This is a genomic window from Leptothoe spongobia TAU-MAC 1115 (genome assembly GCF_018739885.1).
Classification (GTDB): domain Bacteria; phylum Cyanobacteriota; class Cyanobacteriia; order Phormidesmidales; family Phormidesmidaceae; genus Leptothoe; species Leptothoe spongobia.
Window position 1 is genome coordinate 1 of record NZ_JADOES010000021.1, and the last position, 57,671, is coordinate 57,671.

The window sequence follows — 57,671 nt, forward strand, 5'->3', positions numbered from 1 at the left end:
TAAATCGTGGCGGTTTCCCGCTGCGTCAGCCCCATCCCCAGATTCATTTCCAGCAGCTTTCCCAGGCAATCGGTATCCTGACGACGATAGCGAGGAATAAAACTGGGTAATACCGTGAACACGGCTTTGCAATCGCAACACTTCACTCGACAAATGGGGAGGGTCTCGATCTCACCCTGCCAGCCTTTCACTCGTCGTTCTCGCTGACTATGGACGGTATAGCGACTGAAGTCGGTACAGTCTGGCTTATGCTTATCGCTCGTCAGTTGGGCTTGCAGAGGACATTGGATGTATTCAAGGTAAGCGTGATGGTGATCGTCTGCCTGCACCAAATCAAGATAGTCCTGCCGTGTAGGTCCAAAGTAAACGATAGCGGTTCGATTCTGGTTATGACGCTTTTGGGACATCGCTTTCACTCCTGACGGTAGCTGCTCAAGACGATGATGATACCTCGCTTTTACACTAGGCACCAATTTTAGATCTATGTGGGATACCAACTACACCTTTCGATCTTATTTTGAGCTGCCCCATGATACGGATGAAATTCTGGCTGAGTTTGGCTACGGGTATGCTCAGGGGAGAATCAAACTACCTAGAACAACAGCTGAGCTGTCTGAACTCGATGCCCTAAAACGGCGCATTGAGCGAGTATTACCCCATGTGCAGCTGACTAGTGAAGTGGCTAAGCGAGAGGTGCTAGTAGCCCCCATTTTGACGGAGGTAGCGACGATCTGTAACCAGACTTTACGGTTTGAGTATCTACTGAAGGTCAACAACTGGCTACAAGGCAGTCTGGACTATTTAATTCGGGCTGAGACTCAAATTGTAGTGATAGAAGCCAAACGCGATGACTTAACCCGAGGGTTTACCCAATTAGCCGCTGAGATGATCGCCTTGGGCATGATAGACAACACACCGGAAAAAATCTATGGTGCCGTGACCATGGGTAGTCTATGGGTATTTGGGGTATTGGATAGGGGGGCTAAGTTAATTACCCAAGATATCGGCAGTTATCGGGTACCGGATGATCTAGAGGATTTGGTCCGTGTACTAGTAGGAATCTTAGAAGGAAATGCCCACTGAGGGAAAAATCCTCTGAGGCTCCTGCCTACTACTAGGAATAGCAAAGCCACAATAGCCCACTTCAGACAGAGCATGGGAATGAGCAACTTGCTGACAACCAGCAAGGACTATCCGTAGAAAGCAACTGTACTTAATACAAAACACTATTTTCGCGGATAACCCTTTAAAAATCCAGTAAATCTACTTAAACGCAGCAGTTCCCCGTCACCCACTTATGTCTTCTCTATGCAAACCTGCTAACCAACCCCAACCCTTGCAGGGGCTAATGTTGAATGGTTTAGCAGTTTATCCCAACAAGCAGCAACCCAAACAGAAGACTCAACGGGGTAAACGAAGTACAACCCGCTCGATTTACTGGACGAATGAGCTAGCCATCTCAGAATCGTCCTCTCCCCCATCCCAGTACCACACCGCCCTCGCATTGGGAGCAACGATGGTATGCTCTGCTGGCGCTCTGATGCAGTATACCGAAACAGGATTGTGGCATCAGTCCCATAGGTTGATACCAGACAAGACCATTAGCCAGTCTCAAAAATCTGAACCTGCCACCGACGTTACGACTCCCCCAATTTCTGATTCCCAAACAACCGCATCCTTTAGCTCACGGGCAGACGGCAGCAACTGCAAAAATGGCACCTGCCAAGGCCTAGAATCTATTGACCGGCATAGCCCCCTACAAGCGAATTCGCAAGCATTGCTCTCTGAGATGAGGCAGTCTCAGACAGAGAGTTCAGTATACAAACTGCAAACCCAACAGGCTATTTTGAGCCATCGCAGCACTGATTTAGCCCATCTCCAGAAAGACTTAGAGGCAAGGTCTCAACAATCAAACCAGCAATTTGCCAGTTTGACCACTCGTTTAGCCATCCATCCCGAAGACGCCAAACAAATTGAGAACCTACTCAATCTCGATACAAGTTACCAGGTATATCGCCTGAGACTCAACAGTCTCAAAGCAGCAATCGCCATCGAATATAGCAAGCCTGTCGTAGACAACCCCCAGCTCGAATTGCTCTACAGCCAATACGCCCAGGAGTTGGCTCAGCTACGTCAAATCGCCCAAAATATTCTTGCTAACTACATTGCTAACGTTAGCGTTGAATTTCCCGATACCATATGGCAAGACAAAGAATACTATCACCTCCTGCAAGCATTGATGGATGTCGCCCATCGCCGCCAAGTCCACATCATTGAATACAACACACTGACGGTAATGCGGGCACAGTTAAACCAACGGCGCACAGAAATAGAACATTAGGTAGCCTTGCTTCATGCTGAATTGGAGTAGCTTGCCTGTAAGAATATATACATCAACTGAGGCTGATGTGTTTTTGTTCGGACAAGGGAACCCTTAAAGCTGGCCTGAATCCCCTATACTCCTCGCAGCGCAAGCCATTTCCATGCAAGTTTCTAGGAATTTTGCATTTCTAAAGGTTCATAGTATTGAATTGGTCCGGTTAGGCAGTCTGGCCGAGCAGTACTTTGCTAACGATCCCAATACCTGTCTGATTAAGCTACGTCAGTTTGCAGAAGGTCTGGCCCAATTGGTAGCGGCTAAAGTGGGTCTGTACGAGCAACCTGGCGAAAAACAGGTTGATTTGCTCCGGCGGCTTAAGTTTCGAGGGGCGGTTACTGGCCAGGTTGCAGACGTTTTTCATGAGATTCGTAAGCAGGGGAATGCTGCTACCCATGAGAGCTATGACAATAAGGGAGTAGCCCTTAATTGCCTCAAATATGCCAAAAGTTTAGGTGTGTGGTTCCATCGTAACTACGGTGGGGCTCAGGGGTTTCAAGCTGGGCCGTTTGTGCCACCATCTGATCCAGCCGAGAAAAATGCTGCAATCAAGCAGGAGCTTGAAAGACTAGAAGCAGAACTGGCGGCTAGCAAAACAGAGCAACAGGCCGCGATGGATCAGGCAGCTCTGTCTCAGTCCCAAGCTGCCGAAGAAGCTGAGCTGCGTCAGTTAGCCGAACAGATGCTGGTAGAAGCTGAAACCCAGGCTGAGGATGCCCAAGCGAAAATTGCTGAAATATCTGAAAAGTTCAAGGCTCAGCTCAATGCCATGCAGGCTGAAGCCGTTGAGACACCTGCCCAAGAGATTCAGCAGCTGGTAGTAGAGTCCCAGCGGGATGAACAAAATCTAGATCTTGATGAGCGGGCCACCCGGAAGCTCATCGACGCCAAACTAGCAGCCGCAGGTTGGGAAGTCGATTCAGAAACACTGACCTACGGTAAGGGCGTTAGACCCCAGAAAAACAAGAACATGGCCATTGCCGAATGGCCCACTGCCAACGGACGAGCAGACTACATCCTATTTGCTGGACTGCAGGGGGTGGGCGCGGTAGAAGCCAAGCGGCAGGGCAAAGACGTGTATGGGGCGATTGACCAGGCTAAGCGCTATAGCCGGGGGTATGAAGTCAAGGGTGATGAACGATTGATAGCAGGTTATCCCTGGCAGGACTATTGCGTCCCCTTTGTGTTTGCCACCAATGGTGGGGAGTATCTAAAGCAGCTCGAAACCAAAAGCGGTATCTGGTTTTGTGATGTGCGACGACCGGAAAACCTGCGGCGACCGATTGGTAGTTGGTACAGGCCAGAAGGACTTTTGGGCTTGCTGCAACAGGACAATGACAAAGCTCACGAGCAACTGCAGCAGGCAGCTTTTGACTATGACTTTGAACTGCGACCTTATCAAATCAAGGCGATCCAGGCTGTAGAATCAGCTCTTGCCGATGGGCGGCGCGAACTGCTGTTGGCCATGGCGACGGGGACCGGCAAAACTAAAACCTGTATTGCCATGGTCTACCGCCTGCTAAAAACCAAGCGTTTTCGCCGGGTATTGTTTTTAGTGGATCGCACGGCTCTAGGGGAGCAGGCTACGGGAGCCTTTGAAGAGACCAAGATGGAAAACCTGCAAACCTTTGCAGAGATTTTTGATCTAAAGAGTCTGAAAGAACAAACGCCAGATCGGGACACCAAAGTACACATTGCCACGGTACAGAGCTTTGTAAAACGTCTGCTTTACGCTGATGATGGAACTCCAGCTATCACGACCGATCAGTATGACTGCGTGGTGGTGGATGAGTGCCACCGGGGATATTTGCTAGATCGGGAGCTAAGCGAGAACGAACTCACCTTTCGGGACTTTGGCGACTATGTGTCGAAATATCGCCAGGTACTGGACTACTTTGATGCGGTGAAAATTGGCTTAACAGCAACGCCAGCGCTGCACACCAATGAGATTTTTGGTAAGCCCGTTTACACCTACAGCTATCGGGAAGCAGTGATTGATGGATTTTTGATTGACCATGAGCCTGCCCATCGGATTCGTACGGCCTTGTCGGAAGATGGCATGGTTTGGCAAGTGGGAGATCAGGTTAAATACATTGACCCACAGACAGGCAAGATTGACCTGACCCAGGCCCCTGACGAGATTCGGGTGGAGGTGGAACAGTTTAATCGACGGGTGATCACCGAGTCGTTTAATCAGGTGGTATGTGATGCCCTGGCAGACCAGATTGACCCCACTTTGCGGGAAATGGGCAAGACCCTGATCTTTTGTGTGAATGAAGACCATGCCATTTTGGTGACGGCTCTGTTTAAACAGGCATTGCAAGAACGGTACGAGGGCATTGGCGATGATGACGTAGTGAAAATCACCGGAGCCTCGGATAAACCGCTGGAGCTGATTCGACGCTACAAGAACGAGGTCAGCCCCCGTGTGGCGGTAACAGTAGACTTGATGACCACCGGTATTGATGTGCCTGAGATTTGTAACCTGGTATTTTTGCGGCGGGTGAAGTCGAGGATTTTGTACGAGCAAATGCTGGGTCGCGCCACGCGTAAATGCGATCACATTGACAAGCAGGTCTTCCGTGTTTTCGATGCGGTTGATCTCTACAGCGCTATTCAGGATTTTTCCACCATGAAACCGGTGGTGGTAAATCCTGCCATCTCCTTTAGCCAGCTGGTGGATGAGCTAGGCCAGGTGACAAAGCCAGATGCAGTCAGTGAAATTTTGGACCAGATTCAAGCGAAACTGCAGCGGAAGCAGCGGCATTTGAGTGAGACGCAGAAAGAAATAATTGAGAGCCTGGCAGCGATGCCAGTAGAGGAGTTGGCGAGTCACCTGAAGCAACAATCCCCTGAGGCCGCAGCAGACTGGTTGAAGTCTCGCCAACAGATTGCAGAAATCTTGGATCGTCGAGATGGGGGGCGCAGACCAAAGATAATTTCTGACCATCCTGATGAGCTGCGTAGTGTGACCCAAGACTTTCGGGCAGGGGAGGCGGAGGGTGCCTACACCATGCCAGGAGACTATTTAGAGAGTTTCAAGGATTTCATTAACAATAGTCAGAATGAGATTCCGGCTTTGCTGGTAGTGACCCAGCGACCGCGAGATCTCACGCGGGAACAGCTGAAGGCACTGCGGGTGCAACTAGATGCGGCGGGGTATTCAGAGACGCGGTTGCGGTCTGCCTGGCGAAACCAGACCAATGAAGACATTGCCGCGTCGATTATTGGCTTTATTCGACAGGCCGCCATGGGTGATCCGCTGGTGCCCTACGGAGAGCGGGTACAGAAGGCGATGAAAAAGATTTTGGCCAGCCAACCCTGGACTGCTCCCCAGCGGAAATGGCTAGAGCGGATTGGCAAGCAGTTAGAGAAGGAATATGTGGTGGACCGAGCCGCCTTGGATCAGGGAGCGTTTAAGCGGGAGGGCGGTTTTCAGCGGTTGAATAAGGTGTTTAAGGGCAAACTGGAGCAGGTGTTGAGCGATATTAATCAGGCATTGTGGGGAGATGAGGTTGGTTAATACAAATTAACTAATTCGTATTAACTGGCCCTGAATAACTCGTTTATATTGAAATAGCCATTTAGATAGTTATGTATGACCCAGTACTCTATTGCTCAGTTAAGGGAGCGCTTTGCCCAATTAGTCCATGAAGCAGAGCAGGGCAATAGAGTGGAAATAACTCGCCAGGGGCAGCGGGTAGCGGTGCTTTTATCTGCCAAAGAATACGAACGCTTAACGCAGCCAAAGCAAACTTTTGGCGAGGCGGTTCTAGCCTGGCGGGAAAAGTTTGGCCTGAATGACCGTGGGGAAGACGAGGAAGATCGTAAGTTTGAGGCGATTATGGACACTGTGCGGGATAAATCCCCTGGGCCAGAGCCGTTTGAGTGGTGATGGTCATTTCCCGAGAGGGAATTGAATCGCTTGTGGTATAAAGTCTTGGTTTGAGTAGTCTAACGCGGTTAAATACATTGCCTATGAATGCCACCTCCGATATTGTTGCCAAGCTGTGGAACCTGTGTAATGTCCTGCGGGATGATGGCATTACCTATTTGCAGTACGTGACGGAGCTGACCTACCTGCTGTTTTTAAAAATGATGCAGGAGACCGATCAGGAGGCGGTGCTGCCGGAGGGCAAACGCTGGGGTGACCTGGTGGCATTGGATGGGATTGACCAGCTAGAAACTTATCGCGATTTGCTGCGGGATCTGGGGCGTAGTGGCGTTAATAAGCGAGTGCAGGCGATTTTTGCCAATGCTCAGACAGCATTGAAGCAGCCGCGCATTATCAAAAAGCTGGTGACCAGCATTGATGAGCTGGACTGGTACTCAGCCAAGGAAGAGGGGCTGGGGGATCTGTATGAAGGGCTGCTGGAGAAAAATGCAGGGGAAAAGAAATCGGGGGCGGGGCAGTATTTTACCCCCAGGGCGTTGATTGACTGTATGGTGACGTTGATGCAGCCCCAGGCGGGGGAGCTGGTGCAGGACCCGGCAGCGGGGACGGGGGGCTTTTTGATTGCGGCGGATACCTATATTAAAAAACGTACCGATGACTTGTTTGACCTGAAAGAATCAGTGCAAAACTTTCAACGACAGCAGGCATTTGTTGGCATGGAGCTGGTGCAGGATGCCCATCGGTTGTTGCTGATGAATATGATGCTCCACGGCATTGAGAGCACAGTTACTCTGGGGGATACGTTGGGGTCCGATGGGACTGGGCTGGCTAAGGCAAACCTGATTTTAACCAATCCCCCATTTGGTACCAAGAAAGGTGGCGGCAGTCCCACGCGAGATGATTTTACCTATCCCACCTCCAACAAGCAGTTGGCCTTTTTGCAGCATATTTATCGCAGCTTGAAGCCGAAGGGGCGGGCAGCGGTGGTACTACCAGATAATGTGCTGTTTGAAGCAGGGCAGGGGCAAAAGATTCGCGCTGACCTGATGGATAAGTGCAATCTCCATACGATTTTGCGATTGCCCACGGGGATTTTTTATTCGCCGGGAGTGAAGACCAATGTGTTGTTCTTTCAGCGAGGGAAGACAGAGAAAGGCAATACAGAAACGGTGTGGGTGTATGATCTGCGGACAAATATGCCCAGCTTTGGTAAGCGAAACCCATTGACGCGGAAGCATTTTGAGGAGTTTGAAACCTGTTATGGGGAGGATGCGAACGGGGGTAGTCCTCGGAGCAATCAAGGGGAAGAGGGGCGGTTTCGGTGCTTTAGCCGAGAGTTTATCAAAGAGCGGGGGGAGAATTTAGATATCTCCTGGCTACGGGATGAGAGTTTGCAATCGGCGGAGGATTTGCCGGAGCCGAATGAGATTGCATCGGCGATAATGGAGAAGTTACGGGTGGCGATGACGGAAATGGAAGCGTTGAGCGCGTTGCTGGAGGACTAAATCATGAATATTACGTTGACACCTGAGTTAGAGCAGTTTGTGCAGACCCAAATTGACAGTGGTAAATATGCATCTGCGACGGAGGTGCTTTTAGCTGGAGTCGCTTTATTAAAAGAGATTGATCGTGTTTATAAGGGACGATTTGAGGAATTAAGGCAAAAGGTTTTAGACGGTGTAGATGCCGCTGATCGGGGTGATGTTATTGACAGTGAAACGGTGTTTGAGAACTTGCAGGCCAAGCTAGAGCAAAAGCGATATCAGGGCCAATGAGTAAAATTTGTAGATTTACGGTTCTGGCCAGTCGTGATCTTGAAGCAATTATTGATTATGTCGCAGAGCAGTCAAGCATTGATACAGCAGAGACAGTGCTAGCAAAGGTAAATCAGAAGTGTCAGCAGTTGGTGAGTTTTCCTGAAATTGGCCGAAAGCGTGATGAACTGTCAGCAGGCGTTAGAAGTGTGCCGGTAGATAATTATTTGGTTTTCTACAGATTGATTGAAGAGGGGATCGAAGTTTTGCGTATTGTTAGTGGATACCGTGATTTAGAGGTTCTTTTTGAAGAGGATGATCCCTCAGAGGATTAAACCCATGCCTAAGCTGCTAGATAAAGACGCAAGCTATACGTTTCGTTCGTATTTTGAGTTGCCTTACGATACGGATGAAGTTTTGGCAGAATTTGGCTACGGCTATACTCAAAAACGTTTGAATTTACCTAGAACCGACAAGACGTTATCTGGTCTCGATCAGCTCAAGACCCAAATTGAAGAAACGCTGCCCTATGTACAGCTAACCAGCGAAAGTGCAAAGCGTGAGGTATTGGTGGCCCCTGTGTTGACTAGAGTTGCTACCCTTTGTCACCAGGTTTTGCGATTTGAGTATTCATTAAAAGTTAGTAATTGGTTACAAGGTAATTTAGATTACCTCATTCGTGCGCAGCATCAGGTGATTGTGGTGGAAGCAAAGCGGGATGATCTTACCCGAGGGTTTACTCAATTGGCGGTGGAGATGATTGCTTTAGCGATGGTGGATGATGCGCCATCAAAGATTTATGGGGCTGTAACAATGGGGAGTTTATGGATTTTTGGGGTGTTGGATCGAGGGGAAAAGTTGATTACTCAGGATATTGGCGGGTATCGGGTGCCGGATGATGTTGAAGATTTAGTTCGTGTTTTGGTGGAAATTTTAGAGGGATGATAGAGAGTATTGGTGAACATTACCCATCCTACGTCCAAGCGAAACTAGCATTGAATATGGAATCAGAGACTCACTTTCCGAATGCATGGCTTTTATCAAAATTTGGAGATGTCTTCGAGGTTTATGTAGGGAGTACACCTAGTAGAAAGCAAGAAGAATATTGGGATGGCGAAATACCTTGGGTCAGTAGTGGCAGCCCTGTAAAGGTGAAATGAATACTTTTAATAATTCTCAAAAGCTCCTCTCTTAAGTAGATTCAACTTTTCCGAGCTAGAAAAGCATTCTCTACAAATTAAAAATTCCTGATAGCAATAGCCGATTTGTTTGGGATATTTTTTCTGAAATAGTCTTAAACTGCCTGAATTTCTCTGATTTTAGTGCATTTGAACTAGCTATCTAAATTGCAAAGTTTGGTCCTAATCCATGAGTAATAATGGTTTTGTCCAAATATAAAGCTCATTGCTAGCCCACCTTGAAAGGGCTGGTCAGTAGTGGTGAAGTTAGTTTCTGTAAAATTTACAACACTCGTGAGTGCATAACAGAGAAAGGATTAAATAATTCGTCTGTCAAATTACATCAACCAGGGACTGTCTTACTAGGAATGATTGGTGAGGGCAAAACCCGTGGACAAGCAGCTATTTTACGAATAACAGCAGGACATAATCAAAACACTTCTGCCATAAGAGTTTCAGAAACAGGTTTGCCAGCCAAATATGTTTACTATTTCTTGAAGCATGAATACGAACGCACGCGAAAAATTGGAGCTGGCAACAATCAACCTGCCTTAAATAAATCACGTGTACAAGCTATTTCTTTTCCCCTTCCCCCCCTCAACGAGCAACACCGCATCGTCGCCAAAATCGAAGCCCTAACCACCCGCAGTCGCAAAGCCCGCGCAGCCCTCGATGCCATCCCCCCATTGCTCGACCAGTTTCGGCAGTCCGTCCTCGCCGCCGCATTTCGGGGCGACCTGACCGCAGATTGGCGGGCACAGAATCCCGATGTGGAGTGGCAAAAGACAACTCTTAATGAGGTAATTAAAGGAAAACCAAGAAATGGATATTCCCCTAAGGCTGTTGATTATCCTACTAAGGTTAAATCCTTTAGCTTGAGTGCGACGACTTCTGGTGAATTCAAGGCAGAACACTTTAAATATATTGAGAAAGATATCCCAAATGACTCGCATCTATGGCTAAAACCAGGAGATATACTAATTCAGCGTAGTAATACGCTAGATTATGTAGGCACTTCAGCCATCTATACAGGAGATTTTAACGAGTTTATCTATCCTGATCTGATTATGAAAGTTCAGGTGAGAGAAGATCTGATAAAGCCAAAATACATTCATTATTTACTTTCTAGTAAACAAACTCGTGATTATTTTAAGGCAAATGCGACAGGCACAGCTGGGAATATGCCGAAAATCAATCAGAAGGTTGTTATGAATACACCAGTGCTTTTGCCTTCTATTAAAGAACAGTCTGAAATTGTGCATCGTATAAGCAAAGTGTTTGAAACAGCTTGTTCAATAGAAAATTATTTTCAGCAAACCGAGCATGATTTAACAACACTCGATCAGTCCATCCTCTCCAAAGCCTTCCGAGGCGAACTCGTCCCCCAAGACCCTAACGATGAACCCGCCAGCGTCCTCCTCAAACGCATCCGAACTGAGCGGGAGAAGGAAACGAAGAAGGGGAAAGGGAGAAAGGGGAAGGGGAAAAGGGTGAAGAGTGGAGAGTGAGTGGGTGACGGGGTGATGGGGTGTTCGCGTAGCGTCGCCAGAGGCGTTAGGGGTAATGGCTTTATCCCTTAAGCGACAGCATTTGATTAGCGATCGATTCAAAGATCTTCCAAATAAAGCGTCTTAAAATCTTCAGCAGCCTTTGGTTGGATTTGCTTTAAAGCCTTGATCAGGCTAATCACCGTTTCAGAACTAGGATCACGCACCTCATTAGCCCAACGATAAACATTAGATGCACCGATGCCCATGACGGCAGCCAATCGCCCCTGGCTAATGCCGTGGTTCTCCATGACTATTTTTAGTACTTTGCCCGCTCTGCCCATGCCTTTGATCCTTACAAAGGCTATGACATTTCGTATACAGTCCAATTGGACTGTGCTATCCTAATTTAGTCCAATTGGACTGTGCCTATTTCAAGGATAGGCATTACCTTTATCGCTGGATCCTTTTCTATGGAAACCCAAGCCTTTGTGACACTCCCTCAGCCCGACGTGACGCCTGAATCTGCGCTCCAGCTTTATTCGGTGCCTAAACCTGACCGGGAGCCGGTGAAAATCTTGATTATCGGTTCCGAAGCCGCCGTCAACACCATCATCCATAGCCTGCACCACCACCGCTTTGCCGAACCGTTTGAGTGGACCCCGTTTTTGCCCACGGATCGTCCGATTCAGATTCAGGCGGGGGAGGCGTTGCGATCGCTAATAAAATACCTGCCCCGTTAGTAAACTTCTTGCTAGTGGCAGAGCCACCACCTACGCTCCAGGCGGAGCCTGGGAGCGAGTCAAACTCGATGAGGCAGAGTAGACATACCATGACAATGGTGAGACATGGATAAGCCGTGGTTTAACTTTTTATGATGACGGTGCCAGCGTTGACGCTACAGATAGATGAAACTGATCGCCAGCATCTTCCAATTGACAATCCAGAATATAACGTCGATTGTTTAGAAAGAACTCTAATTTTCGGTCCACCATTTCATCGATCAAGTTATTCAGGTCCCGTTTAACGATTGCTTTTTTACCCTTCAAAAGGTCGCGAAATAAGTCTTCTAAGACTGATTTTCGTTGATTTTTGGGTATAATAGCTAAATTCCAGGCAATTACAGCCATCTCAAACACCATTTTCCGCTGTTCAAGTCCATTTGCCTCCGGTAGATAAGGCTCAACAAATTCTTCTAAAACCTCAGACATTTTGACTTCACCCTTAGGGTTTTTCACAATGTCTGTCAAGCTATTGGCGATTTTACTTTGCTTAAACTTTTGCTCAAATTTGTTCAGCGCTTGTTCTCCACGGTTAATCAATTTTTGCTGCTTCAGAAGTGAGCGAAACCCTTTCGACTTTTTAGCCATGGTGAATGTTTTCTAAGAGGAGCCAACTTTAGTTAAAATCGATTGATTCATTATGGCAAAGCATCAGGATTGCAAGATCCCTGACATATCAATCTTAAATAAATTGGGATAGCCTCATCATCACAGGTTCCCCCAAGTGCATTTACCACTGTTGCAAAATCTATGGGTGCCCATTTCACGGGTGCCCAAGTGGTCGTCATTCAAGGACTTAGAGCGAGTCAACCTACCTCACTATTACTCTCCTCAGCAGGCTCAAACTCAATCCCTTCATATAAATCAGCCAGGGCAATCTCAACGGGCACCGATACCAGCGAAAAAGACGTATCTACCCCCTGGTACTCCGTCAATAACCACTGATGCTCGGATTGCTTAACATGGTGTTCAACAAAAGGACGATACTGATCAATCAATATATATTCTTGAAAAGAGTCAATAGTGCGATAGTGAACAAATTTATCGCCGCGATCATAGTTTTGAGTCGATCGTGAGAGAGTTTCAGCAATCAAGATCGGATTAATAACCGTATCCTTACGTCCTGGTTTCAGCCCAAGTGGATCCGCGACCACCATCACATCCGGATACGTGTATAGATCAACCGCTGGGATCCATAACCGCTGATCCGTCACAAACACCGTATAAGGTTTCTTCCGTAACCCAAACCACAGTAGTGCATTCAACGCACTCGATAGCTTATTATGCGCAGGTGTCCCCCCTGTCATTTCTACAATTTCTCCAGTCCGGTATTCATGGCGTAGCTCAGACTCCACTTCCAGAGCCAGGTACTCTTCAGCCGTGTAGGTCTGCGGTTTAGATGTGGCAATCGTCATCGCTTTGCCCTCGTGCGCTAGCTCAAATGTAAGTCAAACCAATTGTTTTGGCTATCCCCTGGTGCCCAACCTCTGGCTGAGCACATCCACTGAGGCCCCTGCCTCCTGTTAGGCGGTTCCAGGTAGAGTCTTGAGAGCAAGTCAAAATCCTTTACCTTTCTTTTTCTTCTTTTTAGCCCCTTTGCTTTTCTTCCCCAAAGCCTTTATTTCTTGTAATCGAGATTTACGAGGCTTTGGAGCCTTAAAGTTTTTGACAGGTGCTGGAGATTTAGCAGGAGCTTGATCCGACGCCATTTTTTCAACTGCTTTTCCGACTACATCTGAGAACCTGGCCCCCCAATCCGGCTTTTCGGTAGGCTCGGTACTTAAGGATTCAGAATCATTGAAGGTGTCAGCAAACCGTTTAGCCTCAGCCTCAAAGTCTGCCTCTGTTTGATAGGCTGGCTTACCCCAACGATGGACAAAGCTATATCGCCAGAGAGGCCTTTGCCAATGCTTGAGCAACATTTCTTGGAGGTCAGTTGAAACCTGGATGGCCGACTCATAAACAGAGTCTGTAATCACCCCTGCCGCTCGCAAAAAGTCATACACATGGGGAATCCCCCATAACGTTGCAAATCCCTTCGACTGATAGGACGATAAAAAGCCTCCGATCAGCCCACCCACATAACGATCCAGTTCCTTAGCATTGATACTAAAGAAATGGCCTGGATGGGAGAGTTGTTTATCAGACAGCTCTCGTTCTTCTAAAAAACTCATCACTGCTGACCAAATAGACTGACTACAGACAAAACTCAACTGATACTGGTTAGCCATCTGTATATTGAATCGCAGTAATAATTGAGGAAAGAGTACGCTGGGGTCCTGTTGAAACAAAGTGATGATCTCAGGACCGCCAAGCACCTGACCAGATATGTTTTGAGCGATTTCCTGTCGCAATTCCGGGGTATTTTCAAAGCTAAACGGTTTAGCTTCTTGTCCCCAAGCTTCCCAATCAACTGGATGGCCTTGCTGAATCTGCTGATAGGCTTGCTCCAGTAAATCAGTAATAACAACCGCCCCAAAATCATCTTCTGAACCACCCAACAAGCCTCTAGAAGTAGCTACAGGTACATAAACAGCGCGGCTAATCTCAACCGCCTGGTCTCGGGCACCATAAAAGCGCAGATCATCCAGCATGGGCAAAAGCGAATCAATGCTTTTAACCGGCTCTTGCTGATAACGAGCCAAGGCCTGGTCAATGGATTCTACCGCTTGGTTAAAAAGAGCTACTCGAATCGGAAAATTGTCAAAATAATAGAACTCTTGCTGGTATAGCTCAGGCTGCTGCTGCTGAAAGGTGGCTGTGAAGGCCAAAGCCTGTTCAATTAAATTGTTTCCTTCCAACAAACCTTGTACATCTATCAGCAGTGAGGCGATATCCTCCTTTTCAGCAAGTTCTAAAGGAATAGGTTTAGAAATAACCTCTAGTAAAAGCTGGTACTGCTCTTGGGGAGAAGCCTCACTATAGTGTTCGTACCATTGATCGAAATCTTCTAGAAATAGGGACATGGTAAGCGGTTGGGAGGTAAACCTTGGCAATATGCTATCGCAAGCCTTACATGTTCTGGTATCTAACGTCCCAATGCTTAATGTAGGAGTAATAATAGGGTAGGTACTGTGGGGGAAATCCAGATGGCAAACGCTAAAAAATCGGAAAACGTGCCAACGTCGATGCAAGACAAGTTTGATAGCATTGTGGCCATTACCGATGACTTTGCTCAACAGCATCTGAATGGCGAATATGCCCAATTCATTCGCTATGCCGTTGCTGCCCTTTGTCGTAAACGACCGTCTCCGCTAGCTAAGGGACGCGATAAAACCTGGGCCTGTGGTATTACCCATGCCATCGGGATGGTCAACTTTTTGTTTGACTCTTCCCAAGCTCCGCATATCAGTGCCAAGGATTTATACAAAGCCTTTGGAGTGAGTAGCAGTACTGGACAGTCAAAGTCAAAACTGGTGCGCGATACCCTAAATATGTATCAGATGGATCCTAACTGGTGTCTACCAAGCAAGTTGGATAATAATCTGATGGCCTGGATGATTTCGGTGAATGGGTTGCTGGTGGATGCTCGCTCGATGCCCAGACATATTCAGGAAGAAGCGTTTGCCAAAGGATTGATTCCCTATCTTCCTGAAGATAAGGGGGATACTCGGGGAGAAAATACGACGCCAATCACAAGTCAAAAAGCGAAAAAGCCAACCCCAAAAGGTTCAACTCCAAAGGGCAAAGCGTCAAAACAATCTGACGATACGTTGTTTATTTTGTATGTCGCTATCATTGATGGGCCAGTGACTGAAGAATTTATTGAAGAAAATCCTGAGATCTCACGCACCATTGAAATCAAAGGTAGTCATACCCTCAAGCACCTTCATCAGATCCTGTTTAGTGCCTTTGACCGAGAGGACGAACACCTCTATGAGTTTCAGCTTGGAGGACGGGGACCGAATGATCCTAGTGCAACAAAATATGGGGTGAAGATACCTGGCGAGCCTGACTCCGTTAATGATGCTGCTAAAGCCAAAATGGCCTCTTTGGGATTATCTAAAGGGGATATGTTTGGCTACTGGTTTGATTTTGGAGATGACTGGTGGCATCAGATCGCGGTGAGGGATATTAAAGAGAAAGCGCCTAAGGGAAAATATCCCAAAGTGACCGAAAGTGTGGGAGCTAGTCCACCTCAATATGCAGAGTTTGATTGAGCGCAGGAACCGCGCCTCTTACTCGTTGGCAGAGCCAACAAATTACCGCTCCAGGCAGAGCCTTGGGAGCGAGGTAATGCAGACGGAATCAGCGCAATCTAAGGTTTAGTCAGAATATCTCAATTTATTGCTTGATTGCTTGACTACATCGAGACCAGGGCATGGCCCCGTATACTACTTGAAAGATGCTACAAAAATCGAGATGACATCCTCAGTGTTTCCCAAAAGCCTCCGACACTGGCTCAAAGTGGGCTTAGCCCCTAGCATCGCCCTCAGCATTTTTTTCAGCACCTCAAACCCGACTAAAACCGCTGTTTTGGCCCAGTCATCAGACACGACAACAGTCGCCTTTGACCTCAATGCCGATCTGCAAGACCAGTCTGAGTTCTACAACCTGCCTTACCCCTCAGACTTCCGCCTGGATGCCAATGACCAGCCGGATCTATCAGGATTTCCAGTATTTTCAGAAAAGTTTGGCCTATTTAAACGCCTAAAAACCATCGCTAGCGATCGCCCAGGCTTTCCCACCACGGCTGCGGGCTATTTCCGTTTTGATCAGCCCCTCGCCCCCCTCAATATCGAGCAGCGCATCCCAGCAGAGCGCGACTCCCCCATTCTGCTCATGGACATTGATCGCAACTCACCAGAACGCGGTCGTCTATTTCCCGTTGTCGCATCCACTCCAGCCCCTGACCCCTTCTATGTGCCTAAGTATTTGCTGGCCGTTTCTCCCTTTCCAGGCATTGTCCTCAAACCCAATCGCAAATATGCCTACGTCGTACGAGACAATCTCAAGGATGCCAATGGGCAAGCGATCAAGACTACAGAGGTCTTTACCCAACTGAAAGCAGGTGGCATTCCTCAAGGACAAATGAAGCGCAAGTTTCTGGCATATGCCCTCTACCAGCCTCTATGGGAAACGCTTGATTTATTAGAAATTGATCGAGAAGGTGTGGTAGTTGCTACGGTGTTCACCACCGGAGATGTCGTGGCAGAGATGGCAAGCATCTCTGATCAAGTCCTGGACGACTATAAGCCCAACATTCGCTCCCTAAAGAGAGATTCCACACAAATCATTTCCGACCTGGACTACTGCAAATTTACGGCCAAGATTCGACTACCCCAATTCCAAAAAGGCTTTCCTCCTTATTTCTTTTACAAAGAGAAAGAAGGGCTGTTTGTGGTTGATGCCAATGACAAACTGAGACGCCAACGGAGTCAGACGATTCCCGTGGTGATTACCCTACCCAAAACCCCCATGCCAGCCGAGGGGTATCCATTGGTAGCCTACTACCACGGTACCGGTGGGTTGAGTACACAAGTAGTCGATCGAGGCCCCGTCCCAAAATCTAGACAACCTCGATTACCAGATCAAGAACCCGTTAGACGATCTCGACTACCGGATCGAGGCCCAGCAGATGTGGTCGGTAGCCAAGGCTTTGCATCAGTCAGTAGTGCATTACCCCTAAACCCAGAACGTCTCAATAATGTCTCAGCCGTTATCTTCTCGGATCTGTTGGATGGTCGCATCTATCTCAATCCAGTCAATCTCTCTGCCTATCGAGATACGTTCCGTCAGGGAGTGATCGAGCAACGTCTTTTGCTGTCGGCCTTAGAACGTCTGCACATAGCACCAGAAGCGTTGGCAGGCTGTGAGGGACCTACATTACCTACAGGCGAAACCCATTTCCGGTTGCAAACGGATGCGGTGATGGCCTTGGGTCAGTCCCAAGGTGCCCAATATGCTTTGATGATGGCAGCGGTCGAGCCGAAAATTCGCGCAGTGGTACCTACGGGTTCCGGGGGCTTTTGGTCCTTGTTGTTTTCAAACTTGGCCAATCCCGATAGCCGTAAAGCACCCATACCAGAGTTCTGTGTCAACAAGCCACCAGATCAGCCAGAAGTCGTCTGTCAGGTAAATGATTTAGGAGACATTGACCGGCTGCTGGGACAAGTACAGAAACGGACAGAACCGCTGAATCATTTGTACCCTGCATTGCGTTTGCTCCAAAGTTCCTGGGAATCGGTGGAGCCCATGGTCTATGCACCCCGGATCGCTAAACGTCCGTTACCGGATCATCCGGTGCGCTCCATCTATCAGCCAGTGGGGCAGCGTGATAGTGATTTTCCGGAGGAAGTTTTTAATGCGATCGCACTAGCCAGTAACGTCCAACAAGCAGGCCCCACCCTTTGGCCAGGGATGCAAGAATCCCTAGCATTGGAAAAGTTAGATGCCCCTATGCTTTCTTACCCGATCTCTCAAAATTTAATCAGTGACACCGGCATCCCTTATACAGGCGTTGTGGTGCAATATGAGAGCGATCTCATCGAGAACTCCCACACTATCTTTTCGCAACGACTGGATGTGAAATATCAGTACGGTTGTTTTCTAAAAAGCTTTCAGCAAAATAACATGGGAACAGTACTATCCCCCCGACCTGTACTCCCCCCCTGCTTATTTCCATAAACCACGTCCAAGTTGAAACCTGTAGTTTCTCCATCCCCACTTATAATCCCCACTCTGTTAGGGCAGCCTTAATCAGAACTAGATCAGTATGAAAATTAGATCTGTGGTTACTTTCCATAGACTCTGCCAACTGTTTAGGAGGTATCGGCCTCAACTCCAGATCACAGGATTTAGCAATCCTCGAATACAGTGGGCTCCACATAGATCGATTCGTCTGATTAAATAACTCTAGAATTTTAGTCCCTGGTTCGCAAAACGCTATGTTGGCCAGAGCAGCCCCATGGGGGCTAATAACATATTTGGATTCATTAAACAGCTTAGCTTGCGCCGCCACCGTCAATTTCTCAGCTATGACAATCTGAAATCCATAGGCATCTAAAAGTTCTCTCAGCTCAATCTCGTTAATTAGCTTTCTCCCAGTTTTTATATGGTCTCTCGTCAGATAGATTTTCCGATAGGGTTCCTTGACAGGTCGATTGATAAAAACTGCCTTAATCGCTCGACATAGATGGTTACTGGGTTCAAGCCGAGTTTCATTGAGCTTAACAACAACAATCTCCTGGGCCATCAACGATTTAATTCGTTTGGCATCCAAGACTTGACAATAGCTAAATCCTAGCCTTCTCAACGCCTGTCTTTGATATGGATGCCCCAAATACCCAAAGTGAAAATATAGTTTATCAACTTTAAATTCTTTTCTTTTATTGCTGAGATAAATTAGCTTTGGGAGTGTTTCGTACGTCCAGTGGTAATAGGAGTAGTTCCTCCTCTCCTGAACAACACAGGCGACTCTTTGATGCCTAAACTGTTTATCCACAGAAGATGGATCTAGCGGCAACCTTTGTTTACTCCCTAACTCCCTGGGAAAATCGATAAATCTACCGTCTCTGTCATAGACTTCACCTTTATCGTTGGTGTAGCCAGCCTTGACCCGAAGTACTGTGACGACAGCGTCTTCAGATTGCATTAGCGTACTATTCGTGGCGTTCATGCTCCCTCAGAGCTCCTTGACCCAGTACTAATTTCCTAGATGCTAATAGTTCGCCTGCTCAGGCGACAGCGGATGCTGACACACCTCCGCTTTAGCTTTTTGTACATCATAGGATCGAGTACTGGGATAGAGTCATGAGACGCCATAAAACGCTACCCGCCTCAAAACGCTACCCTATAAGCGGTAGAACTATCGGAGGAGCCCATGTACGGAATTGCCGGTGTCGACGAAATCTCAGCCCTAGACTTTGCCCAACGGCTGGCAGAGGATGAGCTTCAACTGGTCGATGTCAGGGAACCAGAGGAGGTTGCGATCGCAAATCTGCCAAACTTTATCCACCTGCCCTTGAGCCAATACGCAGACTGGGCCGATCACATTTTTAATCACCTAGACCCCAGCCTTGAAACCATCGTCATGTGCCACCACGGCATGCGCTCTGCCCAGATGTGCCAATGGCTACAGCGCCAAGGCTTTGAACGTACCAAAAACCTGGCCGGTGGCATCGACGCCTATTGTCGACTTGTCGACAGCACCATTCCCCGCTATTAATGACCTAATCAAGATTGCCAAGATAGACCCTCCCCAACCTCCTGATCACATTTGGAAAAGCACAAGACCTGCCCCTACGATTGGCTTTTGACTGACCATTGTCTGCATCTTAACCTCAAAATTCAAAACTCCTTTCCCCATGCTTAGCCAGCTTCAAACCCTCGTTCGCGAAGTCGATGGACGCTACGCTACCGATACCGAACTGATGTTTTTACAAAACTACCTCCAAACTGCTCGTCTGAGGTTTAGCGCCTATCAAAAAATTCAGCAAGCGGAAAAAAATATCATTCAGCAAGTCAAAAAAAAGCTCATAGCCCTTGATCCCCAATTGCTCCGACGAGGAAAAGTAGACCTCAGCGCCAAATGGCAGCGCGATACCGTACGAGGTTTACGATTCTGTGCCCATGCCCTCCTAGTAGCGGACGAAGAAGGCTTAGAAGAGAACTTTCTACTCTGGTTCCAGTCAATCATGCGGTCGTTCAAAGCCCAACCCAGCTGCAACATGACCTATAAAGTGATGCAGGACGTTGTACGGCAATACATCACCCCTCAAGAGGCTGAGCTATTTTGCCCAATTTTAGCTCAGGCCAGGCTTTTGCTAGGTCAATAACGTTACCCTGAAGGTAGCTCAGGTACATCATGTCTTATGGACACCCCGTCAGTTAACTCCCACAAGCTGCGTCAGCAATATCCCCAAAAGCATAACCACTATAAGTTTTCCGAATTTTTCCAATTCAATAGAGTCGAAGGAACTATTGCCGATTGGAATGGGAGCCGCAATATCCTTACTAGTGAAGACTTTATCATCGGTTTGTTGGAAGGCCTGGAAGAAGAGGTGGGAGCAGCCTCAGCAGCCGTCATGTATTCCATTGGTGTGGAATGGGGAAAACAGGATTCACTATTTTTTGATCAGTGGTTTGAGCGAGAGTACAATACCAAACCACAGCAGGCCAACCTGATGTTTTTATTAGAGACCTGGTGGTGGCCTTTTACAGCTCAAGGTTGGGGACGCTGGGAAATCGACATGGCCGATCGTCAACAGGGATTTATGTTTATCAATCTCTTTGACTCAGCCGTAGCACGCACCCTGGGAGATGTGGGGAAACCTGTTTGTTATCTTTATGCAGGCTTGTATGCCGGATTTTTTACCGAAATGGTTCGTAAGCAGTTGAGCTGTATTGAAATCCAGTGTTATTCCATGGGTGAGACCTACTGTAAGTTTTTGCTAGGAGCGAAAGAACGGATTGATGCTGCAGCATTTTGGTTAAATGAGGGAGCAACAGCGACCGATATCGAAAAGCGGCTACGCTCTGGGGACCCCTTATGATGATTGACCCTAATATGCAACACAATCAAACTCCTCAACAGGCAAAAACAGTAGAAATAGTTTCCGTTAGTGACTTTTTTGAGCAAATCAACTGGTATGGCAAAAATCTAGCAGATGCAGATGGGCTAATGTTAGAAAGCGCTGCCTATGGAACTGTTGGACATTTTTTTAGCACATTCCCCTGGCGGGGCTCGACCAGCACGTTACCCTCTGACAATGTGAGAACAGATAGTGACAGTGAGGTTTTCTCCATAGAAGAAGACGACACTCTGACGTTAGAAGACCTTTCAGCGTTATTTTAGAGCGCCCCAGTCTTAGAGCAAACCGTCGTCTAGGATCGCCATGACCACACCTCCCCTAAGTCAACACATTTTACGTCAGCTGGAACTACAGCCAGACAAAAGCTACATCACGGCTCAACAAATGAGCATTCTTAGCCAGTATGTGGGCAGTTTGGCCGATCGGATCAGAGCCTACCGCCAGATACGTGAGTGGGAGATCAACCTCATCCAGGAACTCGTCGATCGATTACCTGTCGAGGCAAAAAAAAATACTAGCGCCTTAGAACAAAGCATCAAGCAAACTATTTTGATTTTGCGCTACGCAGCTCTGGGCATGCTGGTAGATGATACTCACCTGGGGCGACGCCGGTTAGAAGACTGGTTACCAACTATGGTAGAAGTTTACCAAACTCAAGCCGTTGACACATTGCTTCACCGTTCCCTCAATCAGCAACTACCTCGGTTATTGACCGACTCCCAATTTTCCATGCTCAAACCCCCTCTGGAGGCAGCACAGCAACTACTACACATACCTGAAGAGACACAATCAGATAGCGAACCGCAAAAAGAGGCAACACAATCAGACTAAATCTTATTGCAGCCAGACAAGAAATATTAAGGATATTCTCTCCTCGTTAAACGTTGCTGAATTGTAAAACCTCGACATAGGCTCTTTTCTAGCACATTTGATCAATCTCTCTGATGATAATATTTGATCATCACCTCCAGAGGCTTTTTTTCGTAAGGGAAACCGAAAGGACTGCTGACCATGGTATTGGTAACTGATTTACTGACAGACACCAACCTCACGGCAAATTACTTTGCCACGGATGTCTATGTCCATGGCACGTTAGAGCTAGGGTTATTAGAAAATCGTCGCGGTGATCGATTACTCGCCCTACCCGAGTCGCTGATTCGGGCAATTTATACAGGCTTGGACAATGAAACGGGCCAGGCATCTATGCTAGTGCTGTATAACTGCGGGCGCTGGTGGGGTAAAAACTTCTATACACGCTTTTGCGAGGAGCTGACGGACTATCACAATCGTCCCGTGTCAAGTTTATCGATGCCTGAGTTTATGCAGGCTTTGGAACAGTGCTGGCTTACCCATGGCTGGGGTCAAATTAGCTTAGACTCAAGCTATCGTGAGCAAGGTTTTTTAGTGCTCAAAATTCGAGCATCGGCCTTTATTTACTACGCCCCCAAGTTAGAGCGCCCTGTTGGTTTTTTGGAAACAGGTGCATTACAAGCATTTTTTAGTGAGTTGAGTGGCGAAACGCTGCACTGTGTGCAAACAGTTTGCGAATCCTTAGGCGCTGAAGAAAATTGTTTTGTCCTCGGGATAAAAGATCGACTGACGGTAGCGGAGACAGGTGTAGAGCAAGGACTTTCCCATACTGAGATCATGAATCTCCTGGTGGGACAAGGAGCATAAGGGCTTACCAACGGATGCAGCAATGTGAATATTAGCCATCAACGATCTAACTATCGCCTGTTGGGGCTGGTGGGCAATGGTCAGTTTGGACGCGTTTACTGTGGAATCCATCGCAAAACGGGCCAGCTGGTAGCTATTAAGTATCTTCATCGCCACAGTCTGCCCACCCATGCATTTTTGCGGGAGTTGCGCTGTTTACTGAGTCTGGTTCATCCCAACATCGTTGTCTGTCATGCCCTAGAGAACTGTGACCAGGGTCGACGTCTGGTATTGGAGTACTGTGCAGGGGGGACGTTGCGATCGCACATGCTCAGTACCCTCCAACTAACCGACATTTTTAACCTCATATCAGATGTCTTGGGTGGTCTAGCCCATGCGCACCAACAGGGAGTAGTCCATTGCGACATCAAACCTGAGAACATCCTATTAAGTCATCACAATGGACGCTGGAGGGCCAAGATTTCAGACTTTGGTATTGCCAAACTTGTCCAAGAACAGCCTTACCGTCAAGGCACGGGGCAGACAGGTTCCCCAGCCTATATGGCCCCAGAACGCTTTTACCGGCAATACTCTCCAGCCGCAGATGTCTATGCCGTCGGCGTCATACTGTTTGAGCTTTTGGTTGGACAACGCCCCTTCTCCGGTACACCGACCGTCCTAGAGTCAGCCCATCTCAACCAGCCAGTTCCTGCAGCAGAGCAGCTGATCGAGCCGCTGAAAGCCATCATTACTAAAGCGTTAGAAAAGCTCCCTGCTCGCCGATATCCCAGCGCCACAGAAATGCTAGCGGATTTCCAGACCATTGATCTCCCTAGCCTAGACTTAGCACTACCAAACCGGTCGCTTCATATTAACTACTGTGCTTATACAGGACAACCATTTCACCAATTAACTAAACCAGTCGAACATCTCAAAGAATGGTCACTGCAATCCGTTGAGCAGACATCTACTGAGCAGCCTGAAACGACACATCGGATGCTGATGGCCCATGGCGCTCAGCTCGCCATCCTGGAAAAACAGGCCCTCAGCTGCTCTCCACAAGTTTTAGATGGCCCAGTCCAAGGGCTATATCCATCGCAGACAGGCTTGATTGTCAGTACAGAGCACAGTCTTTGGTCTGGTCCTTGTCCTGAGTTATTAACGCCTCTTCTCCATTGGCCCACGTCCACCATGGTGGACATAGCCCCCCATCATCGATGGGCCGCCACAGTAACCCCACAGGTCAAGCGCCTGAACATTCTGCAGCTACACAGTTCTGGACAAACGGGTTGGTCTGTTAAACGGCCCCTATCTCCAGATCTGAACATCCGTCAGATCCTCGCTATCGACAGTGGCCATCTCGTTATCGTTGGCCACTCTGAAAAAACAGGCACCCAACTGCAGCTATGGAACCGGCGCGGTATGTACTTAAACTCTTTAGATTTAGGGATTCATTTACGTCAGTTAACCCCAATGCGTCAGCCTCATCACTGGATGGCTATCGATAGCCATGCCCCGAAAACAGTGATTTTGCTAACTCTTAAACCCCTACGCATAAACCGTATCACCATAGATATCCACCCTACGCTAATGATTGATCTGCCTTGGGGCTATCTCTTTAGCGATACTGAAGGGCGCATTCTGCTACTTGATCGAGATTTTCATCCCATCGGTGGCATCCAAGGTCCGAAAAACATTACAGCCATTACTCCTAGTAGTTCTCACGAACTCATAGTCGCCACCTGGCAAGATCAAACCCATACAGGTGAGCTACATTGTCTAGATCTCTACACCTTTGACCTGGATATGATTTTTTAACGCCCCCAAACCTAAACCCATAACTTTCCCCAACTACTCTCTCAAATTCACCCGTCCCTCAATCCCATTCTCACGCAACCAATCCAACCGTTCTTGGGCGTCTACCTCATCGACATAGGCCCCTGCCTGCATAAACATACGGCTCCCCACACGGGTACGAAATGCATCTGGCACTAACACTTGTAAATCATCTGCATCTGCCATATCTACCAGCACCTGATAGCGAAATGCTCTCGCGAGAGACACAGTCCCTGGCGGTGTCAGGTGTCCTGCACCACTATTACTTGGAATTGCTGCCGATGGTACTGGTAGACGCTGACCAGAAGCGATGTCGGCCCTTTCAGGCGCTTCTAAAGTGGCTGCAACGGGCACTTCCACAGGGTCTGACGCAGGATGTTGGTTTAATCGTGCCAACAGGTTTGCAATCCCGTCTCGTCGAGCATCACCCACTTGCTCATCGAGCATAGTCTCTGATTCAGTAGCAGAAATTACCGCAATGGAAATCGCCCCCTCATTTGAAGAATACTCAGACGAGTTGCCCTCATCATTATCGGAAACTAGTAACGCTGTTGGCTGTCGTTTTAGGATGGGTGAGCGCTCCTCAGGATTCGTAGATACAGCGGAGCCAGCCAAATGCTGCCTAAACGAGAAGAGAGAGTTATCTCTCTCCACAACAGGTTCAATAGCTTCAATGCGCTCGGATTCAACAGTCTCTTCTACAACAGTCTCGTCGGAAATAATTGCAGTCTCTGCGGCCTGAGCTCGAACGTGTGATGCAGCAGCTTCGATCTCGGGCTCAGTGACATCGTCTCTGACATCTGGAACAGGCGCAGACTCCAATAAAGTAAGCGACTCAGACACCGCTGCAGGTAACTTCGCAGCCACTTCGGACCTGGCCTCGGGCCTGATCACCCTGATTTCGTCTCGTTCAACCTCATCACGCAGATCAGACGCTTCGCCGCCATCAGATACTCTACCCCTTAATAGATCAGCATTAGCAGATTCAGGTGTCGTTGACACTGCAGCCACGGTTGCCTCAACAGTTGGTTCAACTTCCACCACACCATTACGCCCATTGTTATTCAGGATATTGGCCTCTAAAACAGGACGAGCATTGTTCTTTAGCGCAATCCCTACATCATTACGAGCAATTCGATTGTTATTAATCGTTGGAATCGCCGGACTCGCTATGCTAATCGCCCGTCCCGTAGCTTCAAAATAATTGCTACGAACAATCGCACGACTATTACCTCGAATTGCCAGACCAAGCTGATTGCGGTTGAAATAGCTGTTCTCAATCACAGGAGCACCATCAGTCACCTGCACACCTGCCACAGCATTGGCCACTAACGCCACTCGACGCAAAACCGGAGTCCCCGAAGAAATCCATACACCGCTACCCTTGGCATTTGACACGGCAATGTTAGCCAATCCAGATCGATCAGCAGTCACAATCGTGGCATTGTGACTCATATTACCGTCTTGAAATTCCCCACTCCCCACAATTAAGGTATTCCGAGTCTCCCCCGCAGTCCCTTGGATCGTAATACCAGGCCGTAAACGCAGAGGAAACTGCTCTCCAGAGGCTTGGCTGTAATGCCCCGGAGCTAACAGGATCACTGTACTCACTCTGGGGGCGACCATCTCTAATGCCCGAGTAATCGTCTTATAAGGCTGCTCAGCACTGCCAACGCCTTGCTGATCGTTTCCCGTAGCTACATCCACATGCAAAACGGTATAGTCCTGAGTCTGCTGACTCCTACTGAGAATACGGCGATCAGCCATCCCCGTCTCTTGAGCAGCAGATGGGGAAGCTGTCAGCAATGCTGCCATGGTCAGCAATATGCTTCCCAATGTCTTTACACATATATATGCGTTCATCGTCAAATCCACGAACGTGATTAGTCGGAGACTCTTTATCTCCAAAGACTTGAATCTAGTTAATTACGATGACGCTCTGCCCACCATCCCAAATCCATGGTTATCAGTAATGCAAAATCTGCGGTGGGTGCGTGAGGCAGGATGTCGTTATGTTTAGGTTGTCAGACCTATGAGTCTTTGACCCATTTGCCTTTGACCCGTTTGTCTTTGGAATTCTGGTGGCGGCTTGGAAATTTGTCAACCCTTTGTTACAACAGATTTCATTAGAGTGCTGTTTCCTAACAGTCAAAAATCGAGGATCAGCAACGCCACAGAATACACTGATAACATATGGAGGCTTTGCCCTCAGTCCATCCTGTCCATGAACCCTACGTCCATTTCTAAAACCTCTGGAGAGGCCCCCTCTCCAGAAGCACCCTCTCCAGAGGCATCTTCTCCAAAAGTTCTGTACCGAATTTTAGATGCCAATCTTGATCGTGCCCGCGAAGGGTTACGCATTATTGAAGAGTGGTGTCGCTTTGGCTTAAATAACGTATCCCTCACAGAGCAGATCAAGCACCTCCGCCAAACCCTAGGCCATTGGCATAGCGATGAGTTCCGACAAAGTCGTGACACTCCAGGAGATCCCGGTACAGCTCTCAGCCACCCCCAAGAGGAAAAACGCGACACGTTGCAAACAGTAGTACAGGTCAACTGCTGCCGAGTACAGGAGGCGCTGCGAGTTCTAGAAGAATATGGCAAACTGCACTCTACCGACATGGCTCACGGTGCCAAACAAATGCGCTACCAGCTCTACACACTGGAAAGCAAACTATTGGGCCATGACGTCAGACAGCGATTGGCTAAAGCCTGTACTTATTTAGTGACCTCTCCCCACGAGCAGCTGTTGGGCATTGTGGAGAAAGCTTTACAGGGGGGAATTGATATTGTTCAGTATCGAGAAAAATCAGCTGATGATGAGGTCCGACTGGAACTGGCCGGTAAAATGAAATCACTGTGTCACCAGTACAATGCTCTGTTCATTGTTAATGATCGGGTAGATATTGCCACAGCAATTGATGCAGATGGTGTGCATCTGGGTCAACACGATTTGCCAATGTCAGCAGCTCGTCAAATTTTGGGACCATTACCTATTGTGGGGCGCTCCACCACATGCCCAACAGAGATGAAGCGAGCCATTGACGAAGGTGCTGATTACATTGGTGTTGGGCCAGTTCATGCCACCCCCACAAAGCCTGGCAAAGCCGCAGCTGGCTATGAGTACGTCCGTTACGCCGTGGCCAATGCTCCCATGCCATGGTTTGCCATCGGCGGTATTGATCTGACCAATGTAGCTGCCGTGCGCGCAGCGGGCGCGCCAGGTATTGCCGTTGTTCGAGCCGTTATGCAAGCTGATGATCCCACCCAAGCGACCCAAGCCTTTGTCCAACACTTTAGCTAAAACAACTGACTCTCCCCATCACCATGAATACTCCCATCACCGTCACTCTCCAAGTCAACGGCGAATCCCAATCCTGTCCCGTAGGTACTACATTGCCAGAGCTACTCAAACAGCTAAAGATGGATCCACGCCTGGTGGCCGTGGAGTATAACGGTGAAATTTTGCATCGTCAGTTTTGGGAAACAACAGTCATACAAACAGATGATCGCTTGGAAGTAGTCACCATCGTCGGAGGTGGCTAAGACAGTGTTAAGAATTTCGGTAATTGGAAATGACATCATGCCTATCTAGTGGCGGTAATCCGGCCTATTGCCACCATCTTTCCGATTCAACTAAAGGCGTTAAAGTAAGGGTGGCTAAACTATAAAGTTAATGCTCTGATTTTTCAGGGCGTTTGCAGGTCATGTTGGCTTGATCACACCAGCTTTAAAGTCGGTTTTACTCATCCATATGACAACGTCAGTTCAGTTGCGAAATATCAGTGTTTTTCTGCATCATGAGTCGATTTAAACTACCTCGATTTAAGTCTTGGCTACGTCCCTTACTCAAGTCATTGCTGGTGTCTGCTCTGGCATTAGTCCTAGTCTTTTCCCAAGCCGATGGCGCGTTAGCCGCTAGGGCGGGCGGACGCATTGGGGGCGGTAGTTTCAGAGCCCCTAGCAGACCTTCTTATGGCCGGACTTATTCATCACCACGTAGCTATCGGGGGCCTTCCGGTGGCGGCTATTATCCTGGCGGTGGCTTCGGATTTGGTTTTCCGTTTATCATGCCGCTATTTGGATTCGGTGGTGGCGGGTTGTTTAGCTTGCTGATATTTTTTGCGATCGCATCCTTCCTAATGCGCAGCTTCCGCTCCGCAGGCTTTGGAGAAGACGGAGAAACCTACACACCAAACCCTAATGTAGCTGTAGCTCGGCTGCAGATTGGACTCCTGGCTAAAGCACTGCATCTACAGAAGGATCTGAACCGCTTAGCTCAATCCGCAGACACCAGTTCGTCAGCCGGTCTGACAAAGGTCTTACAAGAAAGCACCCTCTCCCTGCTACGCCACCCTGAATATTGGGCCTACGCTGACACTGATACCATTACAACCAAACTGACATCGGCTGAGGCAGAGTTCAACCGCCTCACGCTGATGGAACGCAGCAAGTTTAGCCGCGAATCCTTGTCCAATGTCAACAATCAACTCTCAGGTAATAATTCGGCAGCTCTACCTAATGCTGATGGGATACAGCCATCCGGGGAATACATCATTGCCACCGTCATCGTTGCCACCCAAGGAAAGTTGACTCTCCCTAACGTCAATTCTGAGCAAGACGTACACAAAGCCTTAAATCAAATCGGTGCAATCCCAAGTGCTCAGCTTATGGCTGTTGAAGTTCTATGGACTCCTCAAGCAAGCGGCGAAACCCTTACTAGTGATGAAGTAATTGCCCAATATCCAAACCTAAAACTGGTGTAGTTGTCTGTAATCACCCATATTTCGTAAAAAACTACCAACTACTCCCACGGGAGCCCACTGAGGGCTCCCGTTTTTGTCGTAATACACTCATCTAATGCTGGTTTGTCAAATGTTTTTACAGTTTTGAGCCCATCTACGTACAGATCCGGGTATATTGGTTCCGGCTTAAGGCACTCACCCTGTAGCCGAAATCGAGCTTATGTGCTTAACTCTTGAACAATCCCGCGCCTGTTTTCTAAAAAGTCCCCATGCTTGTTCTGCTTACCCGTGTTTTACTTTGGGCCACTATTGGTCTCCTGGTTTGGTACATTCTGACCAAAATCATTCCGCAAAAGTACCTCACTTGGTTTGGCGGGGTCATTGTCCTAACGCTGATCATTGCTTCATTTGCAGATCCCAATGACGAAACTATTGGGACGATTTGGCGACTGATTTCACTGCCGCTAACTCCCCTGGGAGCAACAATCTTATTGCTGGGGTCAGCCATTAGTGAGGGAGTCAAAAAAGTCAAAGGTCAGCAGGTAGCAGCAGCATTAGCTATTTTATTATTCACCAGCCTCCCCATCGTTAGTCGATCCATCGTGCGTCACTCTGAATCAGAAGTACAAAAGGCATTTACTACGCGGGCAGCCCAGTGTACGGATGTATGCCCAGTCGACGTCCAAGCAGAAGGAGCACGGATCAATCGAACAGGCGCTATCGTTGTCTTTGGGGATGATGCAGGCAGTTCCAAAGAAGCAGTGGCCTTCCAAAATGCTACTGACCAAGCTTATAACTCTACTTTAGTCCCTCGCTTGATCTACTCAGCCCAGCTTTACAATCAAGTTCGTCAATCGGGAGCCGATCCATTCGTAATTGTTACAGCTGATCCAGGCGGAGATAGTGAGGCCAGTGAAGTCAAACGACAAAATATTAGAGCCGTTCTCCTTGATAACGGTGTACCTGCCCGTAATATTCACTTAGAAGGGACCGGTCTAAACGTCCAGGGCACTGCCAATAACGTAGATAAATTTCTACGAGATCGACAGGTGCTGAGAGCCCGAGAAAATCGAGAGGAACGGACCGATGCACGCGTTATGATCGTAGCTCCAGCGATGACCATGACAAGATCAGCCTTGACCTTTGAAAACATGGGCATGCAGGTGATCGCCAAGCCCACCGATTTTTACTCGATCAACCCTTGGTCTGGAGGTGATACGTTTTCTCGTCTCCCCGATATCATCCCCAATGTCGATGCCCTACAGCTGACATCACGATATTGGGATGAAGTGCTCACCTCCACCTATTACTTCTTACGGGGTTGGCTACCTAATTTCGATTTTGGTTGGGATTCCAACATCGAGCTTTAATTTCCCTCATTCCAGCCCATCTTAATGGGCAAGCAAGCTTGTCTATGGAGTACTAGGATAGTGGAGCAGCAATGCTGCAAACACGTTTCGAGCACTTCTATGGCAAAGTCTAGGCTGCAATATCTGACTAGTTATCTTAAACCTCATAGACGACAAGTCATCTTTGGGATTGGGATATTACTGTTGGTCAATATCCTCAGCGTTTGGATTCCCCTGATCATCGGTGATGTGGTTGAGCGCCTCAAAATCACCTTTAACCAAGGAATAATCCTACGGTATGTGGTGTTGATTTTGGCACTGGCAACCGTGATGTGGGCCATTCGCATGGCCTCACGAGTCTTGATTTTTGGAGTGGGCCGCAAGGTTGAGTTCGACCTCAAGCAGCGAATTTTTGAGCATCTACTATCATTAGAACCCGCTTACTTCGCAGAAAATACCATTGGCGATCTCATTAACCGCGCCACCAGTGATGTGGATAATATTCGCCGACTGCTCGGTTTTGCGGTGCTGAGTTTGGCCAATATATTCTTTGCTTATTGCCTGACCGTGCCTGCCATGCTGAGAATCAGCATCCGGTTAACATTAGTAGCCTTGGCTATTTATCCAGTCATGATGCTACTAGTAGGCACCTTTAGTAATCGCCTTAGACAAGAACAACTAGACGTTCAACAATCTCTGTCTGACTTGAGTACATTGATTCAGGAAGACATGAGTGGTGTTGGACTGATCAAAATTTATGCTCAAGAAACTAACGAGCAACAGGCTTTTTCTAAACGCAATGATGAACTCTTGAAGGCAAACCTCGCCCTTGCTCGCACCCGCAATACATTGTTTCCACTATTAGGTGGTTTAGCTAGCCTTAGCTTAGCGATTATTTTGGCATTAGGGGCTCGTAACATTGCAACTGGGACATTGACAGTTGGTGATTTTGTCACTCTCCTGCTCTATGTCAACAACTTAGTTTTTCCTACGGCGTTACTAGGGTTCACCATTACGTCCTATCAGCGGGGAGAGGTGAGCGTTGATCGTATTGAGGCAATTTTTGCAGCGCAACCTAAAGTGGCCACCGCAGCAACTGCCTTATCTTTACCCGTCACCCAGGTAAGAGGACGACTACAAGCTAAAGGGCTGACATATCAATACCCTGATACTGACACGCCAGCTATTCACGATATTTCCTTTATCATCGAGCCCGGAGAGACCGTCGCACTGGTCGGTCCGATTGGCTCAGGGAAATCCACCCTGGCTAAAGCATTACCTAGGATTCTAGAAATTCCTCAGGGTCAACTATTTATTGATGACCATGATGTCACCCAGGTAATGCTACCGGATCTGCGTCGAGCCATCGCATTTGTCCCTCAAGATAGTTTCTTATTTAGTACCAAAGTAAAAAACAATCTACGCTACGGAGTCCCTTTAGCTGAAATGCCTGAGATTGAACAGGCAGCTAAATTGGCCCAGATTCAGAGTGAGATCTTAAACTTTCCCAACCAATATGACACCGTGGTGGGTGAACGGGGCATAACGCTCTCTGGAGGCCAACGACAGCGCACAGCCTTAGGTCGAGCATTACTGATTGATGCGCCTATCCTGGTTCTAGATGATGCACTGTCTAGTGTGGATAACCAAACAGCCACTCAAATTTTGGATAACCTGTCCTACGGAACTCAGCGTAAAACGGTGATTTTTATTACCCATCAAATGTCGGCAGCCGCAAATTGCGATCGCATCATCGTCATGGATCAAGGCCACATTGTACAAACAGGCAACCATGACAGCCTAGTCACTCATCCTGGCCTATATCAGCAACTGTGGAATCAGCACAAACTCAAGGAAGTTCTGCAATAATCGTCATGCCTCAACAGTAATCCAATCAATAAGAGCGCGCAGTAATCATCGATTGCTACACGCTCTTATTGGTTGTAATCATTAACACTACTCTAACGAACTGGACCCTAACCACCAATAGCATCTGGAATTGCAAAGATTGGTAAATACATCGCCACTAGAATTGAGCCCACCATACCACCTAGCAAAACGATCATGATGGGTTCCATAATGCTTGTCAAAGCTTTAACCGCCTGCTCCACCTCATCCTCATAGAAATCAGCAACCTTCATGAGCATCTGATCCAACTCCCCCGTTTCCTCACCGATACTGATCATCTGAACGGCCATAGTTGGAAAAACTTGGTGCTTTTGTAACGCCAAACTAATCATGCCCCCAGTCTGAATCTCAGCCCGCGCTTCCTCAATTGCATTCGCAATTACTTGGTTACCCGATGTATCTCGCACAATCTCTAATGCCGTCAAAATCGGAACACCAGAACGAGAAAGAGAACCAAACGTACGGCAAAATCTAGCTGTCGCTGTTTTTTGAACCAAATCACCAAACAGAGGTAGCTTCAAGAAAAGACGATCAATTGTTTCACGACCAGCACGCGTTTTGTAATATTGCCGATAGGCAATACCTGCCACAATCAATACGACAACTGTGATTAAGACCATCACAGGATTACGCAAAAAACGGCTAATGCTAATCATAAACCGAGTAAAGGCCGGTAATTGAGCCCCTAATTCAGTGAAGATATTTTCAAAAATGGGCAGCAAAAATACTGTCATCCCAATAAAAATCGTAACAGCCAAAACAGCAACTGTTACGGGATAAGCCATGGCAGACTTAATCTGGTTCTGCAAGCGATTAAGATCTTCTAAGAGCTTAGCCAGACGATTCAAAACTTCATCTAATACACCACCTACTTCACCAGCCTGAACCATACTCACATACAGCAAATCAAAACTTGCTGGATGCTTTCGCATCGAATCAGAAAGGTTATTACCCTGCTGCACATCAGCATTAATTTCTAGCAGTGCCTTCTTCAATTTTGGATTAGGACATTGCTCACCTAAGATCCCAATCCCTCTAACCAAACCAACACCTGCATTGACCAAAGCAGCAAACTGTCGTGAGAAAACGGCCTTATCCTTAACAGAAACCTGAACTAAAGAGGTTTTAATATCCTCCAAATTAAAACTCAGTGCACGATCTTGTTTGATACTTTGAATAAAAACACCACGCTCCTTCATCATTGTCCGAGCTTCACCCGGTGAGGCCGCAACGATCTTTTCTCGTCGAGTACGACCCGTGGTATCTCGCCCTGTGGCAACGTAAGTAGGCATGGGTTTTACCTCTGCAAAATTTTATGCTTAGCAGTCATTGAAGGCTTTATACAGTGTCGCCTATTTTTTAGGCAACCCCCCAAATGTAATTAGACAAGAGTAATTTTAAAAACGCCACTCTATTTAACGACGTGCGCCGGTAGCCGGACGCCCACGCTGCGCCTGGCTTTTACCCATAGCAGAGCCTGTACCACCAGCATTGATCAAACGCTGAAGTTCATCTGCTCGAGACGATTTGCCCATCGCTTGCTCAAAACTAATTGTGCCAGCCTGGTGCAAGTCAGCTAAAACCATCTCCAAGGTTTTCATCCCTAACTTAGCGCCTGTCTGAATAGCACCATAAATCTGAGCCGTCTTACCTTCTCGAATAAGGTTCGAAATTGCCGGTGTTACCACCATAATCTCCTGAGCCATAACACGCCCAAACTCTCCAGGCTTAGGATTGGCCTTAGGAACAAGGGTTTGACTTAACACTGCAACCAAAGAGTTAGAAAGCTGTACCCTTACCTGCTGCTGCTGCTCAGGCGGAAAAACATCGATCATTCGGTCGACGGTCTGAGCTGCAGAACTCGTATGCAAAGTACCAAAGACAAGGTGACCGGTTTCCGCAGCAGAAATAGCGAGGGATATGGTTTCCAAATCTCGCATCTCCCCCACCAGAATCACATCAGGATCTTCTCGAAGTGCCGCTCTAAGAGCGTTAGAGAAACTTTTGGTATCTTCTCCAATCTGCCGCTGATGAATTAAACTTTTGATTGGCTCATATACAAATTCGATAGGATCTTCAACCGTCAGAATATGCTCAGCTCTCGTGTGGTTGATGTCATTAATCATAGAAGCCAATGTAGTTGACTTACCAGAGCCAGTCGGTCCAGTCACCAAAATTAGGCCTCGAGGCTGACGAGCAAGTTCCTTCACAATTTCAGGGAGGCCCAATAGTTCAGCGCTGGGAATCTTGGAACTCAAGGCACGCAGACAGGCAGCATATGTGCCTCTATCCTTATAGACATTGACACGAAAGCGGGCGAGTCCTTTTACACCATAAGAGCAATCCAATTCCCAATTTTGCTCTAGGTTTTTCCGCTGAGTATTGTTGAGCATACTAAAAATCAACCGCTGACACTGCTCAGGCGTCATAGGTGGGTGCTCAGTGGGAGTAAGATGGCCACTGACTCGGATGTAAGGCGGTAATCCCGCTGAAAGGTGAAGATCAGACCCTCCACGCTCAACCACTTCTTCCATTAAGTCTTCGATCATCATTTCCATGGAGCCACCTCAGGTAGATATAGATAAAAACGTTATGAGCGAGAAATGAACATTGGTGTTTAAAGAGACCTAGAATCCAGTAATGGAGATGAGTTTACCCACCTTGACACCTGGAATTACATACATCACCCAATGCAACTAATTACTTGGGAAACGAGGCGTTAGACAGTAGGGACAATCCAACCATTCATGATGAAGCTCTGCACTGCAGGTAGCACAACTCAAAATCGTTTTCCGCCGCGCTTTAAGCTCTGCTTCTAAGCCAGTATCGGTAAAGGTTACCCGTTCTACCTCTTCTAAAGTTGTATAGCCTTGCTCAACTAATTTAAGGCTATAAGACAGTAAGGTTTGCATCCCTTCTTCGACAGCAGCTTCTTTGATATGTTCTGCAGGAGCCCCATCGGAAATCATTTTCTGCAGCCCCTCAGTAATACGCATTACTTCATACACACCGACCCGGCCTTTATAACCTGCGCCCTGACAAGTTTCACAAAGTTCACTAGCACCTTGCGCAGGATCAACTTGATCAGGTGAGATCGTATTGGCTCTATAAAAAGTAATATCACCCCCAGAAGAACTCAGACCAAAGCGTCCCAATTCCTCGCTAGTGGGGGTATAGGCAATACGACAATCACTACAAACTTTTCGAACTAGACGCTGGGCTAGTACACCCACTAATGAACTAGAAACCTGAAAAGCCTCCACCTCCATTTCACTCAAACGAGAAATAGCGCCCGCCGCGTCATTAGTGTGTAATGTAGTCAAAACCAGATGACCAGTCAGCGCCGCCTCAATAGCAGTTTTAGCCGTTTCAGTATCGCGGGTCTCACCCACCAAAATCACGTCAGGGTCTTGTCGCAGAAATGCGCGTAAAAGTAGCGGAAAGTCAATTCCCTTCTCACGAATGACTTGTACTTGAGTAATACCAGGCAAGGCATACTCAATTGGGTCTTCTGCAGTACTGATATTAATATTCGGATCGTTACGTTCCGCCAGGACTGAATATAAAGTAGTCGTTTTACCCGAGCCGGTGGGTCCTGTAACCAATATCAAACCATAGGGAGAACTGGTCATATCCCGAACGATGTTGAGGGTTTCATCATCCGTGATGAGTTTATCCAACCCCAGTTGTGTATTCGTATTATCTAAAATACGTAAAACTACTTTTTCACCATAGCGACTGGGAATGGTACTTACTCGAAAGTCAACTTTACGTCCTTGAAAAACCCTGCGAATTCTTCCGTCTTGAGGAATTCGGCGCTCAGCAATATCTAGATCAGAAATAATCTTCAAACGCGCTGTTACAGCTGGAATAATTTTCTTGGGCAGCCGCTGGAAAGCCTGACGTAAAACACCATCACGCCGAAATCTGATGCGTAAAAATTCCTCTTGAGGTTCAACATGAATATCGGAAGCTCCTTCTTGGAGAGCCTTAACCAATATCTTATTGACTAACGCAATGACAGGAGCTGCCCCTGCATCTTGAACCGCTGCTCCTAAATCAGCTTCTTCATCAATCGCTTCCTCAAGATCAGCACCGTCAAGATCTAAGTCCTCTAGATTCGCGTTAACATCAACGGCTTGCTCAAAATCTCGCTGTTTTTCCTTGGCAACCTGATCATCTAAATAGGCCGAGATCATCCGTTGATAGTCTTCAACGGTAATAACCATGCGACGTAACTTCAGGTTTTTCGGTCGCAAAATGCGGTTAAGGTCATCTTGTGCCTCCAAGTTTTCTGGATCCACCATTGCCACTAACACGGTGGAAGATCCATCTTGAGTAGTTTGAGACAACGGCAACAAACGATGGCGACGACATATATCTACCGGAATTAGGTCATCAATCAGATTGCCAACTTTCGTATCAGAGACACTCTCAATCTCAGGATCTAATGACTCAACTCCGTAAAGGATTTTTAGCTCAAATAGCTGCTGTTTCTTATACTGACGTAAAAGCTCTGGGCTTAACTGCTGGCCTGTCAGTGACTCTAAAACATCGGTTAAGGAGCGACCCGACTTTCGACTTTCAACCAACGCCTGCTGCATTTGGTCTGTGTCGACATACCCTGCCTGAATAAGCTGATTACTGAATGGCGAAAAGCTTCTTTGTAGAACAAGCGCTTTCCGAGATGATGAGGAGTTGGTCATAGTCGCCGCAGAAAATCCTTACAGAAGGTTGCCCACAAAACACTTTTCTGTAGACAGCTAAAGGGGAGTATCTCAGCCCCATAGCTCAAGGGAAATGAAAACGGCACAGTATATCGCATGATACCGCACCATTCACCGATAATAGCTTGAACCTTAGCATCCAGCTAGCCGCATTAAAGGCTATTGCTTATTGAAAGCAATCATGAGGATAAAAATTCTATGCGGATCACGACTTATTTTATATAGTCATTACGTTGCAAAATGCACTATTGTGATACCGCTAAGGTAATTAAATTAAATGTTACAGACCAGGTTAGTGAAATGCTTTGTGATCCGAAAATTGATTTTTTCCGTCTAGACCATTTAGACCAATGGGTCCTTAGTATGGAGCAACTCGCTTAAAATATCAGCGTCTAGGCAAGTATCACCCTGTGTTCTGTTATTGATGAGGTTAAAAGATGGTAGAGGACGTTAATCCGATAGAAAATCATTCCATTGAAGAAGATGATAAAGCTGCTGACACAGTCAGTGAAGCAGAGGCAAATATTGAAGAGCTAAAGCTTGAAGATGCTGACATTGAAATTGATTTTGAGAATGAGTTTTCTGAAAGCAATTCTGGTGATGTAGAGGATAGCAATGCCAATGATGCTAGCGCTACAGAAATCACTGAGGACAATGTCCCGGCTATTGCGGAGTTACAAGCGCAAATCGCACAACTGAAATCTCAGTTAGAAGATAGAAATAGTCAATATCTGAGGCTTACGGCTGATTTCGAAAATTTTCGTAAGCGCACAAGTCGTGAGAAGGAAGAGCTTGAACTTCAGATTAAATGCAGTACTATTAGCAATTTGCTAGAGGTAGTTGATAACTTTGAACGTGCTCGTGCTCAAATCAAGCCTCAAAATGATGGTGAAATGGCTGTTCATAAAAGCTATCAAAGCGTTTATAAGCAGTTAGTTGAAGGTCTCAAACGGGTTGGTGTTGCTCCTATGCGAGCAGAAGGAAAGGAATTTGATCCTAATTTGCATGAAGCCGTTATGCGTGAACCAACTGACGCACATGCTGACGGTACCGTAATTGAGGAACTGGTTAGAGGTTATGTTTTAGGTGAGCGTGTCCTACGTCATGCCATGGTCAAGGTTGCGACTCCCCTGGAGGAATAGTATTGACCTTCATGAATACTCAAAACGTGAAATATCAAGAACTGAGCTGGCATGAAGCTAGCTCAGTTATGAAGCTTTCTTGAATATCGATATGTTTTGTTAGAACTTATAGTTTTGGGTATTGTATCTATATGAGAGGGCTACTTACATACCTTCTTTTAAGTTGCTGATCGCAACTGCTGTAAATCGGTATGTTTAGGGCCTGGGTGTAACTGTATAGCAATTTTTACTCAAGCTTCTTTATCAGTTTATCCATATAGTTAATGCCTGCTTGTAATGAGGTCATCCCTCAGCAGCAACTAGTCGACTCTTAATTTTTTTAAGAGATTATAGATAACTACTATTCGGGCTAGTGTCGCGTATTCACTATGTGGGTATCTATGTATTTAAAAGTAAATGTGGTTCTCTAGAGTGAGTAGGCTCTCAGATGGGAAAAGTTATTGGCATTGATTTAGGAACGACGAATAGCTGTGTTGCGGTTCTAGAAGGGGGCAAGCCTGAGGTTATTACCAACACTGAAGGTGGACGAACAATGCCAAGCATTGTTGGGTTTGCCAAAAATGGTGAGCGATTGGTTGGCCAATTGGCTAAGCGTCAGGCTGTTACCAATGCAGAAAATACGGTTTACAGCATCAAACGATTCATCGGTCGTCGCTGGGAGGATACAGTGAGTGAGCGTTCACGAGTTCCTTATACCTGTGTTCGAGGCAAGGATGACACAGTTGATGTATTAATTCGTGGTAAGGCTTACACCCCTCAAGAAGTGTCTGCTATGACACTACAGAAGTTGAAACAGGATGCTGAAGCCTATCTTGGAGAAGAAGTCACTCAGGCTGTCATTACAGTACCCGCTTATTTTACTGATGCCCAACGTCAGGCAACAAAAGATGCTGGCAAAATTGCCGGTCTGGAAGTGTTACGTATCATTAATGAGCCAACAGCAGCAGCACTATCCTATGGGATGGACAAGCTAGACCAAGATCAGACCGTCCTAGTGTTTGACCTGGGTGGAGGTACATTTGATGTTTCCATCCTGCAGCTTGGAGACGGTGTTTTTGAGGTTAAGGCGACATCTGGTAATAACCACCTGGGTGGTGATGACTTTGATAACAGCATTGTCACAGCTCTATTAGATACGTTCAGAGAGCAAGAAGGCATGGATCTGTCTACTGATCGCATGGCTCTACAACGTATTCGTGAAGCAGCTGAGAAGGCTAAAATTGAGCTATCCAGTCGAGCTACAACCTCCATCAACCTGCCCTTTATCGCAGCTGACGAAACTGGCCCCAAGCATCTTGAATCTGATGTGTCTCGTACTAAGTTTGAGGAGCTAGCGAAGCCATTAATTGAGGCGACGTTAGAACCAGTTGAACAGGCCCTTAAAGATGCTGAACTCACACCGGATGATATCGATCGCATTTTATTGGTAGGAGGTTCTACCAGGATCCCAGCTGTCCAAAAAGCCATAACTGGCTATTTCAATGGCAAAACCCCTGATCGTTCTGTCAATCCAGATGAAGCAGTGGCATTAGGTGCTTCTATTCAGGCAGGTGTACTAGGGGGCGAGGTTAAGGATCTGCTGTTGCTGGATGTAACGCCCCTCTCTCTTGGCATTGAAACCTTGGGTGAAGTATTTACTAAGGTGATTGAGCGCAATACCACGATTCCCACTAGCAAATCACAAACCTTTTCAACAGCAACGGATGGTCAAACTTCAGTAGAAGTGCATGCGCTTCAGGGGGAGCGAGCTATGGCACGGGACAATAAGAGTCTTGGCCGCTTTGAATTGACCGGTATTCCACCTGCTCCCAGAGGTATTCCACAAATTGAAGTGTCATTTGAAATTGATGCGGACGGCATTTTACAGGTAGCGGCTAAAGATAAAGGCACAGGGCGTGCCCAAAGCATTCGTATCACCAATACAGGAGGTCTAACCTCTAGCGAAATTGACAAGATGCGTGAAGAAGCCGAAGCCTATGCCGACGATGATGCTCGTCGGAAGGTGGTTGCTGAGATGACCAATAAGGCCGATACCCTCTTCTACAGCTACGAGAGCACAATCCGTGAAAATGCTGAGTGGATCAGTGATGAACGCAAAGCTCAAGGACAGGAAGCGGAGGCTACTCTCAGGGCCGCTGTCAGCAATAAGGACATTACACCAGAAGCTCTTCAAGAAGCTCTCGATGGATTACAGCAAGTTATTTTTGCCATTGGGGCTGAGATGTATCGTCAGGTTAATGAAGATAGTTATGACATTGCTATGGATGAAACCACTCCAGATATGCCATCTGAGTCATCTGATGAAAGCGCCTCATCCGAGTCATCTGTAGAGCAAGAGCCTACTCCTGCAACAACTCCCGATGCTATTGACTTACTGGCAGATAATCCAGAGTTCGACTTTGACGCAACAATTACAGCCGATTATGAAGCAATCGAATAGTAACCGAATGGCAGGAGTACGGGAATTGCGAATCAGTAATGTGCCGTGCTTACGTAAAATAGTTGGATAGGTCTCCAGTTGTCGTTGTTAAGCTAGCACTCTATGGCTCGTGATTACTATGAGGTACTCGGTGTTTCCCGGGGAGCCGATCAAGATGAGGTAAAGCGCGCTTATCGGCGGCTGGCAAGAAAGTACCACCCTGATGTCAATAAGGATCCGGGTGCAGAGGATAAGTTCAAAGAGATCAACCGAGCTTACGAAGTACTATCTGAGCCAGAAATTAGAGCTCGGTATGATCGCTTTGGCGAGGCTGGTGTTGGTGGAGCCGCTGCTGGTGGAGCAGGCTTTCAGGACTTTTCGGATATGGGCGGTTTCGCTGATATCTTTGAGAGCTTCTTTAGCGGATTTTCAGGTGGTCCCACCCAGGCAAAGCGTCGTGGCCCTATGCGTGGGGACGATTTACGCCTTGACCTCAAGTTAGATTTTGCTGAAGCTATTTTTGGTGGCGAAAAAGAAATTAAAATTAGCCATCTTGAAAACTGCATGACCTGTAAAGGTTCGGGGGCAAAACCCGGTACTCGCCCTCGTACATGTTCTACATGTAGTGGCTCTGGTCAAGTCCGTCGCGCAACGCGGACACCGTTTGGAAGTTTTACACAAGTATCAGCCTGTCCCACCTGCAGTGGAACAGGTGAAGTCGTAGAGGATCGTTGTGAAGTTTGTGGTGGCGCTGGCCGCAAGCAGGAAACTAAAAAGCTAAAAATTACAATCCCAGCTGGTGTTGATAATGGAACTCGTCTAAGGGTCTCCAATGAAGGGGATGCAGGCATGCGTAGTGGCCCTCCTGGAGATCTATATGTATACCTGTTTGTTAAAGAACACAGCAGCTTTAAGCGAGATGGAATTAATGTCCTTTCAGACTTGAAGATAAGCTATTTGCAGGCAATTTTAGGCTGTGAACTAGAAGTAGAAACCGTGGATGGGCCGATCGAGGTACATGTTCCATCGGGAACTCAACCGAATACTGTACTTACGCTTGAGAACCGTGGGGTGCCTAAACTGGGTAACCCAGTTAGCCGTGGTAACCATCTACTAACTATTTTGGTTGATATTCCTACTCGCATTAAGGCAGAAGAAAGGGAACTGCTCGCAAAGTTAGCTGAGGTCCGTGGTGACTCAATTTCCAAAAAGGGCCTTGAAGGATTTCTAGGTGGTTTATTTAAAGGCTAGTACTGGAGAAGCTTCATAGCATGACGGATGTCTTGAATAGACCGAATGAGACCTTAGATTTGCGTGGTACTCCTTGCCCGTTGAATTTTGTACGAACCAAACTCAAGCTACAGCGAATGCCTGTAGGTGAGCTATTAGAAGTTTGGTTAGATGCGGGTGAACCTGTCGAGCAAGTTCCTGATAGTTTGCGCGCGGAAGGTTTTTTGATTGAGGGCCTAGAATCAAACTCAGAAGGGTACTTCGTACTGCAAGTACAGCGACCTAAAGTATGACGGGATCACCTGCAACCAACCTGAACCCATCATCTGCAACAGGAACAGTCGTTGCCTGTCAGGCGAATTATTATCAGGTCAGGGTTCCTGTTGGAAAGCACCAGTCAATATATTTTTTGTGCACTCGTCGAGCCAGATTAAAGAAACTTGGACAACAGGTGGTAGTTGGCGACGAGGTAGTAGTCGAAGAGATGGATTGGCAAGATCGCCGGGGCGCGATCGCAACCGTATCTCCCCGTACAAATCTACTTGACCGCCCCCCGATTTCCAATGTGGATCAAATTCTACTAATATTTGCCCTAGCGGAACCGGTCCTAGAACCGAACCAACTGAGCCGTTTTCTCGTAAAAGCAGAATCCACAAACATCCCCGTCACCCTATGTCTAAATAAACGAGATTTGCTAGCTGAAAGTGCTATCGAGCAGTGGAAAACCCGTTTATTCCATTGGGGCTACGAACCTTTGGTAATCAGCGTGCGGGACGATAAAGCCCTACCTACCGCGTTACTGGAAACCTTAAGGGGGCGAGTTAGCGTTGTCGCTGGCCCATCAGGTGTGGGCAAATCCAGTCTCTTAAATCGGCTTGTACCCGATGTAGATGCCCGAACTAATACCGTTTCAGGCAAGCTGGGACGAGGGCGTCACACTACCCGCCATGTAGAGCTTTTTGAGCTGCCAACGGGGGGACTGCTAGCTGACACACCTGGATTTAATCAACCTGATGTTACCTGCAATGTGGAAACACTGATGCAATGTTTCCCAGAAATTCGTCAGCGCCCAGGACATTGTCAGTTTAATAATTGCTTGCATCGTGATGAGCCTGGTTGCGGAATACGAGGTACTTGGGAGCGTTATGACTACTATTTAGCATTACTAGATGAAGTTTTACAGCACCAACAGCAACTAGAACATCGTCCTGCTGCTGAAGCCATGGAAAAAGTCAAGATGGGCAGCGATGGTCAGGTCCATCATGAACCTAAACTAGAAGCCAAAAAATACCGTCGCACCTCCCGCCGCCGTCATCACCAAGATTTACAAGACATTTTCTATGACGTCATGGAGGCAAAATCCATTGATGATTTGGATGATGCGGTTTTAGAAGAGTATGGGTTTTGAATTGAGCAATTGGGTTGCAGCAATTCACATACGGTGAAGCTTCTAAACTCCAAGGGTTTTCCAAAAACCCACTTCTAATTGTTCAAAGTTTTTACAAGAACCGCGATACCACTTGAGGCGTAGTGCTTTCTGTTCCTTTAGGGTTAACTGCCAAGTGTGGGGAGATTGACGCAGGCGATCGCAAATACTCTGCAAACACAGAGCCGTGCTCACCGAAATATTAAAGCTCTCGCTAAAGCCATACATCGGAATTTTCAGATGGTGATCGGCTTGATCCAAAGCTATTGATGACAAACCATCCAATTCATTACCAAACAGTATCGCAATAGGACGGTCTAAGGGTAAAGCCGGGAGCTCACAAGCCTTCGTATGGGGCGTCGTTGCGATAATGCAGTAGCCTTTAGTTCTCAATGCATTAATACAGTCGCGAGTATTACCTCGCTGTTTCCTATAGCGATGGATGGTTAACCACTTTTGGCAGCCTCGGGTGACATTGAGATTCACCTTAAAGTTACTGGTTTGCTCAATAATATGCACATCTTGAATGCCAAAGATATCGCAGTTACGCAAGACAGCTCCAGCGTTTTGACTCGTGTGAATATCTTCTAGAACCACCGTGACATAGCGTGTGCGATGGGTCAGAACCGTCTCAATTTTGGCCTTTCGCTCAGATGTGAGGCAATTTCCCAGATAGTCAATCAGAGCATCGATTTGGTCAGAATCCATGGCCGCGATCTGATCGACTGCTGATTCTCTCATAGCTACTGTTAGTTTTCGCACCCTCACCGTTACCGATGCCAATCGGTTATCCCCCCTGGCTTATCGATCAACGTAATCCCTTGGGCAGTTAAGCCATCCCGGATTTTATCAGCCAGTGCAAAGTCTTTGGCCTTTTTAGCGGCTAATCTTTGCTCAATTAAGCCTGATATTTCATCATCACCAGGGCCATCGTTAGCAACGGTGACACTATCGGCCGTGGCTTCGATACCCAGTATCTGAGCTAAGCAAACAAGGTTATGCCACTGTTGTTGCAGCTTGTCACTACCCACATCAGTTTTACCTTCATGGACTAAAAGGTTTCCCTGGCGGCGAAGTTCTTTGGCTAATTCAAACAGCACAGCGACGGCTTCAGGAGTATTGAAGTCATCGTCCATAGCAATCTGGAACCGCTGAACTGCATCACTTTCAAGATCTAGTGACCAGGCACTGGAGCCAGACCAATGCAACTGAGGACCATAATTATTGCCAAACAGCAAACCATCTTGCAGCGTTTGCCAGCTTTTAGTGGCGGATAAGATCGCATCCCTAGTAAAATCCACCGGCTTACGATACTGAGCCTGGCAAAGAAACAGACGTAACGCCATAGGATGGAGACCATCTTCAGCATCTAATAATTGACGAATAGTGGTGAAATTGCCCAGAGATTTGGACATCTTTTCACCATTCACATTCACCATGCCATTATGCATCCAGTATTGAGATAGAGGTTTGCCCGTGGCTGCTTCTGACTGAGCGATTTCATTTTCATGATGAGGAAACGTCAGATCACCACCACCCATGTGGATATCGATACTGTCACCCATGCGATCGCGAACCATAGCCGAGCACTCAATATGCCAGCCGGGACGTCCAGGCCCCCAGGGGGATTCCCAAGCAGGCTCTTCAGGCTTGGCCCCCTTCCATAGTGCAAAGTCAAACGGATCTTTCTTTTTGGGTTCAACACCCTCAACACGACCACTAGCCCCCGCTTGCATATCATCCAACTTACGCCCCGAGAGCTTGCCATAGCCGTCAAACTGCCGCACTTTGTAGTACACATCTCCCCCAGCAGCATAGGCATAGCCCTTCTGCTCTAGCTGCCCAATCAGCCGTTTAATACCATCAATGGTGTGGGTGGCATAGGTATATTCATCAGCTTTCAAAATATTTAACCGCGCCATATCCTCGTGGTAAGCCTCAATAAAGCGCTGGGAGATCGCCTCCATAGTGGTGCTTTCTTGACGAGCACGATTCAAAATCTTATCGTCAATATCGGTAAAATTTTGCACATAGCGCACCTCGTAACCGCGCCACTGCAGGTAACGGCGCACTGTATCCCAAACCACATAGCAGCGAGCATGGCCCAAATGGCAATAGTCGTACACCGTCACACCACAGCAATAAATCTTGACGGAGCCTGGTTCTAATGGCTGAAACGGTTCTTTGCGGCGAGATAGGGTATTGTAAACGACTATGCTCATTGAAAAGAGAATATGTTGACGGCTTGAGGCACGCTGGCCAATCGTTTCTTATGTTAAGGCGCTTTGGGACACAGACGATACAGCCCCGCTGCTAATCCAGGAATAAAACAGAACGTTCCATAAAAAAAGGAAGGCACCAATAGGAACCTTCCCCATAAGATTTTCGATTAAAACCGATAGACAATAGCCTTTAGAAGGTCATGTTGGCCGCTTGCACAGTTTCAACCTGCTTCTTCTTCAGCACCAACATAATCTGAGTCAGAGACGCTGCTGCCAAGAAAGCAAGGAGACCTTTGATCCGGTTCGGACTCTGCAGAACGATTTCGGTATCGTGCTGACCAAAACCACCAACATTAGGATCGTTAGTCAAAGCAGCACCGGCTTCAACAGCATCACCTTTAGACACAATCAGCTCAGGGCCAGGCTGTAGGCTTTCAGTGACAGTGACACCATCTGCAGTTTTGATAGTGACCTCTGTACCATAGTCACCCTTGTCAATATCAGTAATGATGCCGCCCTTAGAAGCCGTATAAACCACATTATTAGTAGCTTGACCGGTAGGGTAAACCTGGCCACGACCACGGTTACCACCCACATGGACCTGGTACTTACCAAAGATCACACTCTTATCAGTAGCCGGATCCGGAGAAAGCACAGGGAAAATAATCTCTTGATACTGCTCACCAGGAACAGGACCGACTAAGAGCCAGTTAGGATGATCAGCGCTGTAAGGAGTGTAGAAAGTACCCCCGATCTCTTCCTTCATTTCTTCAGGAATACGATCGTCAGGAGCCAAGGTAAAACCATCTGGCAGCATCAATAAGGCACCTACGTTTAGCCCACCTTTACTACCGTCACCTAGAACCTGCTGAGAATCCAAATCATAGGGAACCTTAACCACTGCCTCGAATACAGTGTCAGGTAACACAGCTTGAGGAAGCTCAACCTCAGTCTTCTTTTTACCGAGATGGCAGTTGGCACAAACTAACTTGCCAGTAGCTTCCCTTGGAACTTCGTAATTTTCCTGGGCCCAGAAAGGATAGGCCGCTGCCGATTGAGCATTGGTTAGCACAAGACTCATGGTTGCGATCGCAACGACTGCACCAGAAACAATGACCTTCAGCAGCTTATTGAACACGCTTAAAAAATTAAATTTCATCCGTCACACGCCAGCAATTCAATTACGTAGAGAGAAATCAAGTAAAACAGATAACCTAGGCCCACCAAGGAGAGTCACCTGTTCTGAAGTCAGTTTCGGTCCAAGCGCTCAAAATCACCTTGTCATCTTCTGCGACATCCGTTTTGGCCAATGCCAGAGAAAGAGGGGCAGGGCCGCGGACGACCTTACCAGTAGAGTCATACTGAGAACCATGGCAAGGGCACATAAACTTGTTCGCACCAGCATTCCAGGGAACAACGCACCCTAGGTGAGTACAGACTGCATTGACAGCGTAGCTATCAAGAGTACCGTCGTCAGTTACGACCAAATAAGTTGGATCACCCTTCAGACCTTGAACCAGAGAACGATCACCAGCGCCATGGGTATCCAAGTAGCTGCTAGCCGTCACGTCGTTACCCAGTTCATCTTTAGCGGTAACACCACCACCAGCCGAGCCACTGCTCGGAGGCAAAAAGTACTTAACGATGGGATAAAGAGCCCCCAAAGCCGTCCCAGTCGCTGCTCCAAAGGTGAGCAGATTCATAAATTGGCGACGCCCTAAATCAGGGACATCAGGGTTTCCAGAAGCTTGAGCCATAACTATCAGACTATGTATGCGAGTATGAATCCAAAGGCTGCATCGCCCAGTGCAAAGCATCTGCAACGGTTAAACGCAATACATTTGCAGCTTAGATCGTCACAGAAGTTTGCAAATTTCTATGAGTATTATTACATTTCGCCGCCTCAGATAAACTGTTCTTCCTAGGCTTTCATCGTCACAATCACTGTAACCAAGATTCATTTACCCAGTTTTGGCACCTGAAGCCTGACTAGCCCTCTGCCTCAAAGACTATGAATAAAGGTACTAACCTTGAAGTTATCAAAGCTCTCAAACAGCCACCCGATCAATCTTGAAAACTGTATCCCAGTAACTTCTCTAATATGATCACCTATCTGAGACTGTGTAAATAAATGTAAAGCAGGAAACAAAGTAGCGCCCTATGTCACCTGAAGATTTCCAAGAACTACTCATCAATAAATGGGGATACTCATTTGATGTACAAATCCGCAAAACCCCTACTAAGGTTTTCTTTCAAGTGATGTGGCGCTACCTAGAACAGGTTTCGTTTCCCATGGATGAAGCAGAATACTTAGCTCATTTGAAAGAAATTGTGATGTATCTCGAAGCCATGGGCTGTTTAACACAGATACAAACAGCCATCAAACAAACCAATGAACGTCCCAGACTAGGGAAAGCTGTTAGCATTCCCATCGATTTAGGTGGAAGAGCCTCAGAATGGCTAATCTCCTGATTGACGCACGTGTATAGCAAGCTGAACTCACCCAGCCACATTTACCTACGATTTCATCCGCTTATCCATCATCCGCTAAGCACAATATCGTGAAAGGAATTTACTAACAGCCACCCATTCTGATAGCATTGAAAGACACAATTGTATTGTAGGATACAATTAGAAAACTTGAATTTATTGAATTCAAGTCCCTGAATTAAAAACTACCTTTCAAACCCTCTTTAATCGCTTCTAAACTATGCTGAACTTGCACAAAAGCAAGCTAGAACTTAGAGCAGCAAGGTTGCAAATTTGATACTAACTGTTCCTAATAAACAGCCAATGGTTATGTCATTAGACATAATTTGAGCGATACAAATCAATTTCTAACCCTATGATATAAGATTTTTTATCTTAGGGTTGAGTTCTGAAGATTGGGCAAATTCAATCGAGTCAGTCCAATAGTCAAAGGCGAAAATAGCCTTAATAAGGCTAATAGGCACATGCACTATGGTCAGGACATGTCTTTTTTACCTCATTGAGCAATTTGTCACACTTTAAAATACCGTTGCCGATTCCACGTATCAACACAGATATTCGTGTGTTTCGAAGAAATATCTCACTTAGGAAAAATCCGATCGGATTTTTCTAAGACCGATGTTACGATTTGCTTGAACTCGCTAAGTATGCTTTGAGGGCCTGCCGTGATCCGCTCTGCAACACTGCCTACTAAACCCACTCTGCCAAGTTTGGAAGACAATAGTCGCCTAAAGTTATTTTCAGGCTCATCAAATCCAGCTCTCTCCAGGGAGGTTGCTCGGTACCTAGGAATGGACCTAGGACCTATGGTACGTAAACAGTTCGCCGATGGTGAGCTGTACGTTCAAATCCAAGAGTCAATTCGTGGTTGTGATGTCTACCTAATTCAGCCAACATGCCGCCCTGTAAACGATCATTTGATGGAATTGCTCATCATGATCGATGCCTGTAGGCGAGCCTCTGCCCGTCAGATTACAGCAGTGATTCCTTACTATGGCTATGCCCGAGCTGATCGTAAGACAGCTGGTCGAGAGTCTATTACCGCTAAGCTGGTCGCCAACCTGATTACCAAAGCTGGCGCTAATCGTGTGCTAGCAATGGATTTACACTCATCTCAGATTCAAGGTTATTTTGATATTCCTTGCGACCATATATATGGTGCTCCGGTCTTAGTCGACTATCTGGCTAGTAAGCATCTTAGTGATTTGGTAGTCGTATCTCCCGATGTAGGAGGTGTTGCTCGAGCCCGAGCAATTGCTAAGCGGCTCAATGACGCCCCACTGGCAATCATTGATAAACGTCGTCAAGCACACAATGTGGCTGAGGTAATGAACCTCATTGGCGATGTTGATGGTAAGACAGCCGTATTAGTGGACGACATGATCGATACCGGCGGTACGATCTCTGAAGGTGCAAGGTTATTGCGAGCGCAAGGGGCCAGACAGGTCTATGCCTGTGCGACTCACGCAGTATTTTCGCCCCCCGCAGTAGAGCGTTTATCAAGCGGAGTATTTGAAGAGGTTATTGTTACCAACACCATCCCAGTCCCCCCAGATCGTCAATTTTCACAGCTGACCACCCTGACAATTGCGAACTTACTCGGGGAAACCATATGGCGGATCCACGAGGAGAGTTCTGTCAGCAGCATGTTTCGCTAAGGAATATCATCAATTGTCATTGTTTTTTAAAGGGTAGGTTTTTATAAAACCTGCCCCATTTTTTTAGGCCGTTCGCTTCATACACAATTAGTCATATGGATGCTAAGCACCTTATATGCATAAGGAGGTGATGAAGGCTAGCAGTCTTTTAATTTCCCTGGAAACTTTACCGGGAAAGTCATGGACTGTAAGTATGTTAACGTTTAGAACCCATGGTAAAAAGCACATCCATCATTCAATTGGCTAGTGCTCTGCTAGCCGTTGGTGTACTTAACCCTAAACTCATTCAAACGCAAACAGAGCGTCTTGCCATAGTCCTATCTGAGTCCGTTGCTGAGGCAGGCTCACTGCAAGCTGGCTTACCATCGCTAGACCAACAGCTACTTGAGTCCGTTCATCGTGGCAATATTCAACAGGTTGAAGCGCTCCTCAATCGCGGGGCCAGTGTGGATGCAGGGAATCGTTACGTCGGTTATCCTATTGCGATCTCAACCGAGCAAGGCAATCGCGCTATTGTTCAGTTGTTAATTATGCGAGGAGCTAATGTTGATGTTGTCAGCGCCGGTGGACAAACCGCTCTAGGCAGAGCGGTAGACATGGGCAATCTCGACCTCGTAAGGATCTTGATTAATGCTGGCGCGTCCCCCGATCGCCGTACCAACTACGGTGTCCCTCTCCTATACCGGGCCACTGAGATGGGAAATATCGATATTGTTAGACTGCTACTCCGAGGTGGTGCGAATGCGAATGCCCAGGTTGCTGGCACCACGTCACTCTACAAAGCTGTTGAAACTGGAAACCTAGCGATTGCCCGACTCTTGCTAGACGGAAATGCTGACCCGAACCTGGGCAATCCACTGTATCGGGCGGTAGAAGTTGGCAATACTGAACTGGTCAGACTTTTACTCAACTATAATGCCAATCCCCACATCAGTGAGCGTGGGGTCAGCGTCTTGAGTCTGGCCAGAGCCCAGGGCAATCGTGCAATCATTACGATGATCAGACAGGCAATGTAGGACGATTCCTGGCAATCATCGAGGAACCAATATAAATCACTAAATCACTTAAATATAAGGATGACAGTTCTGAGGAACTAAATTCAGTTGACCTGAGCGCACCTGGTCAATGGATATCCAGATAGCTTCCTTCGTTTCCTTGCCTTCTATCAGAGGATAAGCATGGTCCAAACGATAAAAACACGACTCTACAAAATCACACCGAAATAGCTGAATCAACTCATGACCAGGCTTACCACCACAGATAAATATATTGTCTAAGCAAGTCAGATATTCAATATTGGTTAGCTCTGCCTGAATTTCTTCCTGAAACTCTCGTTTGAGGGCGTCAATGCTGGTTTCACCAAAGTCTATCCCCCCACCTAGAAAACGGTAGAACGCCTGATCTTTAATCGTGTCATAGCCTTTACTAACAAAGACATGCCCCTGATGCTTAATTAAGCCGAGGGCAATGGGACGAATACGTGGTTTGCCCATAATTTCCCTTTAAACCTTGTCCACGGTCAAAATTGTCACCAAGAAATAGTGACAGGCTACAGCTTGAACGTATTTTCCTGCCTCAGGCAAGTTGACATCAATGGCCAGAGCCAAAAAGCTATCAAGTCCTTCTGGCTCTGAATCCTCAAGGTGCCTACCGCTAAACCTTCTCTGTCGAACAACTTATTGTATGGAGAGCTTCACGTAGGCGACGAACGGCAGCAACCATGGCAATTTCGTTCTTTAGCTTATTCACGGCAGAACCGACGCCAACACCAGCAGCTCCGGCGGCAATTGCCATAGGAGCCGTGACATCCGAAATACCAGATGCACAGAGCACAGGTACCCGTACAGCACGGGAAATGGCGTGAGCAGCGGCTAACGTAGGTGTAGCCTTCTCAATCAAACCAATACTGCCAGAATGGATGGGATGGCTACTAGTACCCCCTTCAGTTTGAATAATATCTGCCCCCATAGCCACCAAGTCTTCAGCAAGTTGAACCTGCTCATCAAGAGGCAGAGTATGGGGTACTGTCACCGATAGCGTAATGTGGGGCAAAAACTCACGGGTACGCTGAGCGAGGGACATCACATCGTGGGCATCAAATTTTAAGCCCTGAGCATAAAAAGTATCAAAGTTACCAATTTCAATTAATGTGGCACCTGCCGCAACTGGTGCGAGAAAAGCCTCAGGGTCAATAGCCGAGACACAGATGGGTAGGCTCGTATGCTGACTTACCTGCCGCACCAGCTCAGCATCTGCTGCAATATCGACAAACGTAGCACCTCCTTGTTGAGCAGCCTTAGCTACAGCTAAAACATTGGCTGTATCAAAATTAGCCAAACCACTAATAATTTTGAGCGCATGACCTTGAGAAAAGGCAGCATGGAGGTCGGAGTGGATAGTCATAGGTCTTTCTCGGACAAGATCGGTCAGGGCTATTGTGCCAGAGGTTGGGGCAGGCAACAGTAAAGAATCGATCCCCCCTTGGGGACTTATCTACTGAGGCCTGACAAAATATCTCGCTTCACATCATCAGGAGGCTGATTACCATCAACTCGCATTAGTCGCTGACGATAATCGTAGTATTCAAGCATAGGCATCGTAGTCTCCGCCAATGTTTCAATACGACGGCGGAGGGCATCAGGATTATCGTCAATTGCTCCCCGATTTTCGGAGCGTTCAATCAAAGCATGAGCCGAGAGCTCTAACCAAATCACATAATGCACCTGAACATTTAGGGTTTCCAAAAAGAAGTCTAGTTCTTCGGCCTGGAATGCTGTCCGGGGATAGCCATCCAAAACCCAACCTTGAGCTGCATCGGGTTGCTGTAAGCGCACTTTAATAAAATCAATCATTAGATCGTCAGACACTAGCTCGCCACGTGCCAAAGTTTCTGCAACCTGCTGCCCAAGTAACGAATCTGCTGCAATTTCGGCTCTCAAAACATCTCCTGTGGAAATCCAAGGAATATTAAAATGTTCACTGAGCTTTTTGGCTTGAGTCCCTTTACCTGAGCCTGGCCCCCCTAACATCACTAACCGCATAACTCATACTCCTATAATATGCGTCTAATGTAATTTGAATTACCCATGGAGTGTCATTGTTTCAGATAATTCTTGTCTGGGCTATTGAAGCAATTCCAGCAAACATAGTAGACTTGTAGACCGTGTAAAACTTTTAAAGTGTAAATAAACTGAAACCATGCCCAAGCTTAAGACTCGCCGGGCTGCTGCCAAGCGTTTCCGCCGTAGCGGAAGCGGGAAGATTATGCGTCGCAAGGCGTTTAAGAATCATCTCTTGCAGCACAAGTCCTCTGGACGAAAAAATCGTTTGTCCCAAAAAGCTGTTGTGGTAGATGCTGATGTACCTAACATCGAAGGGATGATGCCTTATTTGTAGAGTCGTTCCATAGAACGACTCTACCTTTCAATTGTTTTTCTAGCTAAATAACGACCTAGTATGGCACGTGTAAAACGCGGCAATGTAGCTCGCAAGCGCCGCAAGAAAATCCTCAAGCTTGCGAAGGGTTATCGGGGAGCCCATTCTAAACTCTTCCGGACGGCTAACCAGCAGGTAATGAAGGCCCTGCGGTATGCCTATCGAGATCGTCGCAATAAGAAGCGTGATTTTCGTCGGTTATGGATTACTCGCATCAATGCAGCCGCTCGCCTCAACGGCACTACCTACAGCCGCTTGATTGGCGATCTAAAGACAGCCAATATTGATATCAACCGTAAAATGCTGGCCCAAATGGCAGTTTTGGATCCAACCACCTTTACTAAGGTGGTTGAGTTAGCTGTTAAGAAGGGCTAGCATCGCCAAATGTGGCGATATTTTCTAGGCATAGGTTTACTTTTGGGGGCACAGCTTACTGTGCCCCCAATTGCTGTACCTGCTGAATTGGCAGATATTGAATCACGCGGTCGGCTCATTGTGGCCGTGAAAGATAATTGGTATCCTCTGGGTTATCGTGATGCCATGGGCAATTTACAGGGGTTTGAAATTGATATTGCTCGTCGGTTAGCAGGAGATCTACTGGGAGACGAAACAGCAGTCGAATTTCTCCCTGTTAGCAATATAAACCGGGTCAATGTGGTAGTGGATAATGATGTAGATATTGCGATCTCAGCCATCACGATCACCTCCCAACGGCAGCGCATTACTAGCTTTAGCGAGCCCTACTACTTAGATGGCACAGGTTTTATTACTACCTCATCTCTGATCAGGAACCTGGATGATCTTAAACACATTGCCGTTCTGGCAGATACCAGTACTCTAGCTAACGTACGCTATCAGTTACCCACCGCAAGAATAATGACGGTATCTTCCTATGAAGAGGCGATTACTAATCTGAATAGTGGCCAGGTGGATGCTTTTGCGGGGGACACGTCATTGCTGGCTGGCTGGCAGCAACAGAATAATCGTTATCGACTGCTGGATGAGGTGATCTCGGTGGAACCAATTGCGATCGCAATTCCCAAAGGGACTCAATACAACGATTTGCGTCGAGCAATTAATGATGCCCTTCGTCAATGGGATGACGAAGGTTGGTTACAAAACCGGGCTACCTACTGGGGGTTACGATAGCTACCATGGGAGAATATCCTAAACAACCAACTTACGCACTAACCGATTAAGCGAGTTCATGGAAAATAGCACTCTATTTCTGACCTACCTAGGCATCTTGCTAGCTCTGCTAGGACTGTCAGCCTTTTTCATCATTCGCCAGGTATTTAAGACTCGCCGCATTGAGACCACATTAGGTCGTTTACAAAATAAGCTAACCAAAGAGAAAGGAACTGCTCAGGAATATTACGAGTTAGGTAGCCTGCTACTCGATAAAAAACTATTTTCTCAGTCAGTTCTCTACATGCAACAGGCCCTTAAAGCACTCACAGAAGAGGAAGAAGCTGAAAACGCACCTCTGATCTATAACGCACTGGGATATTCCTACTTTGCTCAAGGCCAGTTTGACCTTGCCATTCGACAGTACAAGGCAGCCCTGAAAATCGCTCCAGGCTATGTAACTGCTCTGAACAACTTGGGCCACAGCTATGAGAAAAAACAACTCACTGTCCAAGCGTTAGAAAGTTATGATCAGGCATTGAAAATAGAACCCGAAAATGCAACAGCTAAGCGTCGGGCACAGTCCTTGCGCAAGCGCGTGGCCATTCCCATGAATGTAAAACAGTAGCTTCTCCCCCAGAAAACTACCAGAGGGAAAATTTGCAGACTAACAGAACGCAATTAAAATCATAAGGCTTTAATCTGGCATTTTTACTGCGAGCTCTGCTGGTTAGAAATAGATAAAATAAGCAAGTCCTCCCTAATACCGTTCTCAATGCGGCATTAGGGAGGACTGATTAATCAACAAAACAGATCAGCTAAACAGCAGCTAGTTCTGGTGTAGCAGTCTGTTTTGGAGTCATAGATATAGCAGCATCCTCACAGTAGACCTCAGCAGAGTTATTCGGGCTCTCAATGAGTTTCACCTTGTGCAGACTAGCTCCGATCTCTTTGATGGGCTCACGCAGTAGATCACGAATGTGGATGGCGATATTCTCAGCAGTAGGTACAACTTCAGCGAAATAAGGAATATCCTTATTCAAAAATGTGTGGTCAAAGGGTTTCACCACATAAGTATTAACCGCTTTCTGAAACTCTACTAGATCAGCAATCATGCCTGTACGTGGGTCCATCTCACCCTTGATGGTCACTTCAAGATGATAATTGTGACCATGGCCATTAATGCGAGCACATAGGCCATAGATTTCGCTGTTTTGCTCCAGCGTTAGCGTTGGCAAAGCCAAACGGTGAGCAGCGCTGAAATGAGTGGAGATAGATAGATAGGCTTCCATATCGTTTCCTTGGTAGTCGGCCCAGAGGTTAGACGTTTCAAACAGTTGAACATTGGTAATCGGCAGATGGGGCGCAAGCCGCTGCCAAATGGCACGCGCAATATTCTCGGTGGTGGTCAATCCTGCCTCAGGTCGATCAATTTGGAATTCGGGCCAGACATCATTGAGATATGAAAAGTCCAGCTGGCTAGTCACTTCATGCTTAATGACCCTCTTCACATCGGACAGGTTTAATACCATGCCGTACTCATCAAGGTCACCTTCCATGGAGACAAACAACTCATAGTTGTGACCATGACCTGGGGCACGGGTGCACAGACCAAATTTGGCCTGGTTTTCAGCGTCACTCAGCTCAGGCAACCAGTAGCGATGGCTGGCAGAAAACTGAGCCCGGCGGTTGATAGTGCATTTCATAGAATTACCAAAAACAGCACGTCAAATATTAATTTTTGCTAACATCTTTTACCCCAGCATAGACCATAGATGAGAGATATTGCTGTCCGGATCACCCCAATTTCGTCAATGCTGGAGACGCTTTTAGGCTCTTTAGTGTGGCCGAGCAAATCACTGGAAAAAATTGGAGCATCAATCGCAAGGGTCATGAAGTTTTGACACAATATTTGGCTCTAGCAAACCCAAAAACTCCAGAACACCTTGAGAAATATACTGTTCAGGATTTCTAATCAAAAATATCAGGAGTTGCTAATTTAAGCTAGAAACGGTAAAAATAGATACAGAAACATCCTCGTTCATCTCCGCGAACTTTTCCCTTGTTCAACGATGAGACGGAAGTAGGGTTAACCTGTACGGCTATTGTCCCATAGGTTGTATTGGTCTGCCCGAAGGAACGCACTAATACCAGTGCTTATTCAGGAGGAGACACACTTATGAAACTTACTTACCGTGGTATCGAATACGACCACAATCCGCCTATGTTAGAGGTTTCTGAAAGCGACATTCTTTGTAACTATCGGGGCCGCAGTCATCGCTATACCTATGTGCGCCACGTTCCCTTTCCTCAAACTCAGGCAGAGTTAACTTATCGCGGTGCAACTTATCAAATCAACCGTCATGGTCAACGCCAAACAGTTGAGCAAAATGGGACCAAGTCTGTGTTTTCTGCGTTTCAACGCAAGTTAGCAGAACTTACGCCTCTAATGGATGAGCGTCGTCAGCTATTGCGTGAGTCGGCTCGCAGCCATAGTGACAGTATTCAAAGATCTTTAGAGCATCGTATTACTGTCGCACGTGAGCAAGGAAACATTAACTTGCTACAACAGCTAGAAGATGAAATGCGTCAGATGGCTTAAGGGCAGCACCTAACAGGGCATGAGCTGAAGTTCCCTAGATTTGTGGCTAGAGTAAGTTAAGGAGAGGCTAATATAGCTTCTCCTTTTTATTTCCATCATGCTTCACAATAGACTTGGTCTGATTATCCAGAGCCAGGTCTTATTTTTTAAGGGTGTTATGGGGCTATTTGACAAGGTTTTTGACCCGTCGCCAGAGTCGCTGTCCCTAAGTCCGGCAGAAGCTTTGGCGGCAATTTGCTTGGTTGCGATCGCAGCTGATGGATACCTCTCCGATCAAGAAGGTCGTGAAATGGACATGCTACTCAGCCGCATGCGGCTCTTCAAAAGCTACTCTACTGAAATGGTCAATCGCATGAAAGATGGCTTACTGCAGCAGTTACAGCAGCATGGACCTAGCCGATTAGTAGAGGCTGCTAATACAGTTCTACCCACCGAACTAAAACCGACAGCCTTTGCCTTAGCCACTGATTTAGTCCTTGCCGATGGCAATGTTACCCCTCAAGAACAGGCATTCCTGGACGATCTCCATCGCATTCTAGAAATTCCTAGTGAACGTGCCCTGACAATTGTTGAAGTCATGACAGTAAAAAATCGTGGCTGAAAAGGATACTTTCTCCAAAGAAAATCTTTACTTCGGTGAAGCCTCAACCTCAATTTCTAACAAATACGAGATAATAGTCCTGACAATTGAC

Annotated in this window: 56 protein-coding genes and 1 riboswitch; of the genes, 38 read left to right on the forward strand and 18 right to left on the reverse strand. The window is 47.0% G+C overall.

Features of this window, described 5'->3' with window-relative positions; translation table 11 throughout:
• Positions 1-407 (reverse strand): DUF6431 domain-containing protein (locus IXB50_RS11830; RefSeq protein ID WP_215609176.1); only part of this gene is annotated, 407 nt, incomplete at its 3' end.
• Positions 408-483: 76 nt separating this feature from the next.
• Between IXB50_RS11830 and IXB50_RS11835 the strand changes: the two genes are divergently transcribed.
• From IXB50_RS11835 to IXB50_RS11875, 9 genes are all read left to right on the forward strand, one after another.
• A complete protein-coding gene (locus IXB50_RS11835; protein ID WP_215609177.1) occupies positions 484-1,083 on the forward strand; it encodes a hypothetical protein in 600 nt (199 codons plus the stop codon).
• Positions 1,084-1,297: 214 nt separating this feature from the next.
• Positions 1,298-2,341, forward strand: a complete 1,044-nt coding sequence (locus IXB50_RS11840) for a GumC domain-containing protein (protein WP_215609178.1) — start codon at positions 1,298-1,300, stop codon at positions 2,339-2,341.
• Positions 2,342-2,483: 142 nt separating this feature from the next.
• Positions 2,484-5,900 (forward strand): type I restriction-modification system endonuclease, encoded by a 3,417-nt coding sequence (gene hsdR, locus IXB50_RS11845; protein WP_215609179.1) that lies wholly within the window; start codon positions 2,484-2,486, stop codon positions 5,898-5,900.
• A 75-nt stretch (positions 5,901-5,975) separates the two neighbouring features.
• On the forward strand, positions 5,976-6,272 hold the full coding sequence (locus tag IXB50_RS11850) for a type II toxin-antitoxin system Phd/YefM family antitoxin (RefSeq protein ID WP_215609180.1): 297 nt from the start codon (positions 5,976-5,978) through the stop codon (positions 6,270-6,272).
• An 83-nt stretch (positions 6,273-6,355) separates the two neighbouring features.
• A complete protein-coding gene (locus tag IXB50_RS11855; RefSeq protein ID WP_215609181.1) occupies positions 6,356-7,777 on the forward strand; it encodes a class I SAM-dependent DNA methyltransferase in 1,422 nt (473 codons plus the stop codon).
• A 3-nt stretch (positions 7,778-7,780) separates the two neighbouring features.
• Positions 7,781-8,047 (forward strand): type II toxin-antitoxin system ParD family antitoxin, encoded by a 267-nt coding sequence (locus IXB50_RS11860; protein ID WP_215609182.1) that lies wholly within the window; start codon positions 7,781-7,783, stop codon positions 8,045-8,047.
• Positions 8,044-8,361 (forward strand): type II toxin-antitoxin system RelE/ParE family toxin, encoded by a 318-nt coding sequence (locus IXB50_RS11865; RefSeq protein ID WP_215609183.1) that lies wholly within the window; start codon positions 8,044-8,046, stop codon positions 8,359-8,361. Before IXB50_RS11860 ends, IXB50_RS11865 begins: the two co-directional genes overlap by 4 nt.
• Before the next feature lie 4 nt (positions 8,362-8,365).
• Positions 8,366-8,971, forward strand: a complete 606-nt coding sequence (locus IXB50_RS11870; RefSeq protein WP_215609184.1) for a hypothetical protein — start codon at positions 8,366-8,368, stop codon at positions 8,969-8,971.
• Positions 8,972-9,443: 472 nt separating this feature from the next.
• Positions 9,444-10,712 (forward strand): restriction endonuclease subunit S, encoded by a 1,269-nt coding sequence (locus tag IXB50_RS11875; protein WP_215609185.1) that lies wholly within the window; start codon positions 9,444-9,446, stop codon positions 10,710-10,712.
• A gap of 98 nt (positions 10,713-10,810) precedes the next feature.
• Here the strand turns inward: IXB50_RS11875 and IXB50_RS11880 are convergent, their stop codons facing one another.
• The gene (locus IXB50_RS11880) at positions 10,811-11,035 is read right to left on the reverse strand and encodes a helix-turn-helix domain-containing protein (RefSeq protein WP_215609186.1); all 225 of its coding nucleotides are present in this window, start codon (positions 11,033-11,035) and stop codon (positions 10,811-10,813) included.
• A 129-nt stretch (positions 11,036-11,164) separates the two neighbouring features.
• Here IXB50_RS11880 and IXB50_RS11885 point away from each other — a divergent pair, with 129 nt between their 5' ends.
• Positions 11,165-11,434: a hypothetical protein gene (locus tag IXB50_RS11885; protein WP_215609187.1), complete on the forward strand. Its 270-nt coding sequence runs from the start codon at positions 11,165-11,167 to the stop codon at positions 11,432-11,434.
• Between the two features lie 129 nt (positions 11,435-11,563).
• Here IXB50_RS11885 and IXB50_RS11890 read toward each other — a convergent pair whose 3' ends face one another.
• The 3 genes from IXB50_RS11890 to IXB50_RS11900 form a co-directional block, all read right to left on the reverse strand.
• Entirely contained in the window at positions 11,564-12,061 is a 498-nt protein-coding gene (locus tag IXB50_RS11890; RefSeq protein WP_215609188.1) for a hypothetical protein, read from the reverse strand.
• Positions 12,062-12,279: 218 nt separating this feature from the next.
• Positions 12,280-12,888, reverse strand: a complete 609-nt coding sequence (locus tag IXB50_RS11895) for a Uma2 family endonuclease (RefSeq protein ID WP_215609189.1) — start codon at positions 12,886-12,888, stop codon at positions 12,280-12,282.
• Positions 12,889-13,029: 141 nt separating this feature from the next.
• Positions 13,030-14,439, reverse strand: a complete 1,410-nt coding sequence (locus tag IXB50_RS11900) for a hypothetical protein (RefSeq protein ID WP_215609190.1) — start codon at positions 14,437-14,439, stop codon at positions 13,030-13,032.
• A gap of 123 nt (positions 14,440-14,562) precedes the next feature.
• Here IXB50_RS11900 and IXB50_RS11905 point away from each other — a divergent pair, with 123 nt between their 5' ends.
• Together IXB50_RS11905 and IXB50_RS11910 are read left to right on the forward strand one after the other, a co-directional pair.
• Positions 14,563-15,633 (forward strand): plasmid pRiA4b ORF-3 family protein, encoded by a 1,071-nt coding sequence (locus IXB50_RS11905; protein ID WP_215609191.1) that lies wholly within the window; start codon positions 14,563-14,565, stop codon positions 15,631-15,633.
• Between the two features lie 202 nt (positions 15,634-15,835).
• A complete protein-coding gene (locus tag IXB50_RS11910) occupies positions 15,836-18,100 on the forward strand; it encodes a hypothetical protein (RefSeq protein WP_215609192.1) in 2,265 nt (754 codons plus the stop codon).
• A gap of 40 nt (positions 18,101-18,140) precedes the next feature.
• On the opposite strand, the gene IXB50_RS11915 is transcribed toward IXB50_RS11910, so the two are convergent.
• Complete coding sequence (locus IXB50_RS11915) at positions 18,141-19,091, reverse strand: glycosyltransferase family 61 protein (RefSeq protein ID WP_215609193.1); 951 nt, start codon at positions 19,089-19,091, stop codon at positions 18,141-18,143.
• 204 nt (positions 19,092-19,295) lie between these two features.
• On the opposite strand from IXB50_RS11915, the gene IXB50_RS11920 reads away from it, so the two are divergent.
• The 7 genes from IXB50_RS11920 to IXB50_RS11950 all read left to right on the forward strand — a co-directional run bounded on the left by IXB50_RS11920 (position 19,296) and on the right by IXB50_RS11950 (position 24,480).
• Positions 19,296-19,640, forward strand: a complete 345-nt coding sequence (locus IXB50_RS11920; RefSeq protein ID WP_215609194.1) for a rhodanese-like domain-containing protein — start codon at positions 19,296-19,298, stop codon at positions 19,638-19,640.
• Between the two features lie 139 nt (positions 19,641-19,779).
• A complete protein-coding gene (locus IXB50_RS11925; protein WP_215609195.1) occupies positions 19,780-20,250 on the forward strand; it encodes a globin family protein in 471 nt (156 codons plus the stop codon).
• Positions 20,251-20,286: 36 nt separating this feature from the next.
• Positions 20,287-20,967: a V4R domain-containing protein gene (locus IXB50_RS11930; RefSeq protein ID WP_215609196.1), complete on the forward strand. Its 681-nt coding sequence runs from the start codon at positions 20,287-20,289 to the stop codon at positions 20,965-20,967.
• A complete protein-coding gene (locus tag IXB50_RS11935) occupies positions 20,964-21,269 on the forward strand; it encodes a hypothetical protein (protein WP_215609197.1) in 306 nt (101 codons plus the stop codon). The genes IXB50_RS11930 and IXB50_RS11935 overlap by 4 nt, the downstream gene beginning before the upstream one ends.
• A gap of 40 nt (positions 21,270-21,309) precedes the next feature.
• A complete protein-coding gene (locus tag IXB50_RS11940) occupies positions 21,310-21,837 on the forward strand; it encodes a globin family protein (RefSeq protein WP_215609198.1) in 528 nt (175 codons plus the stop codon).
• A 180-nt stretch (positions 21,838-22,017) separates the two neighbouring features.
• Entirely contained in the window at positions 22,018-22,683 is a 666-nt protein-coding gene (locus IXB50_RS11945) for a V4R domain-containing protein (protein WP_215609199.1), read from the forward strand.
• A 24-nt stretch (positions 22,684-22,707) separates the two neighbouring features.
• Positions 22,708-24,480: a serine/threonine-protein kinase gene (locus IXB50_RS11950; RefSeq protein WP_215609200.1), complete on the forward strand. Its 1,773-nt coding sequence runs from the start codon at positions 22,708-22,710 to the stop codon at positions 24,478-24,480.
• Between the two features lie 33 nt (positions 24,481-24,513).
• On the opposite strand, the gene IXB50_RS11955 is transcribed toward IXB50_RS11950, so the two are convergent.
• Entirely contained in the window at positions 24,514-26,313 is a 1,800-nt protein-coding gene (locus IXB50_RS11955; RefSeq protein WP_215609201.1) for a DUF1565 domain-containing protein, read from the reverse strand.
• A gap of 409 nt (positions 26,314-26,722) precedes the next feature.
• On the opposite strand from IXB50_RS11955, the gene IXB50_RS11960 reads away from it, so the two are divergent.
• The 5 genes from IXB50_RS11960 (at position 26,723) to IXB50_RS11980 (ending at position 32,461) form a co-directional block, all read left to right on the forward strand.
• The gene (locus IXB50_RS11960; RefSeq protein WP_215609202.1) at positions 26,723-27,802 is read left to right on the forward strand and encodes a thiamine phosphate synthase; all 1,080 of its coding nucleotides are present in this window, start codon (positions 26,723-26,725) and stop codon (positions 27,800-27,802) included.
• 23 nt (positions 27,803-27,825) lie between these two features.
• Positions 27,826-28,044 (forward strand): sulfur carrier protein ThiS, encoded by a 219-nt coding sequence (gene thiS / locus IXB50_RS11965; protein ID WP_215609203.1) that lies wholly within the window; start codon positions 27,826-27,828, stop codon positions 28,042-28,044.
• A 254-nt stretch (positions 28,045-28,298) separates the two neighbouring features.
• A complete protein-coding gene (locus IXB50_RS11970) occupies positions 28,299-29,264 on the forward strand; it encodes a DUF1517 domain-containing protein (RefSeq protein WP_215609204.1) in 966 nt (321 codons plus the stop codon).
• A 248-nt stretch (positions 29,265-29,512) separates the two neighbouring features.
• On the forward strand, positions 29,513-30,613 hold the full coding sequence (locus IXB50_RS11975) for a YdcF family protein (RefSeq protein WP_215609205.1): 1,101 nt from the start codon (positions 29,513-29,515) through the stop codon (positions 30,611-30,613).
• Between the two features lie 99 nt (positions 30,614-30,712).
• Positions 30,713-32,461, forward strand: coding sequence for an ABC transporter ATP-binding protein (locus IXB50_RS11980; protein WP_215609206.1), 1,749 nt, complete (start codon positions 30,713-30,715; stop codon positions 32,459-32,461).
• Between the two features lie 107 nt (positions 32,462-32,568).
• Here the strand turns inward: IXB50_RS11980 and IXB50_RS11985 are convergent, their stop codons facing one another.
• The 3 genes from IXB50_RS11985 to IXB50_RS11995 all read right to left on the reverse strand — a co-directional run bounded on the left by IXB50_RS11985 (position 32,569) and on the right by IXB50_RS11995 (position 37,206).
• Positions 32,569-33,792: a type II secretion system F family protein gene (locus IXB50_RS11985; protein WP_215609207.1), complete on the reverse strand. Its 1,224-nt coding sequence runs from the start codon at positions 33,790-33,792 to the stop codon at positions 32,569-32,571.
• Positions 33,793-33,915: 123 nt separating this feature from the next.
• Complete coding sequence (locus IXB50_RS11990; protein ID WP_215609208.1) at positions 33,916-35,058, reverse strand: type IV pilus twitching motility protein PilT; 1,143 nt, start codon at positions 35,056-35,058, stop codon at positions 33,916-33,918.
• Positions 35,059-35,196: 138 nt separating this feature from the next.
• Complete coding sequence (locus IXB50_RS11995) at positions 35,197-37,206, reverse strand: GspE/PulE family protein (RefSeq protein WP_215609209.1); 2,010 nt, start codon at positions 37,204-37,206, stop codon at positions 35,197-35,199.
• Between the two features lie 458 nt (positions 37,207-37,664).
• On the opposite strand from IXB50_RS11995, the gene grpE reads away from it, so the two are divergent.
• From grpE to rsgA, 5 genes are all read left to right on the forward strand, one after another.
• Positions 37,665-38,369, forward strand: a complete 705-nt coding sequence (grpE, locus tag IXB50_RS12000) for a nucleotide exchange factor GrpE (protein ID WP_215609210.1) — start codon at positions 37,665-37,667, stop codon at positions 38,367-38,369.
• Positions 38,370-38,796: 427 nt separating this feature from the next.
• Positions 38,797-40,809 (forward strand): molecular chaperone DnaK, encoded by a 2,013-nt coding sequence (gene dnaK / locus IXB50_RS12005; RefSeq protein ID WP_215609211.1) that lies wholly within the window; start codon positions 38,797-38,799, stop codon positions 40,807-40,809.
• Between the two features lie 102 nt (positions 40,810-40,911).
• Complete coding sequence (dnaJ, locus tag IXB50_RS12010; protein WP_215609212.1) at positions 40,912-42,039, forward strand: molecular chaperone DnaJ; 1,128 nt, start codon at positions 40,912-40,914, stop codon at positions 42,037-42,039.
• Positions 42,040-42,059: 20 nt separating this feature from the next.
• Positions 42,060-42,311, forward strand: coding sequence for a sulfurtransferase TusA family protein (locus IXB50_RS12015; RefSeq protein ID WP_215609213.1), 252 nt, complete (start codon positions 42,060-42,062; stop codon positions 42,309-42,311).
• A complete protein-coding gene (gene rsgA, locus IXB50_RS12020; protein WP_215609214.1) occupies positions 42,308-43,426 on the forward strand; it encodes a small ribosomal subunit biogenesis GTPase RsgA in 1,119 nt (372 codons plus the stop codon). Before IXB50_RS12015 ends, rsgA begins: the two co-directional genes overlap by 4 nt.
• 42 nt (positions 43,427-43,468) lie before the next feature.
• Here the strand turns inward: rsgA and IXB50_RS12025 are convergent, their stop codons facing one another.
• The 4 genes from IXB50_RS12025 to petC form a co-directional block, all read right to left on the reverse strand.
• On the reverse strand, positions 43,469-44,185 hold the full coding sequence (locus tag IXB50_RS12025) for a TrmH family RNA methyltransferase (RefSeq protein ID WP_215609215.1): 717 nt from the start codon (positions 44,183-44,185) through the stop codon (positions 43,469-43,471).
• Positions 44,186-44,214: 29 nt separating this feature from the next.
• Entirely contained in the window at positions 44,215-45,666 is a 1,452-nt protein-coding gene (gene cysS / locus IXB50_RS12030; RefSeq protein WP_215609216.1) for a cysteine--tRNA ligase, read from the reverse strand.
• A 190-nt stretch (positions 45,667-45,856) separates the two neighbouring features.
• Positions 45,857-46,825, reverse strand: a complete 969-nt coding sequence (gene petA, locus IXB50_RS12035; RefSeq protein WP_215609217.1) for a cytochrome f — start codon at positions 46,823-46,825, stop codon at positions 45,857-45,859.
• A gap of 55 nt (positions 46,826-46,880) precedes the next feature.
• The gene (gene petC / locus IXB50_RS12040; protein WP_215609218.1) at positions 46,881-47,423 is read right to left on the reverse strand and encodes a cytochrome b6-f complex iron-sulfur subunit; all 543 of its coding nucleotides are present in this window, start codon (positions 47,421-47,423) and stop codon (positions 46,881-46,883) included.
• Positions 47,424-47,826: 403 nt separating this feature from the next.
• Between petC and IXB50_RS12045 the strand changes: the two genes are divergently transcribed.
• The 3 genes from IXB50_RS12045 (at position 47,827) to IXB50_RS12055 (ending at position 50,830) form a co-directional block, all read left to right on the forward strand.
• A complete protein-coding gene (locus IXB50_RS12045) occupies positions 47,827-48,138 on the forward strand; it encodes a DUF3067 family protein (RefSeq protein ID WP_215609219.1) in 312 nt (103 codons plus the stop codon).
• A gap of 683 nt (positions 48,139-48,821) precedes the next feature.
• Positions 48,822-49,814, forward strand: coding sequence for a ribose-phosphate pyrophosphokinase (locus tag IXB50_RS12050; RefSeq protein ID WP_326520785.1), 993 nt, complete (start codon positions 48,822-48,824; stop codon positions 49,812-49,814).
• Positions 49,815-50,026: 212 nt separating this feature from the next.
• The gene (locus tag IXB50_RS12055; RefSeq protein WP_215609220.1) at positions 50,027-50,830 is read left to right on the forward strand and encodes an ankyrin repeat domain-containing protein; all 804 of its coding nucleotides are present in this window, start codon (positions 50,027-50,029) and stop codon (positions 50,828-50,830) included.
• Positions 50,831-50,878: 48 nt separating this feature from the next.
• Here IXB50_RS12055 and IXB50_RS12060 read toward each other — a convergent pair whose 3' ends face one another.
• The 3 genes from IXB50_RS12060 to IXB50_RS12070 all read right to left on the reverse strand — a co-directional run bounded on the left by IXB50_RS12060 (position 50,879) and on the right by IXB50_RS12070 (position 52,855).
• Positions 50,879-51,307, reverse strand: a complete 429-nt coding sequence (locus tag IXB50_RS12060; RefSeq protein WP_215609221.1) for an NUDIX hydrolase — start codon at positions 51,305-51,307, stop codon at positions 50,879-50,881.
• 160 nt (positions 51,308-51,467) lie between these two features.
• Positions 51,468-52,217, reverse strand: a complete 750-nt coding sequence (locus IXB50_RS12065; RefSeq protein WP_215609222.1) for a DUF561 domain-containing protein — start codon at positions 52,215-52,217, stop codon at positions 51,468-51,470.
• An 86-nt stretch (positions 52,218-52,303) separates the two neighbouring features.
• Entirely contained in the window at positions 52,304-52,855 is a 552-nt protein-coding gene (locus IXB50_RS12070; protein WP_215609223.1) for an adenylate kinase, read from the reverse strand.
• A 157-nt stretch (positions 52,856-53,012) separates the two neighbouring features.
• Between IXB50_RS12070 and rpmI the strand changes: the two genes are divergently transcribed.
• The 4 genes from rpmI to IXB50_RS12090 are packed head-to-tail and all read left to right on the forward strand — an operon-like array spanning position 53,013 to position 55,005.
• Positions 53,013-53,210, forward strand: a complete 198-nt coding sequence (rpmI, locus tag IXB50_RS12075; protein ID WP_215609224.1) for a 50S ribosomal protein L35 — start codon at positions 53,013-53,015, stop codon at positions 53,208-53,210.
• Positions 53,211-53,270: 60 nt separating this feature from the next.
• On the forward strand, positions 53,271-53,624 hold the full coding sequence (gene rplT, locus IXB50_RS12080; RefSeq protein ID WP_215609225.1) for a 50S ribosomal protein L20: 354 nt from the start codon (positions 53,271-53,273) through the stop codon (positions 53,622-53,624).
• 60 nt (positions 53,625-53,684) lie between these two features.
• The gene (locus IXB50_RS12085; protein WP_326520786.1) at positions 53,685-54,398 is read left to right on the forward strand and encodes a transporter substrate-binding domain-containing protein; all 714 of its coding nucleotides are present in this window, start codon (positions 53,685-53,687) and stop codon (positions 54,396-54,398) included.
• Between the two features lie 58 nt (positions 54,399-54,456).
• On the forward strand, positions 54,457-55,005 hold the full coding sequence (locus IXB50_RS12090) for a tetratricopeptide repeat protein (RefSeq protein ID WP_215609227.1): 549 nt from the start codon (positions 54,457-54,459) through the stop codon (positions 55,003-55,005).
• 190 nt (positions 55,006-55,195) lie between these two features.
• Here IXB50_RS12090 and IXB50_RS12095 read toward each other — a convergent pair whose 3' ends face one another.
• Complete coding sequence (locus IXB50_RS12095; protein ID WP_215609228.1) at positions 55,196-56,083, reverse strand: 6-carboxytetrahydropterin synthase; 888 nt, start codon at positions 56,081-56,083, stop codon at positions 55,196-55,198.
• 330 nt (positions 56,084-56,413) lie between these two features.
• Positions 56,414-56,523, forward strand: a riboswitch (Glutamine riboswitch).
• A gap of 33 nt (positions 56,524-56,556) precedes the next feature.
• On the opposite strand from IXB50_RS12095, the gene pirA reads away from it, so the two are divergent.
• Complete coding sequence (gene pirA / locus IXB50_RS12100) at positions 56,557-56,979, forward strand: arginine synthesis PII-interacting regulator PirA (RefSeq protein WP_215609229.1); 423 nt, start codon at positions 56,557-56,559, stop codon at positions 56,977-56,979.
• A gap of 97 nt (positions 56,980-57,076) precedes the next feature.
• Positions 57,077-57,580, forward strand: a complete 504-nt coding sequence (locus tag IXB50_RS12105) for a tellurite resistance TerB family protein (protein ID WP_246564441.1) — start codon at positions 57,077-57,079, stop codon at positions 57,578-57,580.
• Positions 57,581-57,671 lie beyond the last annotated feature (91 nt).

Coding starts and splice junctions, on each gene's coding strand:
- cysS (WP_215609216.1), bottom strand. CDS start 45,666: ATGAGCATAGTCGTTTACAATACCCTATCTCGCCGCAAAGAACCGTTT.
- dnaK (WP_215609211.1), top strand. CDS start 38,797: ATGGGAAAAGTTATTGGCATTGATTTAGGAACGACGAATAGCTGTGTT.
- petA (WP_215609217.1), bottom strand. CDS start 46,825: ATGAAATTTAATTTTTTAAGCGTGTTCAATAAGCTGCTGAAGGTCATT.
- IXB50_RS11890 (WP_215609188.1), bottom strand. CDS start 12,061: ATGGCTAAAAAGTCGAAAGGGTTTCGCTCACTTCTGAAGCAGCAAAAA.
- IXB50_RS11895 (WP_215609189.1), bottom strand. CDS start 12,888: ATGACGATTGCCACATCTAAACCGCAGACCTACACGGCTGAAGAGTAC.
- IXB50_RS11840 (WP_215609178.1), top strand. CDS start 1,298: ATGTCTTCTCTATGCAAACCTGCTAACCAACCCCAACCCTTGCAGGGG.
- grpE (WP_215609210.1), top strand. CDS start 37,665: ATGGTAGAGGACGTTAATCCGATAGAAAATCATTCCATTGAAGAAGAT.
- IXB50_RS11975 (WP_215609205.1), top strand. CDS start 29,513: ATGCTTGTTCTGCTTACCCGTGTTTTACTTTGGGCCACTATTGGTCTC.
- rplT (WP_215609225.1), top strand. CDS start 53,271: ATGGCACGTGTAAAACGCGGCAATGTAGCTCGCAAGCGCCGCAAGAAA.
- IXB50_RS11945 (WP_215609199.1), top strand. CDS start 22,018: ATGGTATTGGTAACTGATTTACTGACAGACACCAACCTCACGGCAAAT.
- IXB50_RS11885 (WP_215609187.1), top strand. CDS start 11,165: ATGGAAACCCAAGCCTTTGTGACACTCCCTCAGCCCGACGTGACGCCT.
- IXB50_RS11855 (WP_215609181.1), top strand. CDS start 6,356: ATGAATGCCACCTCCGATATTGTTGCCAAGCTGTGGAACCTGTGTAAT.
- IXB50_RS11960 (WP_215609202.1), top strand. CDS start 26,723: ATGAACCCTACGTCCATTTCTAAAACCTCTGGAGAGGCCCCCTCTCCA.
- IXB50_RS11930 (WP_215609196.1), top strand. CDS start 20,287: ATGGACACCCCGTCAGTTAACTCCCACAAGCTGCGTCAGCAATATCCC.
- IXB50_RS11905 (WP_215609191.1), top strand. CDS start 14,563: ATGGCAAACGCTAAAAAATCGGAAAACGTGCCAACGTCGATGCAAGAC.
- IXB50_RS12095 (WP_215609228.1), bottom strand. CDS start 56,083: ATGAAATGCACTATCAACCGCCGGGCTCAGTTTTCTGCCAGCCATCGC.
- thiS (WP_215609203.1), top strand. CDS start 27,826: ATGAATACTCCCATCACCGTCACTCTCCAAGTCAACGGCGAATCCCAA.
- IXB50_RS11985 (WP_215609207.1), bottom strand. CDS start 33,792: ATGCCTACTTACGTTGCCACAGGGCGAGATACCACGGGTCGTACTCGA.
- dnaJ (WP_215609212.1), top strand. CDS start 40,912: ATGGCTCGTGATTACTATGAGGTACTCGGTGTTTCCCGGGGAGCCGAT.
- rsgA (WP_215609214.1), top strand. CDS start 42,308: ATGACGGGATCACCTGCAACCAACCTGAACCCATCATCTGCAACAGGA.
- IXB50_RS11935 (WP_215609197.1), top strand. CDS start 20,964: ATGATGATTGACCCTAATATGCAACACAATCAAACTCCTCAACAGGCA.
- IXB50_RS12015 (WP_215609213.1), top strand. CDS start 42,060: ATGACGGATGTCTTGAATAGACCGAATGAGACCTTAGATTTGCGTGGT.
- IXB50_RS11970 (WP_215609204.1), top strand. CDS start 28,299: ATGAGTCGATTTAAACTACCTCGATTTAAGTCTTGGCTACGTCCCTTA.
- IXB50_RS12055 (WP_215609220.1), top strand. CDS start 50,027: ATGGTAAAAAGCACATCCATCATTCAATTGGCTAGTGCTCTGCTAGCC.
- IXB50_RS11870 (WP_215609184.1), top strand. CDS start 8,366: ATGCCTAAGCTGCTAGATAAAGACGCAAGCTATACGTTTCGTTCGTAT.
- IXB50_RS11860 (WP_215609182.1), top strand. CDS start 7,781: ATGAATATTACGTTGACACCTGAGTTAGAGCAGTTTGTGCAGACCCAA.
- hsdR (WP_215609179.1), top strand. CDS start 2,484: ATGCAAGTTTCTAGGAATTTTGCATTTCTAAAGGTTCATAGTATTGAA.
- IXB50_RS11990 (WP_215609208.1), bottom strand. CDS start 35,058: ATGGAAATGATGATCGAAGACTTAATGGAAGAAGTGGTTGAGCGTGGA.
- IXB50_RS11925 (WP_215609195.1), top strand. CDS start 19,780: ATGCTTAGCCAGCTTCAAACCCTCGTTCGCGAAGTCGATGGACGCTAC.
- petC (WP_215609218.1), bottom strand. CDS start 47,423: ATGGCTCAAGCTTCTGGAAACCCTGATGTCCCTGATTTAGGGCGTCGC.
- IXB50_RS11980 (WP_215609206.1), top strand. CDS start 30,713: ATGGCAAAGTCTAGGCTGCAATATCTGACTAGTTATCTTAAACCTCAT.
- IXB50_RS11915 (WP_215609193.1), bottom strand. CDS start 19,091: ATGAACGCCACGAATAGTACGCTAATGCAATCTGAAGACGCTGTCGTC.
- IXB50_RS11955 (WP_215609201.1), bottom strand. CDS start 26,313: ATGGCAGCATTGCTGACAGCTTCCCCATCTGCTGCTCAAGAGACGGGG.
- IXB50_RS12070 (WP_215609223.1), bottom strand. CDS start 52,855: ATGCGGTTAGTGATGTTAGGGGGGCCAGGCTCAGGTAAAGGGACTCAA.
- IXB50_RS11880 (WP_215609186.1), bottom strand. CDS start 11,035: ATGGGCAGAGCGGGCAAAGTACTAAAAATAGTCATGGAGAACCACGGC.
- IXB50_RS12025 (WP_215609215.1), bottom strand. CDS start 44,185: ATGAGAGAATCAGCAGTCGATCAGATCGCGGCCATGGATTCTGACCAA.
- IXB50_RS12045 (WP_215609219.1), top strand. CDS start 47,827: ATGTCACCTGAAGATTTCCAAGAACTACTCATCAATAAATGGGGATAC.
- rpmI (WP_215609224.1), top strand. CDS start 53,013: ATGCCCAAGCTTAAGACTCGCCGGGCTGCTGCCAAGCGTTTCCGCCGT.
- IXB50_RS12090 (WP_215609227.1), top strand. CDS start 54,457: ATGGAAAATAGCACTCTATTTCTGACCTACCTAGGCATCTTGCTAGCT.
- IXB50_RS11850 (WP_215609180.1), top strand. CDS start 5,976: ATGACCCAGTACTCTATTGCTCAGTTAAGGGAGCGCTTTGCCCAATTA.
- IXB50_RS11900 (WP_215609190.1), bottom strand. CDS start 14,439: ATGTCCCTATTTCTAGAAGATTTCGATCAATGGTACGAACACTATAGT.
- pirA (WP_215609229.1), top strand. CDS start 56,557: ATGAAACTTACTTACCGTGGTATCGAATACGACCACAATCCGCCTATG.
- IXB50_RS11910 (WP_215609192.1), top strand. CDS start 15,836: ATGACATCCTCAGTGTTTCCCAAAAGCCTCCGACACTGGCTCAAAGTG.
- IXB50_RS11835 (WP_215609177.1), top strand. CDS start 484: ATGTGGGATACCAACTACACCTTTCGATCTTATTTTGAGCTGCCCCAT.
- IXB50_RS11940 (WP_215609198.1), top strand. CDS start 21,310: ATGACCACACCTCCCCTAAGTCAACACATTTTACGTCAGCTGGAACTA.
- IXB50_RS11865 (WP_215609183.1), top strand. CDS start 8,044: ATGAGTAAAATTTGTAGATTTACGGTTCTGGCCAGTCGTGATCTTGAA.
- IXB50_RS12060 (WP_215609221.1), bottom strand. CDS start 51,307: ATGGGCAAACCACGTATTCGTCCCATTGCCCTCGGCTTAATTAAGCAT.
- IXB50_RS11995 (WP_215609209.1), bottom strand. CDS start 37,206: ATGACCAACTCCTCATCATCTCGGAAAGCGCTTGTTCTACAAAGAAGC.
- IXB50_RS12105 (WP_246564441.1), top strand. CDS start 57,077: ATGCTTCACAATAGACTTGGTCTGATTATCCAGAGCCAGGTCTTATTT.
- IXB50_RS12065 (WP_215609222.1), bottom strand. CDS start 52,217: ATGACTATCCACTCCGACCTCCATGCTGCCTTTTCTCAAGGTCATGCG.
- IXB50_RS11920 (WP_215609194.1), top strand. CDS start 19,296: ATGTACGGAATTGCCGGTGTCGACGAAATCTCAGCCCTAGACTTTGCC.